General features: G+C 70.5%; 37 protein-coding genes and 1 tRNA gene. 11 read left to right on the plus strand and 27 right to left on the minus strand.

Annotation, left to right across the window (positions count from 1 at the left end):
- The first annotated feature begins 113 nt into the window (after positions 1 to 113).
- Together FNH08_RS07100 and FNH08_RS07105 are read left to right on the plus strand one after the other, a co-directional pair.
- Positions 114 to 695 (plus strand): ArsR/SmtB family transcription factor, encoded by a 582-nt coding sequence (locus FNH08_RS07100; RefSeq protein ID WP_152770395.1) that lies wholly within the window; start codon positions 114 to 116, stop codon positions 693 to 695.
- Positions 696 to 727: 32 nt separating this feature from the next.
- The gene (locus tag FNH08_RS07105) at positions 728 to 934 is read left to right on the plus strand and encodes a hypothetical protein (protein ID WP_152770396.1); all 207 of its coding nucleotides are present in this window, start codon (positions 728 to 730) and stop codon (positions 932 to 934) included.
- On the opposite strand, the gene FNH08_RS07110 is transcribed toward FNH08_RS07105, so the two are convergent.
- From FNH08_RS07110 to FNH08_RS07135, 6 genes are all read right to left on the minus strand, one after another.
- On the minus strand, positions 931 to 1,728 hold the full coding sequence (locus FNH08_RS07110) for a S16 family serine protease (RefSeq protein WP_322723915.1): 798 nt from the start codon (positions 1,726 to 1,728) through the stop codon (positions 931 to 933). The two genes, FNH08_RS07105 and FNH08_RS07110, sit on opposite strands and share 4 nt — an antisense overlap.
- A 160-nt stretch (positions 1,729 to 1,888) precedes the next feature.
- Positions 1,889 to 2,530: a helix-turn-helix domain-containing protein gene (locus FNH08_RS07115; protein ID WP_322723916.1), complete on the minus strand. Its 642-nt coding sequence runs from the start codon at positions 2,528 to 2,530 to the stop codon at positions 1,889 to 1,891.
- A gap of 338 nt (positions 2,531 to 2,868) precedes the next feature.
- Positions 2,869 to 4,677, minus strand: a complete 1,809-nt coding sequence (locus FNH08_RS07120) for a DEAD/DEAH box helicase (RefSeq protein WP_322723917.1) — start codon at positions 4,675 to 4,677, stop codon at positions 2,869 to 2,871.
- A gap of 116 nt (positions 4,678 to 4,793) precedes the next feature.
- Positions 4,794 to 5,174: a type II toxin-antitoxin system death-on-curing family toxin gene (locus FNH08_RS07125; RefSeq protein ID WP_322723918.1), complete on the minus strand. Its 381-nt coding sequence runs from the start codon at positions 5,172 to 5,174 to the stop codon at positions 4,794 to 4,796.
- Positions 5,171 to 5,371, minus strand: coding sequence for a ribbon-helix-helix protein, CopG family (locus FNH08_RS07130; RefSeq protein ID WP_152770397.1), 201 nt, complete (start codon positions 5,369 to 5,371; stop codon positions 5,171 to 5,173). The genes FNH08_RS07125 and FNH08_RS07130 overlap by 4 nt, the downstream gene beginning before the upstream one ends.
- 41 nt (positions 5,372 to 5,412) lie before the next feature.
- Positions 5,413 to 6,864 carry an MFS transporter gene (locus FNH08_RS07135; protein ID WP_152770398.1) on the minus strand — a complete coding sequence of 484 codons (1,452 nt, stop codon included), beginning with the start codon at positions 6,862 to 6,864 and terminating at the stop codon, positions 5,413 to 5,415.
- A 211-nt stretch (positions 6,865 to 7,075) separates the two neighbouring features.
- Here FNH08_RS07135 and FNH08_RS07140 point away from each other — a divergent pair.
- The 4 genes from FNH08_RS07140 to FNH08_RS07155 all read left to right on the plus strand — a co-directional run bounded on the left by FNH08_RS07140 (position 7,076) and on the right by FNH08_RS07155 (position 10,275).
- Positions 7,076 to 7,147 (plus strand) — tRNA-Cys (locus FNH08_RS07140).
- Positions 7,148 to 7,720: 573 nt separating this feature from the next.
- On the plus strand, positions 7,721 to 8,677 hold the full coding sequence (locus tag FNH08_RS07145; protein ID WP_152770399.1) for an ATP-binding cassette domain-containing protein: 957 nt from the start codon (positions 7,721 to 7,723) through the stop codon (positions 8,675 to 8,677).
- Complete coding sequence (locus FNH08_RS07150) at positions 8,674 to 9,468, plus strand: ABC transporter permease (RefSeq protein ID WP_152770400.1); 795 nt, start codon at positions 8,674 to 8,676, stop codon at positions 9,466 to 9,468. Before FNH08_RS07145 ends, FNH08_RS07150 begins: the two co-directional genes overlap by 4 nt.
- Before the next feature lie 12 nt (positions 9,469 to 9,480).
- Positions 9,481 to 10,275: a MerR family transcriptional regulator gene (locus FNH08_RS07155; RefSeq protein WP_152770401.1), complete on the plus strand. Its 795-nt coding sequence runs from the start codon at positions 9,481 to 9,483 to the stop codon at positions 10,273 to 10,275.
- 112 nt (positions 10,276 to 10,387) lie between these two features.
- On the opposite strand, the gene FNH08_RS07160 is transcribed toward FNH08_RS07155, so the two are convergent.
- The 11 genes from FNH08_RS07160 to FNH08_RS07210 all read right to left on the minus strand — a co-directional run bounded on the left by FNH08_RS07160 (position 10,388) and on the right by FNH08_RS07210 (position 23,922).
- Positions 10,388 to 10,855, minus strand: coding sequence for an SRPBCC family protein (locus FNH08_RS07160; protein ID WP_152770402.1), 468 nt, complete (start codon positions 10,853 to 10,855; stop codon positions 10,388 to 10,390).
- 124 nt (positions 10,856 to 10,979) lie between these two features.
- Complete coding sequence (locus tag FNH08_RS07165; RefSeq protein WP_152770403.1) at positions 10,980 to 12,221, minus strand: SUKH-4 family immunity protein; 1,242 nt, start codon at positions 12,219 to 12,221, stop codon at positions 10,980 to 10,982.
- A gap of 167 nt (positions 12,222 to 12,388) precedes the next feature.
- A complete protein-coding gene (locus FNH08_RS07170; RefSeq protein ID WP_322723919.1) occupies positions 12,389 to 14,695 on the minus strand; it encodes a xanthine dehydrogenase family protein molybdopterin-binding subunit in 2,307 nt (768 codons plus the stop codon).
- Positions 14,692 to 16,305: a 2Fe-2S iron-sulfur cluster-binding protein gene (locus FNH08_RS07175; RefSeq protein WP_194238403.1), complete on the minus strand. Its 1,614-nt coding sequence runs from the start codon at positions 16,303 to 16,305 to the stop codon at positions 14,692 to 14,694. The genes FNH08_RS07170 and FNH08_RS07175 overlap by 4 nt, the downstream gene beginning before the upstream one ends.
- A complete protein-coding gene (locus tag FNH08_RS07180; RefSeq protein WP_152770404.1) occupies positions 16,302 to 17,195 on the minus strand; it encodes an FAD binding domain-containing protein in 894 nt (297 codons plus the stop codon). Before FNH08_RS07180 ends, FNH08_RS07175 begins: the two co-directional genes overlap by 4 nt.
- 280 nt (positions 17,196 to 17,475) lie before the next feature.
- On the minus strand, positions 17,476 to 19,128 hold the full coding sequence (locus FNH08_RS07185; protein WP_322723921.1) for a beta-N-acetylhexosaminidase: 1,653 nt from the start codon (positions 19,126 to 19,128) through the stop codon (positions 17,476 to 17,478).
- A 1-nt stretch (position 19,129) separates the two neighbouring features.
- Positions 19,130 to 20,002 (minus strand): carbohydrate ABC transporter permease, encoded by an 873-nt coding sequence (locus FNH08_RS07190; RefSeq protein ID WP_322723922.1) that lies wholly within the window; start codon positions 20,000 to 20,002, stop codon positions 19,130 to 19,132.
- Complete coding sequence (locus tag FNH08_RS07195) at positions 19,999 to 21,021, minus strand: carbohydrate ABC transporter permease (protein WP_407704339.1); 1,023 nt, start codon at positions 21,019 to 21,021, stop codon at positions 19,999 to 20,001. The genes FNH08_RS07190 and FNH08_RS07195 overlap by 4 nt, the downstream gene beginning before the upstream one ends.
- 185 nt (positions 21,022 to 21,206) lie before the next feature.
- Positions 21,207 to 22,550, minus strand: a complete 1,344-nt coding sequence (locus tag FNH08_RS07200; protein WP_152770406.1) for an extracellular solute-binding protein — start codon at positions 22,548 to 22,550, stop codon at positions 21,207 to 21,209.
- A gap of 494 nt (positions 22,551 to 23,044) precedes the next feature.
- Positions 23,045 to 23,320, minus strand: a complete 276-nt coding sequence (locus FNH08_RS07205) for a DUF3039 domain-containing protein (RefSeq protein WP_194238401.1) — start codon at positions 23,318 to 23,320, stop codon at positions 23,045 to 23,047.
- 29 nt (positions 23,321 to 23,349) lie between these two features.
- Positions 23,350 to 23,922, minus strand: coding sequence for a YqgE/AlgH family protein (locus FNH08_RS07210; RefSeq protein WP_194238402.1), 573 nt, complete (start codon positions 23,920 to 23,922; stop codon positions 23,350 to 23,352).
- A gap of 314 nt (positions 23,923 to 24,236) precedes the next feature.
- On the opposite strand from FNH08_RS07210, the gene murA reads away from it, so the two are divergent.
- Positions 24,237 to 25,577 (plus strand): UDP-N-acetylglucosamine 1-carboxyvinyltransferase, encoded by a 1,341-nt coding sequence (murA, locus tag FNH08_RS07215; protein WP_152770409.1) that lies wholly within the window; start codon positions 24,237 to 24,239, stop codon positions 25,575 to 25,577.
- Positions 25,578 to 25,710: 133 nt separating this feature from the next.
- On the opposite strand, the gene FNH08_RS07220 is transcribed toward murA, so the two are convergent.
- The 10 genes from FNH08_RS07220 to FNH08_RS07265 all read right to left on the minus strand — a co-directional run bounded on the left by FNH08_RS07220 (position 25,711) and on the right by FNH08_RS07265 (position 38,012).
- The gene (locus tag FNH08_RS07220) at positions 25,711 to 25,992 is read right to left on the minus strand and encodes an HU family DNA-binding protein (RefSeq protein WP_006139383.1); all 282 of its coding nucleotides are present in this window, start codon (positions 25,990 to 25,992) and stop codon (positions 25,711 to 25,713) included.
- Between the two features lie 570 nt (positions 25,993 to 26,562).
- Positions 26,563 to 27,978 carry an NAD-dependent malic enzyme gene (locus tag FNH08_RS07225; RefSeq protein WP_152770410.1) on the minus strand — a complete coding sequence of 472 codons (1,416 nt, stop codon included), beginning with the start codon at positions 27,976 to 27,978 and terminating at the stop codon, positions 26,563 to 26,565.
- Between the two features lie 406 nt (positions 27,979 to 28,384).
- Complete coding sequence (locus FNH08_RS07230) at positions 28,385 to 30,682, minus strand: HelD family protein (RefSeq protein ID WP_322723924.1); 2,298 nt, start codon at positions 30,680 to 30,682, stop codon at positions 28,385 to 28,387.
- Between the two features lie 155 nt (positions 30,683 to 30,837).
- Positions 30,838 to 31,665, minus strand: coding sequence for an anti-sigma factor family protein (locus FNH08_RS07235; protein ID WP_152770412.1), 828 nt, complete (start codon positions 31,663 to 31,665; stop codon positions 30,838 to 30,840).
- Entirely contained in the window at positions 31,662 to 32,237 is a 576-nt protein-coding gene (locus tag FNH08_RS07240) for a sigma-70 family RNA polymerase sigma factor (RefSeq protein WP_322723925.1), read from the minus strand. Before FNH08_RS07240 ends, FNH08_RS07235 begins: the two co-directional genes overlap by 4 nt.
- A 350-nt stretch (positions 32,238 to 32,587) precedes the next feature.
- Positions 32,588 to 33,193, minus strand: a complete 606-nt coding sequence (locus FNH08_RS07245) for a CGNR zinc finger domain-containing protein (RefSeq protein WP_152770413.1) — start codon at positions 33,191 to 33,193, stop codon at positions 32,588 to 32,590.
- A 670-nt stretch (positions 33,194 to 33,863) separates the two neighbouring features.
- Positions 33,864 to 35,018 (minus strand): uroporphyrinogen-III synthase, encoded by a 1,155-nt coding sequence (locus FNH08_RS07250; protein ID WP_152770414.1) that lies wholly within the window; start codon positions 35,016 to 35,018, stop codon positions 33,864 to 33,866.
- A 211-nt stretch (positions 35,019 to 35,229) separates the two neighbouring features.
- Entirely contained in the window at positions 35,230 to 36,612 is a 1,383-nt protein-coding gene (locus FNH08_RS07255) for a nitrate/nitrite transporter (RefSeq protein WP_152770415.1), read from the minus strand.
- Between the two features lie 238 nt (positions 36,613 to 36,850).
- Positions 36,851 to 37,375, minus strand: a complete 525-nt coding sequence (locus tag FNH08_RS07260) for a GtrA family protein (RefSeq protein ID WP_228033956.1) — start codon at positions 37,373 to 37,375, stop codon at positions 36,851 to 36,853.
- A gap of 178 nt (positions 37,376 to 37,553) precedes the next feature.
- Positions 37,554 to 38,012, minus strand: a complete 459-nt coding sequence (locus tag FNH08_RS07265) for a helix-turn-helix domain-containing protein (protein WP_152770416.1) — start codon at positions 38,010 to 38,012, stop codon at positions 37,554 to 37,556.
- 252 nt (positions 38,013 to 38,264) lie between these two features.
- Between FNH08_RS07265 and FNH08_RS07270 the strand changes: the two genes are divergently transcribed.
- The 4 genes from FNH08_RS07270 (at position 38,265) to FNH08_RS07285 (ending at position 40,667) form a co-directional block, all read left to right on the plus strand.
- A complete protein-coding gene (locus FNH08_RS07270; RefSeq protein WP_152770418.1) occupies positions 38,265 to 39,026 on the plus strand; it encodes a hypothetical protein in 762 nt (253 codons plus the stop codon).
- Positions 39,026 to 39,244: a hypothetical protein gene (locus tag FNH08_RS07275; protein WP_152770419.1), complete on the plus strand. Its 219-nt coding sequence runs from the start codon at positions 39,026 to 39,028 to the stop codon at positions 39,242 to 39,244. Before FNH08_RS07270 ends, FNH08_RS07275 begins: the two co-directional genes overlap by 1 nt.
- Positions 39,245 to 39,486: 242 nt before the next feature.
- Positions 39,487 to 39,894, plus strand: a complete 408-nt coding sequence (locus tag FNH08_RS07280) for a hypothetical protein (protein WP_322723927.1) — start codon at positions 39,487 to 39,489, stop codon at positions 39,892 to 39,894.
- A gap of 194 nt (positions 39,895 to 40,088) precedes the next feature.
- Positions 40,089 to 40,667: a phage tail tube protein gene (locus tag FNH08_RS07285; RefSeq protein ID WP_152770420.1), complete on the plus strand. Its 579-nt coding sequence runs from the start codon at positions 40,089 to 40,091 to the stop codon at positions 40,665 to 40,667.
- Positions 40,668 to 40,748: the final 81 nt, after the last annotated feature.

The following is a 40,748-nucleotide window of genomic DNA, read 5'->3' on the forward strand; positions in this document are numbered from 1 at the left end:
GGGGTAGGGCCGGAGGGGAAGATCCGGAGAGGCGGCTCCGGCGAGGCAGCTCCAAAGAAAGCGCTGCAAAGAAACTCTTGCAAGGGTTTCTTTGCAAGACTACCTTTGCATGCATGGAACCCGAGAACGACGCACCCCGCGTACTCGACGCCCGCTCCCTGCGCGGACTGGCCCACCCCCTGCGGATGCAGCTGCTGCGCGCCCTGCGGCAGAACGGGCCGGCCACGGCGTCGAAGCTCGCCGAGCGGCTGGGCGAGTCCAGCGGCGCCACCAGCTATCACCTGCGCCAGCTCGCCGAGCACGGCTTCATCGAGGACGCGCCCGAACACGGCAAGGGGCGGGAGCGGTGGTGGCGGGCGGCCCACATGGGCGTGCAGTTCGACGACTCGCTCCACAAGCACCCCGATCCGGCCGTGCGTGGCGCCGCGGACCTGTTCATCCACGAGACCGCGAACTTCCACACCCAGGAGGTCGCGACCTACCTCGGCACCACGGGCGACTGGTCCGACGAGTGGAACCGCTCCACCGACCTGAGCGACATGACCCTGCGTCTGACGCCCGAGCTCGCGCTCGACCTCATCACGAAGATGCACGCGCTCGTCGACAGCTACCAGGGCGAGGTCCCGGCCGACGGCACCCCGAACGCCGAGACGGTGCGCGTCCACACGCACCTCTTCCCCATCCACACGGACTGAGAGATCCACACGGACTGAGAGGCACCGATCCGATGCATCCCACGCACATCGAGACCCAGCTTGCCCTGCACCACGCCCACCTCGCCGACCTCCGCCACGAGGCCGAGGCGTACCGGCTGGCCCGGCTGGCCGCCGCAGCCCGGCAGCCGCGCGGCCTGCGCACCCGTCTCGGCTGGACCCTCGTCGAGGTCGGCCTGCGGCTGGCTTCCGCCCCCAGGACGGTGGCGGCCGCGCACTAGCAGCTCGGTACCGAGCCCTTGCCCTTCTCCAGGGCCATGAGGGAGTTCACCGCGCCCTTCAACGTCGTCACCGGGATCAGCCGCAGGCCCTTCGGCAGCTCCGACTTCGCGTCCGAGCACTCGGCCTTCGGGACCAGGAAGACCGTGGCGCCGTCGCGGCGGGCGGCCTGGGTCTTGAGGGCCACACCGCCGACCGCACCGACCTTGCCGGCGGCGTCGATCGTCCCCGTACCGGCGATGACGCGACCTCCCGTGAGGTCGCCGCCGCTGCCGTCACCGTCGAGCTTGTCGATGACACCGAGGGAGAACAGAAGACCGGCGCTGGGGCCACCGACGTCGGACAGCTTCAGGGTGACCTTGACGTCGTCGTCCTCGCCCAGGTAATTGAGCGCCGCCTGGGCCGCCGCGTTCTGGGACTGCTTCATCTCCGCCTCGTTGTGCTTCTCGATCTCCTTGACGTCGCCGCCGCTCGGGTAGACCGCGTCGCGCGGCATCACCGCCTGGTCGGTACGGAACCAGCCGTCGAGGACGTCGGCGAGTCCGACGTGCGCGTCCGGGCCCGTCGCCTCGATCGTCGTCATCCGCAGCTGCCCGCGCGTCTTGCGGGTCTCCGCACCGGTGATGGTGATCACCTGTTCGCCCTTGTTCGAGCCGAGGACGTTCGCCGTCAGGCCGGGTTGCGCCACGGAGAACGGCAGCGGCGCGAACACCGCCGTGGCGAGCAGAGCCACGACGGGAAGGGCGCAGATGGCGACGGCCTTGGGACGCGACAGGCTGGAGAGACGAGAGAGCACAGGATCAATCTAACGCGAGGGTCACTTCCGGCCAGCCGACGGTCGGCAGACGGCCCTCTGGGGTCCCCTTCGGGGGGATCCCAGAGGGGGCCGGGAGGCAATTGGATTCTGAGTCCCAGCACGCCAACAGCGCCCCGGGGCCCGGGGCCCGGGGCCCGGCTCAGCGCAACGCTTCGGCGACCTCCCGCGCCGCGTCGAGGACCCGGGGGCCCACGCGCTCCGGCACCGCGTCCGCGAGCATCACGACGCCCACGCTGCCCTCGACGCCGGTCACCCCGAGCAGGGGTGCCGCGGCTCCGCTGGCGCCGGCCTCGAGTTCGCCGTGCGTGAGGGTGTAGCCGGGTCCGTCGAGCGGCTGCTGCCGGGCGGCGAGGATGGCGCGGCCTGCCGCACCCCGGTCCAGGGGGTGGCGGAACCCTGCCCGGTACGCCACGTGGTAGTCCGTCCACGTCGGCTCGACCACCGCGACGGCCAGCGCCTCCGTACCGTCGACGAGGGTCAGATGCGCGGTCGCGCCTATGTCCTCCGCGAGCGAGCGCAGCGCGGGCAGCGCGGCCTCACGGACCAGAGGGTGCACCTGGCGGCCCAGGCGGAGCACGCCGAGGCCGACGCGGGCCCTGCCGCCCAGGTCACGGCGTACGAGAGCGTGTTGCTCCAGGGTGGCGAGCAACCGGTACACAACGGTCCGGTTCACGCCCAGCTTGTGCGAGAGCTCGGTGACGGTCAGTCCGTGATCCGTGTCGGCGAGCAGCTTGAGGACACGCAGTCCCCGGTCGAGCGTCTGGGAGGTCTCCGCGGTCACGACGCCCACTCCTTCGTGGTGAGGGCGGCGGCCCCCTCCGCGGCGGATGCGTCACCGGTCCCGTCGGCGACGCGCTTCAGTGGCCGCCGGTCGGCTGAACCCGGAGATGCTCTCCGGGCGGAGTCGCTTCACGGCTGCGCTCCGAGGCGGCGTTGCCACGGGGCGTTTGCGTGGGGGGACAGTAGCGAGCCGGTTCGCTGAGCGGAAGTCTCCGTCCAGAATCCGGTCAGTAAGCGGTACGGACTACTTCGCTTTGCCCCGGTATACGACAGCGCGCACCACCCCGCGCGCACCCCACGGCGCACCCGGCTCGCGTACCCGTGCGAACGGCCCCGGAGTCACTTCATCCGGGTGGCCCACTCCTGCACCTTGGCGATGCGCTGGCGCAACTGCCCCGCCGTGGCCTCCGCGCTCGGCGGGCCGCCGCACACCCGGCGCACCTCGGTGTGGATCACGCCGTGCGGCTTGCCGCTCTGGTGGGAGTACGCGCCGACCATGCCGTTGAGCTGCTTGCGCAGCTCCAGCAGTTCCTTGTGGGTGACGACGGGCCGCCGGTCGGCCGGCAACTCCAGGAGGTCGGCCTCCTCGTCGGGCTTCTTACGGCTGTGCGCGATCTGCCGGGCCTGCCGCTTCTGGAGGAGCAGCTCCACCTGATCGGGCTCCAACAGGCCCGGGATGCCGAGGTAGTCCTGCTCCTCCTCGCTGCCCGGGTGGGCCTGCATGCCGAAGTCGGCGCCGTTGTACGTCACCCGGTCGAACACGGCGTCGGACTCGAGCGCCTCGAAGGGCAGCATGTCCTGATCGCCGGTGTCCTCGTCCTGCTGCTTCTCGGCCTCCTGGAGGAGCTTGTCCTCCTCGGCGTACGGGTCCTCCTCGCCGCCCTTCTTGGGCTTGTCGAGGACGTGGTCCCGTTCCCTCTCCATCTCGTTGGCGAAGGAGAGCAGGTCGGGAACCGTCGGCAGGAACACGGAGGCGGTCTCGCCGCGCCGCCGGGACCGTACGAAACGGCCGACGGCCTGCGCGAAGAACAGCGGGGTGGAGATGGTCGTGGCGTACACGCCGACCGCGAGCCGGGGCACGTCGACGCCCTCGGACACCATGCGGACGGCGACCATCCACCGGTCGGTATTGGAGCTGAACTCGTCGATACGGTCCGAGGCCCCCGAGTCGTCGGAGAGCACGAGGGTCGCCGAGTGACCGGTTATCTCCCGGATGAGCTTGGCGTACGCGCGCGCCGAGTCCTGGTCGGAGGCGATCACGAGGGCGCCGGCGTCCGGGATGGCCTTGCGGACCTCGGTCAGCCGCTGGTCGGCGGCCCGCAGCACGCTGGGCATCCACTCACCGCGCGGGTCGAGGGCGGTGCGCCAGGCCTGGCTGATGGCGTCCTTGGTCATGGGCTCGCCGAGCCGGGCGGCGATCTCGTCCCCCGCCTTCGTCCGCCAGCGCATGTTGCCGCTGTAGGAGAGGAAGATGACGGGCCGGACGACGTGGTCGGCGAGCGCGTTCCCGTACCCGTACGTGTAGTCGGCGGAGGACCGCCGGATCCCGTCGTTCCCCTCCTCGTACGTCACGAAGGGGATGGGGTTGGTGTCGGACCGGAAGGGCGTACCGGTGAGCGCGAGCCGCCGCGTCGCGGGCTCGAACGCCTCCAGGCATGCCTCGCCCCAGGACTTGCTGTCACCCGCGTGGTGGATCTCGTCGAGGATGACGAGGGTCTTGCGCTGCTCGACACGGTTGCGGTGCAGCATGGGCCGCACACCGACGCCCGCGTACGTGACGGCGACCCCGTGGTACTCCTTGCTGAGCGGTCCCGCGCTGTACTCGGGGTCCAGCCTGATGCCGATCCGGGCCGCTGCCTCCGCCCACTGTTTCTTCAGGTGCTCGGTGGGCGCGACCACGGTCACCTGCTGCACGACGTGGTGGTGCAGCAGCCAGGAGGCGAGCGTCAGCGCGAAGGTCGTCTTCCCGGCGCCGGGCGTGGCCACGGCCAGGAAGTCACGCGGCTGCTCCTGGACATACCTGTCCATCGCCCCCTGCTGCCAGGCACGCAGCTTGCTGGCGGTGCCCCACGGGGCACGACCGGGGAACGCGGGCGAGAGGTGATGCGAGTGCGAGGCAGAGCTGGAGGTGGCGGCGGTGGTACTCACGGTCTCCGGGGTGGCGTGGTCGGGTGCAAGGGGCCGAGCCACCTTACCGGTGGCCCGGTCGGCTCCACGCGGCGACCGTGCCGAGTCAGCCGCTGATGGGACTCAGCTCACATCGGTCACTCGGCAAGCTCGCGCAACGCCTCGGAGATGGCCTTGACTTCGTCCAGGCTGCCCGTGGCCACCGCGATCACCAGGCGCTCGACGGCATCGATGTCCGGGCGCAACTGCACGTTGTTCAGCGCCAGGAACACGACGCAGGACGTCCACGCCGTGCGCTTGTTGCCGTCAGCGAAGGGGCGGTCGATCCCGAGCGACTGCAGCAGCGCCGCCGCCTTGTCGAGCAGGTCGGTGTACGCCTCCTGCCCGGACATCGAAGCCGAGGGACGGTGCACCGCCGCCCCCAACAGGCCCGCGTCGCGTACGACGACGTGCTGGTCATCGACCGCGAGTCCGGCGATGGCCAGCACGTCCTCGGCCGACAGGTAGACGTATGTCACTTGAGCCGCTCCAGAAGTTCGGCCCACTTGGCGGTCTGCTCCTTGGCCGCCTTGCGGACCAGCGCCTCGTGAGCCGTACGGGCCAGATAGTCGTCCACAGCCCTGAGCACAATGGCGTGCATGCTGGTGCCCTCCTCCTCGGCGCGCAGCTTCAGAGCTTCCGTCTGGTCGTCGCGGAGACGCAGGTTCATGGCCATACCAAAACAGTACCGCATCGCTGGGGTCAAAGTAGTACCACTTATGCGGCGGCCCGCAGGCGCGTAGTCACCCAAGCCCCCACCAACGCCACCCCCGCCATCGGCAGGAACACCGCCGCGAACGCCGCCGGGTGGGAGCCGGAGGCCTCGGTGGTGGCGTGGGTGACCGTGCCGCCGCCGAGGGCCGCGAAGGCAGCGCCCCCCGCGGCGAGGAGAAGGGCGTTGGAGAGGCCGTCGGATATCTGGAGGGCGGCGGAGTTGGAGCCGGCCTCCTCGGGAGCGGAGAGCTTGAGCAGCAGGACACTGCTCGACGAGATCACCAGCCCCATACCGAAGCAGCCGAACGCCCAGGCCACGGCCACGCTCCACACCGGCACCGCCTCGATCAGCACACTCGGCGCGGACGCGATCGCGACGGCGACCAGGACCATCCCGGCCGTCATCAGCCGTTCCCGGTACGGCTCCACGCGCGCCCGCGACTGCACCCACGACCCCAGCGCCCAGGTGGCCCCGCCCGCCGCCAGCGAGAACCCGGCGAGCGTCGGCGACAGCCCTCGCTGGGTGACCAGCATCAAGGGCACGAAGGACTCGGCGGAGACGAACGACCCGGCCGCGACCCCACGCAACAGCACCACGGACGGCAGCCCGCGCGCCGCCCGGTACGTGCCGCGGGGCAACAGCCCGAGCACGGCCGGGACGAGCAGCGCGGTGCCCGCGAGGGCGGGTATCAGGGCGAGCCACCGCAGGTCCTGCGCGGCGTACTGCAACAGGCCCGCGCCGAGCGAGATCCCCAGGGCGAGGCGGATGCGGCGACGGTCGAAGGACGCCGGTTCGCTCCCCTCCACCGGACCGGCCGCCAGTCGCCGTATCTGCGGGAGCGCGAGCGCCAGCGGGAGCACGACCAGCACGGGGATACCGACGAACACCCAGCGCCAACCGAGGTGTTCGGTCACCGCGCCCGAGGCCAACGGGCCCACCACGGTCGGCAGCACCCAACTCGCCGCGAACGCAGCCATGATCGCCGGCCGCAGCCGCTCCGGGTAGGCCCGCCCCACGACCACGTACAACGCGACGATCACCAGCCCGCCACCGAGTCCCTGCACAGCCCGGCCGAGAATGAACAGCCACATGGCCCCGGCGGTCCCGGACAGCAACAGCCCGGCCGCGAAGGCACCGATCCCGGCCGTCAGCGACCCCAACGGCCCACGCCGGTCCGACCACTGCCCGGCGAGCACCATGCCGAACAGACTCGTCGTGAAGTACCCCGAGAACGCGAACGCGTACAACGAGACCCCGTCCAACTCCCGCGCCGCCACCGGCATCGCCGTCCCCACGGCCGTCGCCTCGAAGGCGATCAGCAACACGACGGAGACGATGCCGATGCTGAGCGCCCGGTAGCTCCCGCTCAGCACGCCGCCACCACCACCGTCGGCTTCCGAGAGCGCGGGTGTGGCGTCGGCAAGGCCCGTGTCGCGCGGTTCGAGGGTGGTCATGGTCGCCAGCGTAAGAGGCAACACTGACATTGACCCCTGTCCGAAGTAGGCGTTCGCGGGGGACCTTGGTCCTACGACCACACCCCCTTCATGAACGGCGTATGGCAGTCCCGTTGCAGCGCGCCCGGTTCCCTTGAGCACGACCACGAGCACGGCCTACGGTCGACGTACCGAGTTCGGAACACGCACTTTGCTCCAATCGTTCCAACACGGCCGTGTGCCCGAGTGGTTTAGGGACTCGCCTGCAAAGCGAGTTACGTGGGTTCGATTCCCGCCACGGCCTCAAGTGTCCTGACCAGGCAAAAAGAAAGGGCGGCACCCTCAAAGGGGTGCCGCCCTTTCAACGTTCCAACCACTGGGTAGTCCTTCCCCGTCAGTGCCGGAGCTTACGGGGAAGGACCGTGCACACCGCCGGATCTGGCTGACCGTGAGCACCGCGAGTTCAACAATGCCTTGCACCGCCTGCATCTGCTGGCTGGCCGGCCCAGCCTTACGGTGATGGCCCGAGAGGTGCGGGAGGCAGGGATTTCCCGAATTTCGATTCACGATGCGCTACGTAACTATCGACGAGCACGACGGCTGAGTGGGGTCCGCTCTCAACCACGCCTGCCGTCTGCTTGATGCCCAGTTCCTGCGGGATGCGCTGCACGAACGCAACAACGACTTCGCCTTCTGAATCTCCGACTCCGTCTATCAGGGGACCGTGCGGCACGGGCACCCGCTCATTCCGCCCGGAAGCTTTCACCGAGTGACCTTCGACGGCAAAGACGGCCAGATGACCGCTTGGCCAACCAGCCAGGCCATGTAGCCGCAGCGGTTGACCCTGACGCAGGGGCAGCCTCCCAGCATGGTCGGCATGACTACGAGAACCAGTGCGATCGAGGTCGCCGGGCTGCGCAAGTCGTACGGCGACCACGAGGTGGTCGCCGGAGTCGACCTGACCGTCTCCGCGGGAACCGTCTACGCCATGCTCGGACCCAACGGGGCCGGCAAGACCACCACAGTCAGGATCCTGTCCACGTTGCTCCCCGCAGACGCCGGGGAGGCTCGGGTCGCCGGTTACGACGTACGCCGCGAGTCCGACCAGGTGCGCGCGTCGATCGGAGTGACCGGGCAGTTCTCCGCCGTGGACGAGTTACTGACCGGGCGGGAAAATCTGCGGCTGATGGCCGACCTCGGTCACCTCGACCGGCGCCTTGCGGAGAGCGTGGTGGGGCAGCTGCTGGAGCGGTTCCACCTGGCTGATGCCGCCGACCGGCGCGCGGTGACGTACTCCGGCGGTATGAAGCGGCGGCTGGACCTGGCGATGACCCTGGTGGCCGGGCCGCGGCTGATCTTTCTCGACGAGCCGACCACCGGCCTCGACCCGCGCAGCCGCCGTGACCTGTGGGGGATCGTGCGGGAGCTGGTGGCCGACGGGGTCACCGTCTTCCTCACCACCCAGTACCTGGAGGAGGCCGACCAGCTCGCCGACCGGATCGGTGTGCTCGACGGGGGCCGATTGGTCGCCGAGGGCACCGCGGCCGAGCTCAAGCGGCTGGTCCCCGGCGGTCATCTCGAGCTTCACGCCGCCGACAGTGAGCGGCTGGCCGAGTTGGCGCGCAAGTTCCCCGAGGGGAGTCCGAACGCCGCGGCGCTCACCGTGACCCTGCCGCATGACGGCAGCCTCACCACGCTACGACGGCTGTTGGCCGGGCTCGACGACGACGCGGTCACCGGGCTCGCCGTGCACACCGCGGACCTGGATGACGTGTTCCTGGCTCTCACCGACCACTCCACCGCCGACGGGTCTCCCGAAGAGGTGCCGGCATGAATACCGCGACGTATGCCGTCCGCGATTCGGCGACCATGCTGCGCCGCAACCTGAAGCACATGGCCCGGTACCCGTCGCAGACACTGATGCTGATCGGCCTGCCGCTGCTGTTCCTGCTGCTGTTCGTCTACGTCTTCGGCGGCACCATGGGCGCCGGTCTGCCGGGAGCCCAGGCGGGGGACCGCGGCGACTACCTGACGTTCATCACTCCCGCGATCTTGGTGATGGCGGTGGCAAGCGTGTCCATCAGCACCGCGGTCTCGGTCGCCTCCGACATGACAGGCGGGATCATCGACCGGTTCCGAACCATAGCCATCGCCAGGGTCTCGGTGCTCACCGGCCATGTGCTCGGCGCGATGGTCCAGACCACGCTGGCACTCACAACCGTCTTTGGCGTGGCGTTCCTGGTGGGTTTGGAGACAGCCGCCTCAGCGACGCAGTGGTTGGGCCTTGTCGGTCTGCTCGCGCTGTTGTCGTTCGCGATGACCTGGCTCACCGTGGCGCTGGGGCTGGCCAGCCCGAACCCGGAGGCCGCGAGCAACTGGCCGATGATCTTCATACTGCTGCCGTTCGTAGGCAGTGGGTTCGTGCCGGTCGAGTCGATGCCGGCCGGGCTGCGGTGGTTCGCCGAGTACCAGCCGTTCACGCCGATCATGGACGTCTTCCGCGGTCTGCTGGCTGGATCGCCCGATGGTTCGGACGTACTCCGGGCCATCGGGTGGTGTGTGGCGATCGGGCTGGTCGGCTACCTCTGGTCGCGGCGTCTCTACCGGACTCGGGCTGCGAACTAGGAGACTGCTCTGATGCTGACCATCGGCGAGCTGGCGTCGTATGCCGGAGTGACGGTGCGCGCGGTGCGGCACTATCACGCCAAGGGACTGCTGCCGGAGCCGGAGCGGGACCAAGCCGGCTACCGGAGGTACGACGCCGACGCCGTAGTCGAGTTGATCAGGATCCGGACCCTCGCCGAGGCCGGGGTCCCGCTGGCCCGCGTGCGGGAGTTGCTCCAGGCCGACGAGGAGGAGTTCGCCACGGCGGTCGCCGATATCGACAAGCGGCTGCGGGCGGAGATCCGGGAGCGGCAACGGCACCGCGAGCGGATCGCCCGCCTCGCCTCCGGGGACAACCTGGCACTTCCCCAGGAGGTGGTCGAGTTCCTTGACCGGCTGCGGGCGCTCGGGATCGACGAACGGATTGTCCAGGTCGAACGCGACGGCTGGATCCCGCTGGCCGCGCACTCACCCGAGCGCGTCCCGGAATGGATGGCACGCAAGCGGAAACAGATCGCCGACCCCCAGCTCATCGACTTCTACCTCACCCTGAGCAAAGCTCTCGACGTCACAGACGACGACCCACAGCTGGTCGAACTGGCCGACAAGTTGGCCGCCTACATCACGCAGATGGCCAACGAACAGGGCGAGTTCTACGTGGACGACACCGACATCGAGCCACCGCTCGCCGAGCTACTGGACACGCATGTGTTCGACACCCTGCCGCCGGCCCGTCGGCTGATCGCGCTGCTGACGAAGCGCGGCTGGACCGGCTGGACCAAGCTTGAGCGCGTGGGCCCAACACGGGGTACGGCCGGAACACGGTAGGAAGACGCTGCGGTGCGGCGTTCCCGGCGTGGGTTGTGGCGGCGGGTGCCCTGCTGATCTTCATTGCCCCCAGGGGGCCTCTGCGACGTCGCAAAGCCACGGCCGGCCCGAGTCAGTCGGCCGCTTCCACGTACGACGCCAGGTTGGCCAGGGAGGAGGCGATTCCGGTTTCGTGGGTCGCTTGGTCGATTCCGGGTGGGACGTCCGTGGCGGTGACGGTCACCTCGGTCCCGTCGCCGGCGGCATCGAGGTGCCAGGTCATCGTCATGGTGCCCGCGTACGACGGGTCGTCGGCCTCGAACACCGCCGTCTGCACCACACGCTCCGGTGGGACCAGGTCGGCGAACCCGACGTCGACGACATCCGTCGCCTCTGACGTCTTGCCGGGGCTGTCGGCGGGGTCGAGGTAGGTGAGGACCATGCGGAACCCGCCACCAGGCCGGGGGTCCCACCGCTCGACCCGCCCGCGCATGCCGTCCGGCGGCAGCCAGGTCTCGAGGGACTCCCGGTCCAGGAGAGCGCCGTAGACGGTCGCCGGTGGTGCCGCGATCACCCGGCTGGCGCGGTCGGTCCTGCTCATGGGCCGAGTCTACGTTCGAGGAGGGTTCCGCCGGCCCGCGCCGCGTCCACCGGCCCGCGCCGTGTCCCCCCTCCCGCGCCGTATCCAACAGCTGGCTTCGCCTACGGGAGGGCCCAGTGCGGGGTCAGGCGTACAGCGTGCCGTTCTGTTGGTCCTCGAATATTTCCGGCCAGTAGCGCCAGCCGTCGTCGTCCGGGGTCGTGGGGGTGCGGTCGCAGGCGATGGGGTCGACCGTGGCGAGGGTTTCCGTCATGGTGGCGGCGAGTTGGGTGTAGGAGGCCGTGAGGTCGTACTGGGCGTCGAGGGCCTTCTCACGGTGGATGAGCCAGACGGTGAACGCGAGGGTGGAGATGTCGGCGTTCAGGGGGCGGAGCGTGCGGTCGCGCTCGCTCCAGCACAGGATCGCGCCCGTGGTGCCGTCGACGACGAGACTCGTGTCCTCCAGCAGCTGGCCCAGGCGGATCAGACGGTCGGCGTCGGCGGGCAGTTCGGCGGCGGTGACGAAGCCGGGGCGCTCCTCCGCGTAGTACTCGGGCAGGGTCGGCAGCGCCACCTCCGTGTCCAGCTGGAACATGAAGCCGTCCTCCGGGAGGCCGACCTCCTTGAGGAAGCGGCGCGTCGGCTCATGGACGAGGGTGGCCGAGAAGTCCACCTCCTCGAAGCGCATGATCTCGCCGGCGCCGAACTCCTCGTCCAGCAGACGGCGAGGGAGGGAGAGGGCCAGTCCGTCACCCGGGCCCGCGATGCGGGCGAGGGGGCGGATCAGGGCGGCCATCCGCCAGTACGGAGCCAGCTGGGGCAGGTGTCGCGACTCAGCCGAGGCGGAATCCGGTGGGGAGTCCGATGCGGGGTCCGCCGCTAGGAGCGACGTCAGGTGAGAAGTCAGTTCCGACTGCATCGCCGCCACCGGCTTCGGGCCCACTCGGCCCTCGAACCTCGCGAAACGGCCCCGGGACTCGACCAGTTCCTCCGTCGCCTCCGCGAACCGCAGCAGTGCCTCCAGGGACGGGGCGAGCGGGGACAGGTCCGTCACGACCGGGGTGCCGTGGAAGGACGTCGTCGAGATCTCGCCCGTCGTGCCGTCCAGGACGATCGACTCCAGGTCCCGGTCCAGCGTGCGCAGCGAACCGATCACCAGCTGGTCCCGCAGCTCCTGCGCGAGCACCCCCGCGTCGGCGACCAGCTCGGCCGCTCTCCTCAGTCCGGCCCCCTCACGCAGTGCGCCGAAGCCCAGCAGCGCGCTCCCGTGCGGCAGTCCGGGGCCCGTCAGCCACTGCCGCGTGCCCGCGTGCGTGACGTACGGGCCCAGTTCCTCGTCGGTCAGCGTGATCGTCCCGCTGCTCTCCGTGGTCGTACTCGTGCTCATGGCTCCCCCCAGCGCATGTGGTTCCTGTCGTGCTTCCCCCGGTCGGGAACGCCCCGCCTGCGGCGCGGCCGTCCCCCACTGACCAGAACCCTACTTCGCCCCACTGACAACGCCGGTATTCCGCGGGACCGGCCCCTCACGCGTCTCGCGCGCCCACCCGTCGGGTGCTACGCCCCCGTCACCACCGCCGCCTGCGGGCGGATCGGCAGGCGGTTGACCGGGCGGCCCGTCGCCGCGCGGACCGCCGAGGCGACCGCCGCCGGGGACGTCACGACCGGGACCGCGCTGGCGGCCTTCGCGCCGAAGGGGGCGACCACGTCGCGTTCCTCGACGAGTTTGACGATGCGGATGTCGGGCGCGTCCAGTGCGGTCGGGAGGGCGTAACCCGTCAGGTCGGGGTGGCGGATCAGGCCGCGGGCCGAGCGGAGGTTCTCCGTCAGGGCCACGCCCACGCCCTGGGTGACGCCGGCCTCGATGCGGGCGGCGAGCTGGGCGGGGTTGAGGATCCGGCCGACGTCCTGGGCCACCGCCATTTCCACGACCCGTACCGAGCCCAGCTCGATGTCGACGTCCACGACCGCGCGGACCGCGCAGAACGCCATGCCCACGAAGGCGTCACCCTGACCGTTGTCGTCGAGCGGTTCGGTCGGGTGGGGGCGGCACTGGGCCGTGGCCCACAGTTCCTTGCCGTCCATCGCCTCGGCGACGGTGGTGGACAGGACGCCGTCGTACGACGTGATCTTGCCGTCGGTGATCTGGAGCAGCTCGGTGGACATGCCGAACTTGTGCGCCAGGGGCTGGAGGAGCTGGGTGCGGACCATCTTCGCCGCGCGTTCCACCGCGCCGCCCGACACCCAGGTGTGGCGGCCGTGGCAGCTCGGGCCGGCGGGGGGCTGGTCCGTGTCGACCGGTGCCACGTGCACCTCGTCGATGCCGAGGGTCTCCTGGACGATCTGCCGGGCCAGCGTGACGAAGCCCTGTCCCGTCTCCACGGCCGCGCACAGGACCGTGGCCACGCCGTCCTGGACCTTCACCGTGGCCGTCGAGACCTCGTCCGCGCCCTCGGCGCCCAGCATGTGCACCATGCCGAGGCCGTAGCCCACACCGCGGCGGACGGCGCTCGGCTCGCCCGCGCCCTCGGGGCCTCCGGGCAGCAGCCAGTCCTCCTCGGGCGTGTTCTTGGGGAGCGCAGGGAGCGGGAAGTCCCGTACGGCCTGGAGGAGTTCGGCCACGGGGGCCGGGCAGGTCACCGCCTGGCCAGTGGGCAGGATGTCCCCGGTGGACATGACGTTGCGCAGGCGCAGTTCCGCCGGGTCCACGCCCAGCTTCTTGGCCAGCTTGTCCATCTGGGCCTCGTAGGCCGCGCAGACCTGCATGGCGCCCTCGCCGCGCACATGGCCCGACGGGGGGTTGTTGGTGCGCACGGCCCAGCCCTCGATGAAGGCGTTCGGGACGATGTACGGGCCGCAGGCGAACGCCACGGCGGCGGCGAGCGCGTCGGACGAGGTGTCCGCGTACGCGCCCGCGTCCAGCAGGATCTGTGCCTCGACCTTCACCAGCTTGCCCTCGGCGTCCGCGTGGTGGCGGTAGCGCAGCAGGGTGGGGTGGCGGTGGGCGTGGCCCAGGAAGGACTCCTCGCGGGTCGCGGTGAGCTTTACCGGGCAGCCGGTCTTCAGGGCCAGCAGGCCGAGCGGGAGCTGGAAGCCCTGGTCCTCGCGGTCGGCGGTGGCGCCGGGCACGCCGGTGACGACGATCTTCACGCGGTCGGGTTCCAGGCCGAAGCAGGCCGCGGCCGTGTCGCGGTCGGTGTGCGGGTCGGTGGAGGCGAGGTAGAGCTCGACGCCGCCGTCGGGGCGGGGCACGGCGAGTCCGGCCTCCGCGCCGATGGGGGCCGGGTCGTGGCGGCCGATGCGGTACAGGCCCTCCACGACGATCTCGCCGATCGCGTCGGGGTCGCCGTGGCTCAGCGGGATGTGGCGGATCAGGTTGCCGTCGGGGTGGAGGGGTTCGGCCTCGAATGCCTGCTCCGGGTCGGTCACCGGGTCGAGTACTTCGTACTCGACGATGACGGCGGCGGCGGCCATGCGCGCGGTGTCCGGGTGGTCGGCGGCGACGGCGGCGATGGGCTCCCCGTGGTGGCGTACGACCTCAGAGGCGAACACGGGGCGGTCGGCCCTGCCGCGGCCGTGCAGCGCGGTCCCCGGCACGTCCTCGTGGGTGACGACGGCGCGGACGCCGGGCAGGTCGCGCGCGTGGGAGGTGTCGACGGACACGATGCGCGCGTGCGGGTGCGGGGAACGCAGGACGGCGGCCCACAGCAGGCCCTCGGCCCACAGGTCGGCCGCGTACGGGAACGTGCCCTCCGCCTTGGCGCGGGCCTCCGCGGACGGCAGGGACACGCCGAGGCCGTGCGTCAGCGGATCGGCGGCCGGTGTGGCCTCCGCCGGGGTCGCGGTGGCGGCTTCGTTGGTCACGCCTGGCCTCCTCCGTCCGGTCCGTACCCCTGGTCATGCTGCCCAGGAGGACGCCCCTGGATGTCGTACCCCGAAGGGTCCTCGAACGCCGCCGGGTTGACGCCGCCCGCTCCGGGGCCCGCCTGGTGCGGGATGCGCGCTTCCTCGGGCTCCGGCGCGGACTCGGCCTTGGTGTGTGCCTCGCGCTCCGCGACGACCTCGCGCACGGCCTCCACGACACCCCGGTAGCCCGAGCAGCGGCACAGGTTGCCGCAGAGGGCCGCCCGGGTCTCCAGCTCGGTCGGGGCGGGGTTGCCCTCCAGCAGGTCGTGCACGGTCATGGCCATGCCCGGCACGCAGAAACCGCACTGCACCGCGCCGCACCTGGCGAGCGCCCGCTGCACGTCGGAGGGCTGCCCGTCGGCGGCGAGCCCCTCGACGGTACGGACCTCGCTGCCGGCGGCGGTGACGGCGGGCACCAGGCAGGACGCGACGAGCCGGCCGTCGACCTGCACGTTGCAGGCGCCGCACTCGCCCTGCGAGCAGCCGTCCTTGGCGCCCGCGAGGCCGAGGCGTTCGCGCAGTACGTAGAGCAGTGACTCGCCGATCCAGGCGTCGGGGACGGGCCGTTCGGTGCCGTTCACCCGCAGGACGTACGAGGCGAGGGGGTGGTCGTCGTCGAGCAGGGGCGCGGGGGCCTCGGCCGGCGCGTCCTCGGCGTCCTCCGCGCCCTCGGCGGCCGGTGCCGCGTCGGGCGTGTCGCCGGCCGGCTCCTCCTCGGGAAGGCCGGGCGACTCCGGCGAGACCCCGTCGGTCTGCCCGGAAGCCTCGTGAGCGGCCTCAGGCGCCTCGCTCGCGGCCTCGGCGGGCGATCCGGCGTACCGGTCGCGCGGCGGCTCCCCATGCGCCTCAGAGGGCGCGTCAGGCGCTTCGGCGGCGGGAGCCTCCACCGGTACGGCGGGCCCGTGCAGGTCAACGGCCCCTGCGAGCACTTCCGGTGCGTGTCCCTCGATCGACCCGCCGAGCGTGCGCTCCTCCGTGCGCTCGGGCGGCGGTGCCGTCCACGCGGTCCCGATCGCCTCAGTGGCCCAGGGCGCGGGCGCGCCCCCGGGGAGCGTGGCCGGAGGGGTGCCGCCCCACTGTTCGACGAGGGACGACGCACTGAACTCGCCCGACTCGTCCGGGATGTCACCCCCGGCCACGGGGATCGACCACTGCCCGGTCACGTCGTGCCCCGGAGCGGATCCGGGCCCGGCCTGCTCCTGGGGGACGTCCCCGAAGGTCCACTGGCCGGTGTTGGGCGGGTCGTAAGTGAACCCGTGCGTCTCGGTCCCCTGGGGCACGGCGTTCGGGTCGGGCCACTGCGCGCCCTCGGCCGGTGCCGTCCAGGTGCCGGGGGCCGCCGGGTCGGTGCCGGCGCCCTCGGCCGGCGTCACCGTTATCTGCGGGGGCACGTAGCCGTGGCCGGGCGCCGCGAGCGGGCTGTCCGAGGCCAGCAGCGCGTCGATGCCCCCTTCGGGAAGCTGGACGAACGTCGTGGCGCCGTCGTCGTAGTCCCCCTGGGGCAGTCGCTCCCAGCCGCCGTGCTGACCCTGCTGGGGCGTGCCCTCTCCGCGGTGGTCGTCGGTCACGACAGTGCCCTCCCCAATGCTCGTCGGGCCAGTACGGCGACGGTGCGCCGAAGTTGCAGTACGGCGGCCGGCAGCGGTGCCACGGAGCCGTCCTCGGCGGGCGCCGGGTCCGGGATGCAGGCGGCGGCGACGTACTCCCCGAAGGCGTTCAGCGCCTCCGGCACGAGCGTGCGCTCGCCGTCCCAGTCGATCAGCCGGCCGACCCACGCCTCGGCGTCCAGGGGCCTGAGCGGCATCGGCGCTATGGCACCGACCGCGCACCGCACTCCGCGCCGGGCGGGGTCCAGGACGACCGCGACGGACGCCGTGGCGCGCCCGGGGCCGGTGCGTCCGGTGGCCTTCAGGAAGACCTGCGGCGCGTGCAGCAGCGGCACGCGCACGTACCCGATGAGTTCACCGGAGCGCAGCATCTCCATGCCGGCCAGCAGGTGCGAGACGGGGACCTCGCGGCGAGCCCCGCCCTGGCCCGCGACGACCAGCGTCGCCTCCAGGGCTGCCAGTACGGGCAGCGCGTCCCCCGTGGGGGCGGCCGTCGCGATGTTGCCGCCCAGGGTGCCCGCGTTGCGGATCTGCGGCGGGCCCGCGGCTCTCGCGGCCGCCGCGAGAGCCGGGATGAGCGCCGCGAAGTCGGGGCGCCCCATGCGTGCGTGTGTGAGGCCCGCGCCGAGCAGCGCGTGGCCGTCCTGGTACTGCCAGCCGCGGATCTCGCTGATCCGGCCGAGGCCGACGAGCGCGGCGGGCCTGAGCTGCCCGGAGTTGACCGCGGCCATCAGGTCCGTGCCGCCGGCCACGGGGACGGCGGCGGGCATGCTCGCCAGCGCCTCCACGGCCTCGTCCAGCGAGCCGGGCAGCGTCACGGCCTGCGCCGCCTGCGGTGCGTGCGTGGTCAAAACCGGCTGCCCCTTCCCGCTGCCCCACCTGGTCCCACCTGTGCTGCCGTACGGTACGTGCTGACAGGGCGGACGTGGCAACTCTGGCACATTCTCGCGAGACCCGAACGCGGGGGTCCGCTAGGAGGCATTCGCCCACCTCATCACGGTGATGGTCCGTTTTCGCACGGCATCGCCCGTGAGTGCGCATTGCCACTGTTCGATGACTCTTGCGAGCCTTTCTCCTCGTGAGACCGCGTTTTCGGGGCGAACATCCGGCTTGTACCGCTTCGGGGTCACCTCACACGTTCGGCGGCGCCCCCTCGATCGGTCGTCCGAGCACCCCGGGGCGCCGCTGCCACGGTCGCGGTCCCGCGGGAGGCCGGTAGGCCACTCCCAGGGCGTCGAGTCGCCCGTAGTGGGCCGTCATCCGCTGCTCGAAGTCCGCGAAGTCCCGCTCCGCGGGGGCGGGCAGGGAGCTCCACGCCACCTCCGCGAAGGCCGCCAGGCGCGGGAACGTCTGGTAGTCCACCCGTGCCGGATCCTCCATCACCTCGGTCCACACGTTGGCCTGTGTGCCCAGTACGTGCCGCGCCTCCTCGGGCGTCAACTCCGGTGGAACCGGCTCGAAGCGATAGACGTCCTCCAGGGTGCGGACGTAGCCGATGGGCACCGGCTCGTCGGCGCCGCCGTGCTGCCGGTGGTCCAGATACACCTGCTGCTCGGGGCACATGACCACGTCGTGGCCCGCGCGGGCGGCCGTGATCCCGCCGTTGTAGCCGCGCCACGACGACACCGCGGCACCCGGCGCGAGGCCGCCCTCCAGGATCTCGTCCCATCCGATCAGGCGACGCCCGCGCGCGGTCAGCCAGTTGTCGAAGTGCCGGATGAACCACGACTGGAGCGCGTCCTCGTCGGCGAGCCCGAGTTCCTTGATGCGCGCCTGGGCGACGGGCGACTGCCGCCACTGGTCCTTGGGGCACTCGTCGCCGCCGATGTGCACGAAGGACGAGAACCCGGTGGATCCGGTCGCGTCGGCCGGAAACAGCTCCAGCACTTCCTCGAGGACGCCCTCGTAGAAGCGGAGGGTGTTGTCAGTGGGGGCGAGTACGTTCTTGTTGACGCCCCAGGTGTCCCAGACCGTCAGGGAGGTCGTGTCGATGACGTCGGTGTTGCCCAGTTCCGGATACGCGGAGATGGCGGCCTGTGAGTGGCCCGGGATGTCGATCTCCGGGATGACGCTGATATGCCGCTCGGCGGCGTAGGCGACGATCTCCCGGATGTCGTCCTGGGTGTAGTAACCCCCGTGCGGCTTCTCCTCCCACAGGGGTGAGGCACGGTGACCGGATTTCGTGCGTGCCCGCCATGATCCGATCTCGGTGAGCTTCGGGTACCGCTCGATCTGCAGGCGCCAGCCCTGGTCGTCCGTCAGGTGGAAGTGGAAGACGTTGAGTTTGTGCGCGGCCATCAGATCGAGGTAGCGCAGGACCCCGTCCTTGGGCATGAAGTGGCGGGCCACGTCGAGCATGAGGCCGCGCCAGCGGAAGCGGGGGGAGTCCTCGATCGTGACGTGCGGCACGCCCCAGGCGCGGTCGCGGCTGAGCGGGGCCCTTCGGTACGCGTCGGGGCCCAGGAGTTGACGCAGCGTCTGGGCGCCCCAGAACACGCCGGCCGCGCTGCCGCCCTCGATCAGGACGCCGGTCGAGTCGCTGACGAGACGGTACTCCTCGTGGGCGAGCGCGGAGTCGATCTGGAGCCCGATGCCGTCGCCCTCGGTGTCGTCGAGTTCCCGCCCCTCGCGGAGCGGCAGGCCGGTGGCCTGCCGGAGGACGGTGCACAGCCAGTGGCCGACGCTCTCCGCCGCTGTGCCCGCGTAGACCTGGGAGTGCGCCGTCAGCCGCACCTCGCCGGAACCGGCGACGACCCGGCGGGGCTTCGGAATCAGTTGGGTCACGTCAGTCCTTTACCGCTCCGCCCAGCCCGGAGACCAGCCGTCGCTGTACGAGTACGAAGAAGATCAGTACCGGAATCGTCATCACCGTGGACGCCGCCATCACGCCGCCCCAGTCGGGATCATCAGGCTTGTAGAAGACGAGCAGGGCCATCGGAAGGGTCGACTGGGAGGTGTCACTGATGATGAACGACTTGGCGAACAGGAAGTCGTTCCAGGCCGAGATGAAGGAGAACACACTCGTCGCGACCAGCCCGGGGAACACGAGCGGGAAAAGGATCTGCCACATGAATCGCGTACGGCTCGCCCCGTCGAGGTACGCCGCCTCCTCCAGCGCCTCCGGAACGGCCTTCACGAAACCCCGGAGCATCCAGATCGCGAACGGCAGCGAGAAGGCGATGTGCGGCAGGATCAGCGAGCCCAGGGTGTTGAGTTGACCGAAGTCCCGCATGAGGAAGAACAGGGGGATGGTCAGCGCCTCCACCGGCACCATCTGCGCCACCAGAAACATGATCAACAAGGTGGTGCGGAAGCGGAAGCGGAATCGGGTGACGGCGGTCGCCGCGAGAAACGCGATGAGCGCGGAGACGACGACCACCGAGCCGGCCACCACAAGGCTGTTGACGAAGTAACGGCCGAATTCCTGCTGTTCGAAGACCCGCCGGAAGGAGTCCAGGGTGGGTGAAAGGGTCCAGGGGCGAGCCTCCGTCGACTCGATCTCCCCCGCCGGTTTGAACGCGCTGAGCACCATCCAGTACAGCGGGAACGCCACCACCACCGCGATGAGAAGCGCGGACGCCTCCGCCGCGAGCCGCCAGGGGCGCCGTACGAATCGACGGGCGGTCACCTTCGGCCGATCGGAACTCAAGGAACTCACAGCTCCTCCCCCTGCCTGCGCAGCAGCCGCAAATAGATGAGCGTGATCGCCAGCAGAATCAGCAGCATGACCACGCCGATCGCCGAGCCGAGGCTGTACTCGGACGAAGCGAACGCCTTCTGGTAGGCGTACACGTTCAGTACGAGGTTCTGCCCGGCGATACCGCCGCCGTTCGTCATGACGTAGATCTGCGTGAAGACCTTGAAGTCCCAGATCACCGACTGGATGGTGACGACGGTCAGGATCGGGCGCAGCATCGGTGTGAGCACCGACCGCCAGATCCGCCACTGCGAGGCGCCGTCCAGCGCGGCGGCCTCCAGGACCTCGGTGGGTACGGCGCGGATGCCCGCGTACACCGTCACCATCACGAACGGGAAGGAGCACCACACCACTTCGAGCAGGACGAGGAAGAAGGCGCTGAACCGCCCGTACGTCCACGAGTGGTCTCCGAGCCCCAGCATCCGGTTGACGGGTCCGAAGTCGGGGTCGAACAGGAACAGCCACACGGTCGAGCCCGTGATGGCCGGGGTCGCCCACGCACCGAGCGCGGCCAGCATGAGCGCGAGCCTCGGCAGGGCCCGTACGCGTGTCAGCAGCACCGCGAGCGCGCATCCGACGGCCAGCGTGGACACCACACAGGCCGCCGCGAAGAGCACGGTGGCCAGCAGGACCTGCCAGAACTCCGGGTCCCCGAAGAGCTCCGCGTAGTTGCCGAAGCCCTGGAAGGTGGTCGGCTGCCCGCCGCTGACCTGGGCCTGGGTGTACTCGAGGAACGAGATCAGCCCGAGCTGGTAGATCGGGTAGACCAACAGCCCGCCGAGAACGACGAGGGCGGGCGCGAGATAGAGCCAGGGCGTCCAACCGCCGCGCGACCGGGGCGAACCACTGTGCCCCTTGGGCGGCCGGCCCCCCTTCGGCGGTCGACCGGCCGAGGACCCGGCGAGACGGGGCGCCGGGGCGGAGCCCGCTCGCTCGCCCGCCGCCTCGTGGCCGGGCTGCGGGGACGTGTGGTCGGCCACCCGGTGCGGCTTCGCGGGCTCCTCGGCCGCCGCGGGGGGCCGCGACGGCTCCGGGGCCGCCGCCGTGCCGGGTGGTTCCGGCGCGGCGGCGGGGTTCCGCATGTCGCGGTCGTCGGTGCCGACAGGGGTGTCGTGCTCGCGGTCGGTCGGCCCCTCCGCCGGGACAGTACGGTCCGTCATCGGCGTCACCCAGCGGAGCCGAACGCGTCGTTCATCTTCTTCGCCGCGTCCTTCGAGGCAGCCGCCACGTCCTTCTTGCCGCTGACGATCTCCTGGAACATCGTCGGCAGAACGAGGGAGGCGTCGATCTGGGACCAGGCCGGCGAAGCGGGAACGAACTTGGTGCCCGCGGACAGCGTCTTCACGAAGGGCCCGATGTGCGGCTCCTTCTTGGCGACGTCGGCGCGCACGTCGGTGTACGTCGGCAGGAAGCCCATCGCGTCGAAGAGTTCGCCCTGCGTCTCCTTCGACGCCAGCTGCTCCATCAGGTCGACGGCGAGCGTGCGGTGCGTGGTGCTCTTCAGGATGCCGATGTTGTTGCCGCCCGCGAAGGCCGGCGCGATCGAGCCCTCCTTCACCCCCGGCAGCGGTACGACCCCGAACTTGCCCTTGACCTTGCCGGCCTCGACCGCCGCGTAGTTGAAGTCACCGCCGATGGCCATGCCCGCCTTGCCGGAGGCGAACGCGGTGACCGTGTCGTTGCCGCCGAAGCCCGCGCACTTGGCGGCCGGGCAGTTGTCGTCGCCGAAGAGCGAGGTGTACGCCTTGATGCCCTTCTGGGACGCCGCGCTGTCGATGCTGGAGGCGTACGACCCGCCCTTGCCCACGGCGATCTCACCGCCGTGGGCCCAGACGAACGGCATCGCGCCGAACGTGTAGGCGCCGCCGACCGCGAGACCGTACAGGTCGGGCTTGGCCGCGCGGATCGTGTGAGCCGCGTCGACCAGCTCCGCCTGCGACTTGGGGGGTTCGAGGCCCAGTTCCTTGAAGACGTCCGTGCGGTAGTAGAGGGCGCGGACACCGACGAAGAAGGGCGCGCCGTAGACCCGGCCGTCGACCGTCACGGACTGCCTGGCCGTCGGGTCGGAGTCCTTGGCCTCGTTCCAGTCTGTGAACTCCTTGGTGATGTCGAGGAGTCCACCGTCCTTCACGTAGCCCGCGGTGTCCGTGTTGCCGAACTCCATGAGGTCCGGGGCGCTCTTCGGGTCGTTGAACGCGGCCTTGATCTTCTGTGCGCGGGTCTCGACCGGGATGTACTCGACGGTGACCTTGACGCCGTCATGGGCCTTCTTGAAGGCGTCGATCGTCTTGTTGACGACCTGCTCCTTCGGCTTGTTGCTGACCTCCTGGAACAGCCAGACGCGCAGGGTGCCGGACTTCTCGTCCTTGCCGGAGGAGGAGTTGTCGGAGGTCTGGGGGGCGCAGGAGGTGGCGGTGAGCCCTGCGATGACAAGTGCCGCGACGGGGGCGGCTATTCGGGCCGTACGAGACGTACGGGCGCTGCGGCCCGTTCTGACAGCGAGCTTCATGGAGCTTTCCTCCGGGGGGGCGTTGCAACATGCGCAATGACGGTTTCGCTCTGCACAACACACCGGAGGTTAGGGAGTACATGAACATGCCCACAAGAGGTCTCAACCACTCTGTGACCAGTGGAAGCATTCCGTGCAACGGAGTGCGGGGCGGACGTGGTGCGGACGTGGCGGGCACGCGTGACTCGCCGCCACGGCGTGCGGGCAGAGACGATGCGATCAACTACCGTATGGCCAAGGGCACTTGGATCACTCGGTGTGGGTCGGAAACCGGCCGCTCAGAGCCGACGTGAGGGCGGCGGGGGCGAGAAAAGCCCTGGGAGCTCCGCCGCGCGGACAGGCCCCGTCGGAGACGCCCGCGGGCGACCCGTCGTCGTCCCACCCTCAGGTACGACGAAACCGCGGCACCCGCATCAAGGCACCGCGGCCGTGCTCATGGGACGAGTGTCCCGTCCGCCGCCGCCCACAGGGACGCACCCGCGGCGGCGCGGACGCTACTTGTCGTCGCCGCCCTCGTCACCGGCGCCCATGGATTCGTAGATCTCCTTGCACATGGGGCACACGGGGTACTTCTTCGGGTCGCGACCGGGCACCCACACCTTGCCGCAGAGGGCCACGACGGGCGTGCCGTCGAGGGCGCTCGCCATGATCTTGTCCTTCTGGACGTAGTGCGCGAAGCGCTCGTGGTCACCGCTGCCGTGCGACGTCTGCGGCGTCGGCTCGACGAGTGTCCCCGTACCAGTACCGCGCTCGGGCTCAAGAGTGCTCATGGCTGCAAGGGTACTGAAGAGCACCGACATCAGTTGAGCGACGGGTCGTCCGGGTAGGTGGCCACCATCGCCAGTTCGTTGCGCTGGCGGCGCAGGACGGACCGCCAGAGTCTCTCCGGGGAGGGAGAGGAGACGTCTCCGGGCTCCGACTCGACGACGTACCAGGCCCCTTCGGTGAGCTCGTCCTCCAGTTGACCCGGCCCCCAGCCCGCGTACCCGGCGAAGATCCGCAGGGAGCCGACCGCCGAGGCGAGCAGCTCCGGCGGGGCCTCCAGGTCGACCAGCCCGATCGCTCCGTGCACGCGCCGCCAGCCCAGGGGGGCGCGCTCGGTGGACGCCCCGCCGGGGATCACCGCGACGCCGAGCGCCGAGTCGAGCGAGACCGGGCCACCCTGGAAGACGACGCCGGGATCGCCGGCGAGTTCCGCCCAGCCCTCCAGGATGTCGCCGACGTCCACCGGGGTCGGCCGGTTGAGGACCACACCGAGCGAGCCCTCCTCGTCGTGGTCGAGGAGGAGCACCACCGCGCGGTCGAAGTTCGGGTCCGCCAGGGCGGGTGTGGCCACGAGCAGCCGCCCTGTGAGCGAGGACACCTCGGTCATGCCAGACATGATCCCGCATCTTGCCCGTGCGCGGGGAGCCAATGCCCGTACCCACAGGCATGCAGCTCAGGGCGCACGGATGCGCCGCCCGCGCACACGGTTTGCGGAGACTTCACCGGTGACCCGTTGTGCCCGCGGAGAAACGGTTCGTGTTGTGGCAAACCTATGACGTCTCTTGGAGGCCCTTGGGCTTACTGAAGGGGGGTAGGCGGCCATTACGCTTGCTCATCGGCTCATGCCGCTTCGGCTCCCGCACCACAGGTCTGCCGGGCGTCTGCCGACACAACTGCCCGACTCCACGGAACGCGAGATTCATGACCGTCAACGACGATGTCCTGCTTGTCCACGGCGGAACCCCGCTGGAGGGTGAGATCCGTGTCCGCGGTGCGAAGAACCTCGTACCGAAGGCCATGGTCGCCGCGCTGCTCGGCAGCGCGCCGAGCCGGCTGCGCAACGTTCCAGACATCCGCGACGTCCGTGTCGTCCGCGGGCTGCTCCAGTTGCACGGGGTGACGGTCCGTCCGGGTGAGGAGCCGGGCGAACTGGTGATGGACCCGTCGCACGTGGAGAGCGCGAACGTCGCCGACATCGATGCCCACGCGGGTTCGTCGCGCATCCCGATCCTGTTCTGCGGCCCGCTGCTGCACCGGCTGGGGCATGCCTTCATCCCGGGTCTCGGTGGTTGCGACATCGGTGGCCGTCCCATCGACTTCCACTTCGAGGTGCTGCGGCAGTTCGGCGCGAAGATCGAGAAGCGGGAGGACGGGCAGTACCTGGAGGCGCCGCGGCGGTTGCGCGGTACCAAGATCCGGCTGCCGTACCCGTCCGTCGGCGCCACCGAGCAGGTGCTGCTGACCGCGGTCCTCGCGGAGGGTGTGACGGAGCTCTCGAACGCGGCCATAGAGCCGGAGATCGAGGACCTCATCTGCGTGCTGCAGAAGATGGGCTCCATCATCGCGATGGACACCGACCGCACCATCCGCATCACGGGCGTCGACAAACTCGGCGGCTACACCCACGCGGCCCTCCCGGACCGTCTGGAGGCGGCCTCCTGGGCGTCTGCGGCGCTGGCGACCGAGGGCAACATCTACGTGCGCGGTGCCCAGCAGCGCTCGATGATGACCTTCCTGAACACCTACCGGAAGGTCGGCGGCGCCTTCGAGATCGACGACGAGGGCATCCGCTTCTGGCACCCGGGCGGGCAGCTGAAGTCCATCGCCTTGGAGACGGACGTCCACCCCGGCTTCCAGACCGACTGGCAGCAGCCGCTGGTGGTGGCCCTCACCCAGGCCACGGGCCTGTCGATCATCCACGAGACGGTCTACGAGTCGCGGCTCGGCTTCACCTCGGCCCTGAACCAGATGGGCGCCCACATCCAGCTCTACCGCGAGTGCCTCGGCGGCTCCTCCTGCCGCTTCGGCCAGCGCAACTTCCTGCACTCCGCGGTCGTCTCCGGCCCGACGAAGCTCCAGGGCGCCGACCTGGTCATCCCCGACCTCCGCGGCGGCTTCTCGTACCTGATCGCGGCCCTCGCGGCGCAGGGCACGTCCCGCGTCCACGGCATCGACCTGATCAACCGCGGCTACGAGAACTTCATGGAGAAGCTCGTGGAACTGGGCGCGAAGGTGGAGCTGCCGGGCAAGGCGCTCGGCTAGGGCGCCCGCGCGGCGAGCTGAGCACTCCGCCTCGCGCCTCGCGTACGCCGATGGGGCGGCCTCCCGGCTGGGAGGCCGCCCCACTGGCGTTACTGGGCCACGTACGCCGTCCCGTGGCGTACGGACGGCTGGGTCAGTTGCCCTTGGCGGCTTCCTTGAGCTTGGAGCCCGCGGAGACCTTCACGCTGTAGCCGGCCGGGATCTGGATGGGGTCGCCGGTCTGCGGGTTGCGCGCGGTGCGAGCGGCACGGTGGGTGCGCTCGAAGGTCAGGAAGCCAGGGATGGTGACCTTCTCGTCGCCCTTGGCGACGATCTCGCCGACGGTCTCGGCGAACGCGGCCAGCACGGCGTCGGCGTCCTTGCGGGTCACCTCGGCGCGGTCGGCCAGCGCGGCCACCAGCTCACTGCGGTTCATGTTGTTACTCCCGTGTTTTCTTGCCGTTGAGGCGTGCCACGCGGCGGAGCCGCATGTTGGGCACAGCGAAGCCGATGCTGCCAGGGTCCTCGGTGGGTCCCCATACCCGGGTCCTTCGTCAGACCCTCGCGCCCAGTGACGCATCCTGCCTCCACCTGCGGCGGGAAAGCCAATCCGGCACCCCTGGGAGTCACACGAACACCCTTGGGAGTCACACGGAAGCGCCACCGCAACGGCATGGTGACGCGCTGTTCACCACCGGCGGCGACCCGCAGGTCGTGGCAGGCCTGAGCCTGGCCGACACCCTAAAGGGCGACCGGGGGCCCGGGCCCCGCGACGCGCCGTTGTCCATGGCGTCCGTGGCCACCGTCACAGCTGCCGCGGGTTCGGGCCAGAGCGAGAGGCCGGCCGACACCGGCATGAGCGACACCTGCCGGGGGCCAACGCCCGCATGAGCGACAGCCGCCGGGGCCGACGCCCCACCTGGGCCGCCGCCCACCGGGGACCACGCCCACCGGGGACAGCGGCACCACGACCGGAGCACAGACCCCCGCACCCGCCGACCGAGGCTCAGACCGTCGCGCCCGCCGCCCGCGCCGCGTCCCGGACCGCTCCGGCCACCGCGCCGGCGACCTTGTCGTTGAAGACGCTCGGGATGATGTAGTTCGGGTTGAGCTCGTCCTCGGTCACGACGTCCGCGAGGGCCGTCGCGGCGGCCAGCATCATCTCGGTGTTGACGGTGCGGGACTGGGCGTCCAGCAGGCCGCGGAAGACGCCCGGGAAGACCAGCACGTTGTTGATCTGGTTCGGGAAGTCGGAGCGGCCCGTGGCCACGACCGCCGCCGTCTGCCGGGCGACCGCCGGGTCGACCTCGGGGTCGGGGTTCGCGAGCGCGAACACGATGGCGCCCTCGGCCATGGCGGCCACGTCGTCGCCGTCGAGCACGTTCGGGGCGGAGACGCCGATGAAGACGTCGGCGCCGCGCACGGCCTCCTTGAGCGTGCCGGTGAGGCCCTCGGGGTTGGTGTTGTCGGCGATCCAGCGCAGCGGCGAGTCCGGAGCGTGGTCCGCCAGGTCCTCGCGGTCGCAGTGCACGACGCCCTGGATGTCGGCCACGACGGCGTTCTTCACACCGGCCGCGAGGAGCAGTTTGAGGATGGCCGTACCGGCGGCGCCGGCGCCCGACATGACGACGCGGATGTCGCCCATCGCCTTGCCCGCCACGCGCAGTGCGTTCGTCAGGGCGGCGAGCACGACGATCGCGGTACCGTGCTGGTCGTCGTGGAAGACGGGGATGTCGAGGGCCTCGCGGAGACGGGCCTCGATCTCGAAGCAGCGCGGGGCGGAGATGTCCTCGAGGTTGATGCCGGCGAAGCCGGGGGCGATCGCCTTGACGATCTCGACGATCGCGTCGGTGTCCTGGGTGTCCAGGCAGATCGGCCAGGCGTCGATGCCGGCGAACCGCTTGAAGAGGGCCGCCTTGCCCTCCATGACGGGCAGCGCGGCCTTCGGGCCGATGTTCCCCAGGCCCAGCACGGCGGAGCCGTCCGTCACGACCGCAACGGAGTTGCGCTTGATGGTGAGGCGGCGCGCGTCCTCGGGGTTCTCGGCGATCGCCATGCAGACGCGGGCCACACCCGGCGTGTAGACCATGGACAGGTCGTCACGGTTGCGGATGGGGTGCTTCGACGCCATCTCGATCTTGCCGCCGAGGTGCATGAGGAACGTACGGTCGGAGACCTTGCCGAGCGTCACGCCCTCGATGCCGCGGAGTTCCTCCACGATCTCGTCGGCGTGCGCGGTGGAGGTCGCCGCGATGGTGACGTCTATCCGGAGCTTCTCGTGCCCGGACGCGGTCACGTCGAGGCCGGTCACCGAGCCTCCGGAGGACTCCACGGCCGTGGTGAGCTGGGAGACCGCGGTTCCGCTCGCGGGCACCTCCAGCCGGACCGTCATCGAGTAGGAGACGCTGGGCGCCGTTGCCATGACCGACTTCCTCTGCTTTCAGCTGGAGCTGTGTAGTGCCGTTGGAGCGATAGTGCCGTCCGATCGTCGCACCTACTCCGGAGTACGTGGTAGCCGCCTACGGATTGCGAACGTTTTGTTCGTTGATCAAGCAACGTCAAGCGAGATCAAGCCGGTTCAAGCCGGTTCAAGCCATACGAAAGAGGCCCGCATCACCAGGTGATGCGGGCCTCTCGCACGCTCAGTGACACCGACCCGCCATGCTCGCCTCGCGGCAAGTGGTCGCTCGAAGCGACGAAGGTTGGGCCCGGGGGCTTGGATCGGGCCGGTGCCACACCCAGGCTAACAAACAGATCCCGTAAGGCCATTCCCGTCTCGGGAGTTCATCCAAAGGGCCCTGACACGGGCCCTCACACGGCCCTCCGGCTCAGTCCCGGAGCAGATCCGGCACCCCGTGCGCGTCCGGCTCGTCCCGCTCGCCCGAGACCACGGTGAGCTGCTGCGTCGCCCGGGTCAGCGCCACGTACAGCACACGCAGCCCGGCCGGGGACTCGTCGGCGATCTCGGCGGGCGAGACGACGACCGTGGCGTCGTACTCCAGGCCCTTGGCCTCCAGGCTGCCGAGCGCCACGACCCGGTCGCCGAGGCCGGCGAGCCAGCGGGCCGCCTCCTCGCGCCGGTTCATGGCGACGACGACGCCCACCGTGCCGTCGACACGGTCGAGCAGCCGCGCGGCCTCCTCGCGGACCGTACGGGCGAGTGACTCCCCCACCACGGTGAAGCGCGGCTCGACACCCGTCGACCGGACGGCTGACGGAGACTCGGAGCCGGGCATCGCCAGCGCGAGCACCTTGGACGCGAGCTCGGCGATCTCGGCGGGGTTGCGGTAGTTCACGGTGAGGGTGAAGCGGCGGCGCGGGCGGGTGCCCAGGGCCTCGTCGCGCGCCTGAGCCGCCTCGTCCGGGTCGGACCAGGACGACTGGGCCGGGTCGCCGACGACCGTCCAGGTGGCGTGGCGCCCCCGTCTGCCCACCATCCGCCACTGCATGGGCGTCAGGTCCTGGGCCTCGTCGACGATGACGTGCGCGTACTCGGTCCGCTCCTGTGCCAGGCGCTCGGCGCGCTCGCGCTGCGACTCCTCGCGTACGGGCATGAGTTCCTCGAGGCCGGTGAGCTGGTCGAGGGGGTCGAGCTCGCGCTTCTTCTTGGGGCGGGCGGGCAGACCGAGGACGGCCTGTAGTTCGTCCAGCATCGCCACGTCGTGCACCGACAGCCCGTCCCGCTTCAGCGAGCGTGCGACACGGCGCACCTCGCCGGGGGTGAGGATCCGCCGGGCCCAGCGCCCGAGGCGGCGCTCGTCGGCCATGGCGGCCAGCACCCCGCGCGGGGTCAGCTCGGGCCACCAGGCGTCGAGGAACTCGATGAAGTCGTCCTCGCCGGTGATGTCCTCGTCGAACGACGACCGCAGCTCGGCGGCCAGCTCGGGGTCGGTGTGGCGGGTCGCCGCTCCGGACCGCGCCCATAGGGCGTCCAGGAGCAGCCGACGGGCGCGCGGGCGCAACAGGTTGACGGGGGCGGTCCCGCTGAGCGCGGAGTGCCGGATGCGCTCCAGTTCGTCGGCCTCCAGTTCGAGCCGCCGCCCGAAGGCGACGACCCGCAGCCGGCCCGGCGGATCGTTCAGTTCCAGCGCGCCCCGGGCCGCCTTGCGCAGCACCTTGAGCATGCGGTGCGAGCCCTTGGCGCGGGCCGCGGACGGCGCGTCGTACAGCGTGGCCGCGGCGCCGTCGACCAGGGATCCGATCGCCCGGATGGCGACCTGTCCCTCCTCGCCGAGCGAGGGCAGCACGCCCTCCGTGTAGGCGACGAGCAGTGGGGTCGGCGAGACGATCAGGATGCCTCCCGCGTACCGGCGCCGGTCCTGGTACAGCAGGTACGCGGCCCGGTGCAGCGCGACGGCGGTCTTCCCGGTGCCCGGGCCGCCCTCCACGTACGTCACCGAGGCGGCGGGAGCGCGGATCACCAGGTCCTGCTCGGCCTGGATGGAGGAGACGATGTCCCGCATGGTGTGGCTGCGCGCCTGCCCCAGCGCGGCCATCAGGGCGCCGTCGCCGATCACGGCGAGCTCGTGCCCGTCCAGGGCGGCCTTCAGCTCGGGCCGCATCAGGTCGTCCTCGACGCCGAGCACCCTGCGCCCCTTGGAACGGATCACGCGACGCCGTACGACGCGTCCGGGGTCGACGGGTGTGGAGCGGTAGAACGGGGCCGCGGCGGGCGCACGCCAGTCGATGACGAGTGGCGCGTACTCCTCGTCCAGTACTCCGATGCGCCCGATGTGCAGGGTTTCGGCGATGTCGGCCGTACCGTCCTCGCGCACGGCGCCCTCGGCGGGTTCCACGGCCGTGTAGGCGCCGTCCGGCCCCTTCTTGCCGTCCTTGCCGCGGAGCAGGTCGATCCGGCCGAAGAGGAAGTCCTCGTACTCGTTGTTCAGCCGGTTCAGGTGGACACCGGCCCGGAAGACCTGGGCGTCCCGCTCGGCGAGTGCGCCGGGCGTGCCGACGTGTCCGCGCTGGGCGGCGTCGTTCATCAGGAACTCCGCCTCGTGGATCTTCTCCTCGAGGCGCCGGTACACCCGGTCCAGGTGTTCCTGTTCGACGCTGATCTCGCGTTCACGGACGGAGTCGTGAACCGAGCCGAGCGCGATCTCCTGTTGAACCTGAGCGGCCACCGGGCCCCCTTCTGACGTGCTGGGCAGCCGTCAACCGTACGCGAAGGGGACCCCGGGAGGCTATGCGTCCGCCCGGGGTGTGTTCACAGGTCCGCCGCAGGACCCCTACGAGGTCTGCGACCGGACCCTTCGGAGTCCCACTTGTCCCGCATGCCCTACATGTCGATCTCTGCGAGCTTCTTGCCGTCGAAGGTCATGACCTCGAAGTGGTCGATCTCGTTCGGCTCCATGGCCACGCCGCCGTGGGTGTACAGCGGCTCCTTGGCCTCCGGGTCCTTGGAGTTCTTGATGCCGTAGCCCCGGTTCGGGACCGCCCAGGTGGTCGCCGTCTCCCGCTCGCCGTTCTTGCCGACGGCGATCAGGGAGCACTTCTCGGGCCCCTTGACGTTCGACAGCTCGATGACCGCGTGGGTGCCCCATGCCTTGGCCTCCGTGGCGACCGTGGCGGTGACGCCCGTGGACTTGTCCGTCGCCTTGACCTTGTCGGTCATGTGCGTGAACGCGTCCTTGGCGGGGCTGGCCGCGAGGGGCTGGTTCTGCTGCCCCGACTCGTCGCCGCCCGTCGTCGCGAACACGGCGGTGGGACCGCCGACGATCAGTGCGACGCCGGCCGCCAGCATGTAGAAGCTGCGCCTCTTCTTCGCGGCACGCCGCTGGACGACCTCGCCGACGAGCCGGTCCGACATCTGCTGACTCGGTTTGACCGCCAGCGACTCCCCGATGGCAGGGGTCCCCTGCGCACCGGGCAGGTCCGCGAGCGCGGCCAGCATCGGTTCCATGCCTGCCAGCTCGTCGAGCTGCTGGCCGCACCACTCGCACGTGGCGAGATGCGCCTCGAACTGGGTCGCCTCGGCGTCGTCCAGTATCCCGAGGGCGTACGCGCCCACGGTCTCGTGAATGTCTCCGGGGCCGCCTCCGCCCTGTTGGGCTCCCCCTACTGGACCGGAGCCCCCGGTTCCGTAACCCCCGTACGTATTCATCATGCCGTCACCCCGCGCTCCTCCAGAGCCAGTTTCATCGACCGCAGGGCGTAGAACACCCGTGAGCGCACCGTTCCACTGGGGATGCCGAGCGTCTCGGCCGCCTCATTGACCGTACGCCCCTTGAAGTACGTCTCGACCAGGACCTCCCGGTGGGCAGGGGTCAGGTCGTCCAGCGCATCCGAGAGTGTCATCAGCCACAACGCCTTGTCGATCTCGTCCTCCGCGGGTATGACCTCCAGCGGCGACGGGTCGACCTCCTGCGGCCGGGCTTGCCGACTGCGGTGGCCGTCGATGACGATGCGGCGTGCGACCGTCACCAGCCAGGGGCGTACCGAACCGGTTGCTCGATTGAGCTGACCGGCATTCTTCCAGGCACGGATGAGCGTCTCTTGCACGACGTCCTCAGCGCGCTGCCGGTCGCCCGCGACCAGACGCAGCACATATGCGAGCAAAGGTCCCGCGTGTTCGCGGTAGAGCGCGCGCATCAGCTCCTCGTCGGGCTCTGAGGGCTGTGACGCGCGATGTCGTGCCCTGTGCGGGCGTTCATCGGCCACAGCGGGATCCTTGCGCACGGTTACCTCCGGTGTCCGGGGGTTCCCCCAGTCGGTCGCTCATCTCGAGTTACGTAGGTAACCAGGACTGTGTTCAAAGTGCGGCCACAACTTTCCTGATCGGGGTGTGAGTTGGGGGGCAGCAGGGGGACAAGGGGCCCAATTCCGTCCCAACTGCGGCACGAGATGGAAGGAATTGTGAAGAGATGAATCCCATGCTGTGAAACTCGCCACGTTTGACTCTCGGTGCGTTCGGGAATGCGGCTCAACTGACACGAGTCACAAAGAAGTTGATAACCCGTGAGAAGCGTTGGCAGTCACGGACAAGCCGGGGCAAACCGTCGTCGCGGCGGCGCCGCCGGGAGATGGCCCTACGCGCGGGCCAGCGCCGCCGCCCGCCTCCGGTGTCGGGCCACTCGTTCACGGTTGCCGCACGTTTCGCTGGAGCACCATCGGCGTCGGCGTCCACGGGACGTGTCGACGTACACGATGGGGCAGTTGTCCCCCGCGCACTGCCGCAGGCTCGCGCACGCGGCCGGATCGGTGAGCAACTCGATGGCGTCCCGGGCGACGACGGCCAGCAGGGCCGCGCGGCCCGGGGTGCCGTCGAGTGTCCTGACCAGCGCGCCGTCCGCCGTCCGTACGACCCTTGGGGCGGGGGTCGCCGCCCGCGCGAACTCGTTGAGGCGGGCGAGGGCGGCCTCGAAGGAGCGGGAGTCGAAGCCCGCACGGCCCGGCTCGCGCCGCACCAACTGGCCGATACAACCCCGGAGTTCGCTGAAGTGTGCGAGCCAGGACATGTCGGCGCCCGTCAGGTGGGTGCCTGGTGGCACGCATCCCGCTCCCGTGATCCACGCCCGCAGTCGTTCCACCGAGTTGAGCTGTTCCTCGGGATGCGTGGTCGCGAGGAGATCCAGGCAGAGCCGTCCACAGTCGAAACGCGGCTCGTACGAGGCTGTGGCCGTACCCAATGCCATGTGCCTGTCACCGCCTTGGGGTGCGGGTGAATACGAACGCCGTTCGATGAGTTCGTACCCCCTGCGGCACCTGTCCGCACATTCGCCTCCGGCGGTTGGGCGGGTTCGTCTCGTCTGCGGGGTTCTGTTTGTGGGCGGCTGCGGGTTCGTCGTGGCTGGTCGCGCAGTTCCCCGCGCCCCTAGAAGCCGTGCCCGCGCCCGGCATCACAACGCACCGGCAGCCGCGTACGCGCGCAAGGGGGTGCCAGGAGGTTTTGTGGGCGGCTGCGGGTTCGTCGTGGCTGGTCGCGCAGTTCCCCGCGCCCCTAAGAGCCGTGCCCGCGCCCGGCATCACAACGCACCGTTGCCCCCCCCCGCACCGGCATCACAACGCACCCGCAGGCGCGTACGCACGTGAGGGGGTGTGCCGGGAGGTGTCCGCCCGCAGTGGCCGGCGTCAGCCACCGAGCCCTTCATGTACCCACCGCACCGCCGGACCGAGGACGGAGACCTCCCGGGGCGCCCCCGACCCACGAACCAACCGCAGGCGCCCAAGCCACAACGGCGGGGCAGACACTCGACGACCGGCGGGGAAGCGCGCCCCTCAGGGGCGCGGGGAACTGCGCGACCAGCCGCAACGGACCCGCAGCCACAGACGGGCGCAACCAACGACGAACCCGCCGCCGGAGGCTCAGACGTCGGCGTACTTGGAGTCCGCAGCCGGGTCCAGGGCCAACCGGTACCCCCGCTTGACCACGGTCTGGATCAGCTTCGGCGTACCCAGCGCCGTACGCAGCCGTGCCATGGCCGTCTCCACGGCGTGCTCGTCCCGCCCGGCCCCGGGCAGCGCGCGCAGCAGTTCCGCGCGGGCGACCACCCAGCCCGGCCGCCGGCACAGCGCCCTCAGCAGGGACATCCCGGCGGGCGGCACGGGACGCAGGACCCCGTCCACCATCACCGCGTGTCCCCGGATCTCCACCCGGTGCCCGGCGATGGGCAACGTACGGGCGCGGCCGGGCAGTTCCTGGCAGAGCAGCTGGACCAGCGGTCCGAGCCGGAACCGCTCGGGCTGAACCGTGTCGACGCCCCGCGCCTGCAACGGCAGCGCGGTGACCGGCCCCACACACGCGGGCACCACATCGTGGTTCAGCGCGGCGAGCAGCTCGGGCAGCAGCCCCCGGTCCTCCGCCCGCGACAGCAGCGACGCCGCCGCGGGGGCACTGGTGAAGGTCAGGGCATCGAGCCCACGGCTCACCGTCGCATCCAGCAGACGGTCCAGCGGGCTCAGATCCTCCGGCGGCATCCAGCGGTAGACGGGCACGCCCACCACCTCCGCTCCCCCGGCCCGCAACGACTCCACGAACCCGGGCAGCGGCTCGCCATGCAGCTGAATGGCGACGCGGCGGCCGTCGACGCCTTCCTCCAGCAGCCGGTCGAGCACCTCGGCCATGGACTCCGAGGACGGTGACCAGTGCTCGGTCAGCCCGGCGGCCCGGACCGCGCCCTTCACCTTCGGCCCGCGCGCGAGAAGTTCCACCTCGCGCAGCCGGGCCAGCAGCTCCTCGCCGATCCCCCATCCGTCGGCGGCCTCGATCCAGCCGCGGAAGCCGATGGCGGTGGTCGCCACCACGATGTCCGGGGCCTGGTCGAGCAGCTCCTTCGTCGCGGCGAGCAGCTCGCTGTCGTCGGCGAGCGGCACGATACGCAGAGCGGGCGCATGGAGGACGGACGCGCCGCGTCGCTGGAGCAGCGCTCCGAGCTCGTCGGCCCGTCGCGCGGCCGTCACGCCCACGGTGAACCCGGCGAGGGGCCCGTGGTCTGGTGGTCGCTGCTGTTCGTCGTACATGTCTCGTCCCGCGGTCGAGTCGTTGCCGCAAGTGCGGCAACGGTTACGTGCCGAACGAGCCTGTCAACGGCGCGTGACAGACTCGGTTCGGGTTTATGTCAGCGGTGTTACCGATACCGCCTCATGTGAAAACAACGGATGCGAACGCGCCGTCCGGCACACCTCGTCCGGCACGCGCCCCGGGGCGGCTCTCCCCGGGGCGTCGGCATTGTCACACCTCGGCGTAGCTGAGCTGCGGCTTCGCCTCCGTCGTGGCGGTGGCCTCGGCCTTGGCGCCCGCCGGCCGGCGAAGGTATACGGCCCAGGTGACGACGAAGCAGAGGGCGTAGAAGGCGAGGAAGGAGACGAAGGCACCGGTGCCGGAGCCGACGGTGAGGAAGGACTGGCGGAAGGCGAGGTTGATGCCGAGGCCACCGAGCGCGCCCACCGCTCCGATGATGCCCATGGACGCACCGGACAGGCGGCGCCCGTACGCGGCGGCCTCCTCACCCTCCAGCCCCTTGGCGAGGGCCTTGGCCTGGAAGATGCCCGGGATCATCTTGAAGGTCGAGCCGTTGCCGAGTCCGCTGAGCACGAAGAGCGCGATGAACGCGGTGGTGAACAGCGGCAGCGACTTCTGCATGGAGGCGATGACGATGACACCGGTGGCCGCGGCCATGGCGACGTAGTTCCACAGGGTGATCTTCGCGCCGCCGTAGCGGTCGGCGAGCGCGCCGCCCACGGGCCGGATCAGCGAGCCGAGCAGCGGGCCGATGAAGGTGACGTACGCCGCCTGCAGCGGGGTCCGCCCGAACTGGGTCTGCAGGACCAGGCCGAAGGCGAAGCTGTAGCCGATGAACGAGCCGAAGGTGCCGATGTAGAGGAAGGACATGATCCAGGTGTGGGCCTCCCTGACGGAGTCCTTGGCGGCACCGGTGTCGTTCTTCATGTGCGCGATGTTGTCCATCTTGACCGCGGCGAGCACGGCGGCGAGGACGATGAGGGGGATGTAGATCCCGAGCAGCACGCGCGGACCACCGCTGGCACCGATCACCGCGAGGCCGACGAGCTGCACGACCGGCACGCCGATGTTGCCGCCGCCCGCGTTGAGGCCGAGGGCCCAGCCCTTCTTCCGCAGCGGGAAGAAGGCGTTGATGTTGGTCATGCTGGAGGCGAAGTTGCCGCCGCCGATACCGGCGAGCATGGCGCACACCATGAACGTGGTGTACGAGGTCCCCGGCTCCATCACGATGAACGCCGCGACGGTCGGGATGAGCAGCAGGCTCGCGGAGACGATCGTCCAGTTCCGCCCGCCGAAGAGGGCGACCGCGAAGGTGTAGGGGACGCGTGCGATGGCGCCGACCAGGGTGGCCATCGACACGAGGAAGAACTTGTCGGCGGGGGTGAGCCCGTACTCCGGGCCCATGAAGAGCACCATCACGGACCACACGGTCCAGATCGAGAACCCGATGTGCTCGGACAGCACGGAGAACCACAGGTTGCGCCGGGCGACCTTCTCGCCGGTCTCGTTCCAGAAGGTCTCGTTCTCGGGATCCCAGTGCTCGATCCAGCGGCCTCCCCTGCTGGGGGCGGGGGATGTGCTCGGGGCTGTCATGGCGCCTCCACGGCTCTCCGGTGCTCAGGGTCGTACTAAGAAGTGGTGAGGGGTGATGACTCCCGAAGGTAGGGAGGGCTCGTTTCCTGTACGTGGCACCGAGTGACCGGAAAGGAACGTTGCTCTCACGAGCGCGCGGACCCGTCGGTGAGGACAGGTCCGCGCGGGGGTTGTGTCGAGGGTAGGCCGGTGTCTGCCCGGTCGGGCGGGGTTCAGACGCAGGTGGGAGTGACTCCGCTCACGCCGCCTCGCACAGCGTCCGCGCTCCGGCCACCTGCCAGGTGCCGAGCTCGGCGGCGGGGACCGTGGGGACCGCCGCCCGGCCCTGCCGGAAGACGAACAGCCGCAGTACGACGAACCGCCCGATCCCGGCCAGCCCGCACGCGGAGAGATACACGGCCTGCTCGACCAGCGCACCGGGGGTCTCCTGCACCAGGTGCAGTACGGCCATCGCGGCGCAGGTCACCAGGTACGCGGCCGCCGCCGACCCGGCGGACCGCAGGTGCTCGCGACGGCCGGCCCGGTGTCCGCTCCCGAAGGTGAACCGCGCGTGCAGCTCGGTGGCGATCACGGTGGACACGACGGTCACGACCGCGTTCGCCGCCACCCAGGGCATCACCGCGGCCAGCACCACGACGGCCCCGCTGGACAGGAGGCCGACGCCACCGCCGCAGAGCACGAAGCGGAGGAAGGCGGCGAACGGTCCGGGCGTCGTGCGAGGCCGACGAAGTCCGCGCGTCGTGTGGTCCAGCTGCTCCATCATCGAACCCCTCCCCGTTTCGTACGCCGTGCGCCGATGCGAACACTGTACGCACTGCGCACGCTGTGCGCAACCGGCTACGGGTCGGAGGGGGCGGCGCGTGCGTGAGCGGCACGACGAACGCCCCCGTCCGACCGACGGGGGCGTTCATTCACGTAAGGAGCTCAGGATGCCTACGGACTCAGGGGCCGGCCTGCCCGTCCTGCCCTCCCTGAGGGGCCGGCGCCACCGAGCCGAGCCTGAGTTGCTCGGTGATCTGCACGAAGGCCGCCCGCAGGTGCTCCGGGATACCGAGGGCCACCGCGGCCTGCTCGGCGGACAGCCGCGGCTCGCCCGCCGTCGCGCCCGCCCCGGGAGGCGCCGAGGCCTGCGGCAGATCCGCCTCGGTCAGCCTGCCGGAGCGGATGAGCACGTCCCGGACCGGAATGCCGAGCGCACGGGACAGGCCGCGCATGGTCTCCAGGTCGGGCATGCTCTGCCGCTGAAGCAGCCGGGTGACGGCCGCCCGGTGCACACCGGCGTCCTCGGCCAGCTTGGTCCTGCCACCGCCGCGCGGGCTGTCGATGTCGTAGCCTCGCCGGCGCATCACCGCCTCGATCCAGGCGGCGAACTCCTCGACCTGCTCGGCATCACTCTTCATCGGTGAATGCTCCCCTCGCTCACCCCCATCGTAACGTTCGCGCGCACACGTACTGAGCGGTTGCGCGCACGCACGAGTAAAGGTTCGGCGAGGGTCTTCCGTCAACCAGGGCCCAAAAACAGGGCCAAAAAGGGAGGTGCGACGCAGCCATCGAACTCCGTTGCGACCTCGCTCGCAACATGTACCCTGTGTGCGAGCTCGCAACAATCCGTTGCCGCTTCCGCCCACCTCATGGATCGGAGGGTGTCCGCCATGACACCGGACCTGGCCGCCCAGCACACCGCCCGCGCCGCCCGCTGGATCGACATCCTGCGACTCCAGTTCCCCGAGTTACTCCGGGAGTTGGCACCGGGGCGCCCGGGCGGCGGCACCCACTCCCGCCCTCCTCTGGGCCAGGCCGCACTCCGGGCCCTCGCCGAGCGGGACCGCGCGGAGCGTGCCGAGGCGCTGCGCGGGGAGCAACTGGGCATCGCCCCGCTGGGCCCGAGCTCGGCCCCTGTCCGCCTCCATGTCTCCGACGCCATCCGGGACATCACCGACGGGATCGTCGAACTGGAGGAGGCGGTGCACGAGAAACTCGGGCTCGGCCGGCCCTCACGGGCGGACGTGCCGCGGCGCCTGGTCCGGATCGCCGCACTGCTCTCCGACCTCACGGAAGACCCCGTCCTCGCGCGGCACGTCCTCGACGAGTGCCGCCGGATGGCCCGCCGCTGCGGCCGAACGCTCGGCGACCCGGAGACCCTGGTACGCCTCGGCGGCCGCTGCCCGTGGTGCGACTCGGTCTCCCTGCGGGTCATGCCCGCCCGGCGCACGGCCCTGTGCATCAACCCAGGCTGCCGCTGCACGGACGAGGAGTGCCCCTGCGCGGCGGACCCCGCCCACCGGCACACCTGGACGGAGACCGGCTGGGCCCGGCTCGCGGCGGAGACGGGAGCCGACATGGAGGAGATCGCGGCACTGGCCGACACGGCCGACGAAAGGGACGGCGGGCTCGGCGGGGCGGGTGCCGCCTGATGCCGAACTCCCTTCCCGGGCCGACCGGTTCGACCCCCACCCTGGTGACCGGCGCGGCAGCCGCCACCGAGGCGGGGGTGACCCCCGCGACCGTACGCAAATGGGTTCAGCTGGGCCGCCTCCAGGCCGCCGGGAGTCAGGGCCGGACCCATCTCTACCGGCTTCAGGACGTGTTCGCCGCGGAGCGGGCCACGCGTGGGCGCGGCCGACGTGGCTGACCCGCCAATCCCCCTGTGCCCCGTCACACCGGATGGTGTGACGGGGCATCGTGCGTTTCGGGCCTCGTATCCGCATCCGCACCCGCACCCACACCCGAACCCGCATCACGGAAAGAAGAAGTTGCGCGCGCGCTCGCAACGTGTCACAATGGATGCAGCGGCGGAGCTGTGCCCACAGCGGGGAACAGCACCGCCGTTTCGCGTATCCCGCATCTCTCCGATACGAGAAGGGAGGTCTCACCGTGGCCGATCCGACGGTCACCTTCCCGGATGTCGAGCGACTCGTCGTCGACTTCCTGGCCGACCGCGCCGAACTCTCCGCCGCGACCGTGGACAACGTTCCACCCGGCGGTTTCGACGGCACCCAGCAGGTCGTCCTGGTCTCCCGCGCCGGCGGGGCCTGGGTCGACGACCAGCACCTGGACCAGCCGCTCGTGGACCTGGAGGTCTACGGGCCCACCAAGACCGCGGCCCACACCCTGGCCCTGACCGTCCGCTCCGCGCTTCTCGCGCTGCGCGGCACCGTCTACGGCACCGCGCAGGTCTCCGACGTCATCGAGGCCGACGGCCCGCGGTGGCTGCCCGACTGGAACCGGTCGGCGGCCAATCGTTACTACTCCACGGTGCGGGTGCATATCCGCCCTTCGTAAGCGCGTAGGCGCTCCGCTGGGAACGCGGTTGGGTCACTGCGGGTCCGCTGTGGCTGGTCGCGCAGTTCCCCGCGCCCCTATGGGGCGCGATCCCCGCACCGTACGTAGGTAGCTCTCTCCAGATCCGGCCCCGTCGCCCGGCGGGGCCTTCGTCATGTCACCACCACCTCACCACCACTCACAAGGAGTTCCGCATGGCAGGCAACAACGCCAACGAGATCCGCGTCGCCGGGACCGGCCGCATCCTGGTCGCCCCGGTCGGTACGACCGCGCCGGCCGACGTCACCACCGCGTGGGGGGCCGCCTGGAAGGACCTCGGCTACACCTCGCAGGACGGCGTCAAGCTGGCGAAGAAGGACAAGCTCGACCCGGTCGAGACCTGGCAGTCCGTCTCCCCGGCCCGGTTCATCTACTCGGACCGCGACCTGACGGTGAAGTTCCAGCTGCTCCAGCTGAACGAGGACACCCTGCCGTTCTTCATGGGCGGTGACGCCGTCGCGGAGACCGCGGCCAACTCCGGTCTGTACAAGTACGAGCTGACCGCCGACCCGAAGTTCAACGAGAAGGCGATGGGCATCGAGTTCAGCGACGGCAAGGACATCACGTACCGCTTCGTCATCTCGCGCGGCCAGGTCACCGAGACCGAGGAGCTGTCGCTGACCCGTACCGCCTCCATCAAGCTCGGTGTCACCTTCACCGCGCTCGCGGTCGACAACACCAAGCCGCTGGCCACCTTCCTGATGAAGGACCCGGCGTACAGCGCCGCGTCCTGACCCGTCCGACCCGCGCCGCCCCGCCCGTGATGACGGGTGGGGCCGCCCCTCGCGGGCGGGGCCGGGACGTCACCCCTCCCC

The organism is Streptomyces spongiae (genome assembly GCF_009377185.1).
In the GTDB taxonomy this organism is placed as follows: domain Bacteria; phylum Actinomycetota; class Actinomycetes; order Streptomycetales; family Streptomycetaceae; genus Streptomyces; species Streptomyces spongiae.

Excerpts from the sequence above, each read along its gene's own strand:
- FNH08_RS07100 (WP_152770395.1), top strand. The coding sequence starts at position 114 with ATGGAACCCGAGAACGACGCACCCCGCGTACTCGACGCCCGCTCCCTG.
- FNH08_RS07105 (WP_152770396.1), top strand. The coding sequence starts at position 728 with ATGCATCCCACGCACATCGAGACCCAGCTTGCCCTGCACCACGCCCAC.
- FNH08_RS07130 (WP_152770397.1), bottom strand. The coding sequence starts at position 5,371 with ATGGCCATGAACCTGCGTCTCCGCGACGACCAGACGGAAGCTCTGAAG.
- FNH08_RS07135 (WP_152770398.1), bottom strand. The coding sequence starts at position 6,864 with ATGACCACCCTCGAACCGCGCGACACGGGCCTTGCCGACGCCACACCC.
- FNH08_RS07145 (WP_152770399.1), top strand. The coding sequence starts at position 7,721 with ATGACTACGAGAACCAGTGCGATCGAGGTCGCCGGGCTGCGCAAGTCG.
- FNH08_RS07150 (WP_152770400.1), top strand. The coding sequence starts at position 8,674 with ATGAATACCGCGACGTATGCCGTCCGCGATTCGGCGACCATGCTGCGC.
- FNH08_RS07155 (WP_152770401.1), top strand. The coding sequence starts at position 9,481 with ATGCTGACCATCGGCGAGCTGGCGTCGTATGCCGGAGTGACGGTGCGC.
- FNH08_RS07160 (WP_152770402.1), bottom strand. The coding sequence starts at position 10,855 with ATGAGCAGGACCGACCGCGCCAGCCGGGTGATCGCGGCACCACCGGCG.
- FNH08_RS07165 (WP_152770403.1), bottom strand. The coding sequence starts at position 12,221 with ATGAGCACGAGTACGACCACGGAGAGCAGCGGGACGATCACGCTGACC.
- FNH08_RS07200 (WP_152770406.1), bottom strand. The coding sequence starts at position 22,550 with ATGAAGCTCGCTGTCAGAACGGGCCGCAGCGCCCGTACGTCTCGTACG.
- FNH08_RS07205 (WP_194238401.1), bottom strand. The coding sequence starts at position 23,320 with ATGAGCACTCTTGAGCCCGAGCGCGGTACTGGTACGGGGACACTCGTC.
- FNH08_RS07210 (WP_194238402.1), bottom strand. The coding sequence starts at position 23,922 with ATGACCGAGGTGTCCTCGCTCACAGGGCGGCTGCTCGTGGCCACACCC.
- murA (WP_152770409.1), top strand. The coding sequence starts at position 24,237 with ATGACCGTCAACGACGATGTCCTGCTTGTCCACGGCGGAACCCCGCTG.
- FNH08_RS07220 (WP_006139383.1), bottom strand. The coding sequence starts at position 25,992 with ATGAACCGCAGTGAGCTGGTGGCCGCGCTGGCCGACCGCGCCGAGGTG.
- FNH08_RS07225 (WP_152770410.1), bottom strand. The coding sequence starts at position 27,978 with ATGGCAACGGCGCCCAGCGTCTCCTACTCGATGACGGTCCGGCTGGAG.
- FNH08_RS07235 (WP_152770412.1), bottom strand. The coding sequence starts at position 31,665 with ATGATGAATACGTACGGGGGTTACGGAACCGGGGGCTCCGGTCCAGTA.
- FNH08_RS07245 (WP_152770413.1), bottom strand. The coding sequence starts at position 33,193 with ATGGCATTGGGTACGGCCACAGCCTCGTACGAGCCGCGTTTCGACTGT.
- FNH08_RS07250 (WP_152770414.1), bottom strand. The coding sequence starts at position 35,018 with ATGTACGACGAACAGCAGCGACCACCAGACCACGGGCCCCTCGCCGGG.
- FNH08_RS07255 (WP_152770415.1), bottom strand. The coding sequence starts at position 36,612 with ATGACAGCCCCGAGCACATCCCCCGCCCCCAGCAGGGGAGGCCGCTGG.
- FNH08_RS07260 (WP_228033956.1), bottom strand. The coding sequence starts at position 37,375 with ATGATGGAGCAGCTGGACCACACGACGCGCGGACTTCGTCGGCCTCGC.
- FNH08_RS07265 (WP_152770416.1), bottom strand. The coding sequence starts at position 38,012 with ATGAAGAGTGATGCCGAGCAGGTCGAGGAGTTCGCCGCCTGGATCGAG.
- FNH08_RS07270 (WP_152770418.1), top strand. The coding sequence starts at position 38,265 with ATGACACCGGACCTGGCCGCCCAGCACACCGCCCGCGCCGCCCGCTGG.
- FNH08_RS07275 (WP_152770419.1), top strand. The coding sequence starts at position 39,026 with ATGCCGAACTCCCTTCCCGGGCCGACCGGTTCGACCCCCACCCTGGTG.
- FNH08_RS07285 (WP_152770420.1), top strand. The coding sequence starts at position 40,089 with ATGGCAGGCAACAACGCCAACGAGATCCGCGTCGCCGGGACCGGCCGC.